The sequence below is a fragment of the Solitalea canadensis DSM 3403 genome, from assembly GCF_000242635.2.
Classification (GTDB): Bacteria; Bacteroidota; Bacteroidia; order Sphingobacteriales; family Sphingobacteriaceae; genus Solitalea; species Solitalea canadensis.
Map to the genome: position 1 here is coordinate 4959747 of NC_017770.1, position 57671 is coordinate 5017417.

Annotated in this window: 60 protein-coding genes (1 of these 60 only partly in view); 45 read left to right on the forward strand and 15 right to left on the reverse strand. The window is 34.8% G+C overall.

All coding sequences use genetic code 11. The features are described 5' to 3' along the window. Positions 1-14: 14 nt before the first annotated feature. Complete coding sequence (gene porV / locus SOLCA_RS20920; protein ID WP_014682481.1) at positions 15-1187, reverse strand: type IX secretion system outer membrane channel protein PorV; 1173 nt, start codon at positions 1185-1187, stop codon at positions 15-17. Between the two features lie 323 nt (positions 1188-1510). Between porV and SOLCA_RS20925 the strand changes: the two genes are divergently transcribed. Both SOLCA_RS20925 and SOLCA_RS20930 read left to right on the forward strand, forming a co-directional pair. Further along, positions 1511-2956 (forward strand): SUMF1/EgtB/PvdO family nonheme iron enzyme, encoded by a 1446-nt coding sequence (locus SOLCA_RS20925; RefSeq protein WP_014682482.1) that lies wholly within the window; start codon positions 1511-1513, stop codon positions 2954-2956. Positions 2957-3077: 121 nt separating this feature from the next. Further along, positions 3078-4379 (forward strand): UDP-N-acetylmuramoyl-tripeptide--D-alanyl-D-alanine ligase, encoded by a 1302-nt coding sequence (locus SOLCA_RS20930; RefSeq protein ID WP_014682483.1) that lies wholly within the window; start codon positions 3078-3080, stop codon positions 4377-4379. Between the two features lie 56 nt (positions 4380-4435). On the opposite strand, the gene SOLCA_RS20935 is transcribed toward SOLCA_RS20930, so the two are convergent. From SOLCA_RS20935 to SOLCA_RS21000, 14 genes are all read right to left on the reverse strand, one after another. Further along, positions 4436-5332: a DUF6263 family protein gene (locus tag SOLCA_RS20935; protein WP_014682484.1), complete on the reverse strand. Its 897-nt coding sequence runs from the start codon at positions 5330-5332 to the stop codon at positions 4436-4438. 55 nt (positions 5333-5387) lie between these two features. Further along, positions 5388-6590 (reverse strand): retropepsin-like aspartic protease, encoded by a 1203-nt coding sequence (locus SOLCA_RS20940; RefSeq protein ID WP_157604620.1) that lies wholly within the window; start codon positions 6588-6590, stop codon positions 5388-5390. 87 nt (positions 6591-6677) lie between these two features. Further along, positions 6678-6896 carry a hypothetical protein gene (locus SOLCA_RS20945; RefSeq protein ID WP_014682486.1) on the reverse strand — a complete coding sequence of 73 codons (219 nt, stop codon included), beginning with the start codon at positions 6894-6896 and terminating at the stop codon, positions 6678-6680. A 5-nt stretch (positions 6897-6901) separates the two neighbouring features. Continuing rightward, positions 6902-7417: a hypothetical protein gene (locus SOLCA_RS20950; protein ID WP_014682487.1), complete on the reverse strand. Its 516-nt coding sequence runs from the start codon at positions 7415-7417 to the stop codon at positions 6902-6904. A 21-nt stretch (positions 7418-7438) separates the two neighbouring features. Beyond that, positions 7439-8185 (reverse strand): hypothetical protein, encoded by a 747-nt coding sequence (locus tag SOLCA_RS20955; RefSeq protein WP_014682488.1) that lies wholly within the window; start codon positions 8183-8185, stop codon positions 7439-7441. A gap of 37 nt (positions 8186-8222) precedes the next feature. Continuing rightward, positions 8223-8792, reverse strand: a complete 570-nt coding sequence (locus SOLCA_RS20960) for a DUF4269 domain-containing protein (protein ID WP_014682489.1) — start codon at positions 8790-8792, stop codon at positions 8223-8225. A gap of 115 nt (positions 8793-8907) precedes the next feature. Then, a complete protein-coding gene (locus tag SOLCA_RS20965; protein WP_014682490.1) occupies positions 8908-9642 on the reverse strand; it encodes a PH domain-containing protein in 735 nt (244 codons plus the stop codon). 161 nt (positions 9643-9803) lie between these two features. Further along, positions 9804-10349: a L,D-transpeptidase family protein gene (locus SOLCA_RS20970; protein WP_014682491.1), complete on the reverse strand. Its 546-nt coding sequence runs from the start codon at positions 10347-10349 to the stop codon at positions 9804-9806. Between the two features lie 26 nt (positions 10350-10375). After that, positions 10376-10891: a L,D-transpeptidase family protein gene (locus SOLCA_RS20975; protein ID WP_014682492.1), complete on the reverse strand. Its 516-nt coding sequence runs from the start codon at positions 10889-10891 to the stop codon at positions 10376-10378. Positions 10892-10910: 19 nt separating this feature from the next. Next, complete coding sequence (locus SOLCA_RS20980; RefSeq protein ID WP_014682493.1) at positions 10911-11540, reverse strand: hypothetical protein; 630 nt, start codon at positions 11538-11540, stop codon at positions 10911-10913. Positions 11541-11573: 33 nt separating this feature from the next. Next, positions 11574-11936: a DUF1304 domain-containing protein gene (locus tag SOLCA_RS20985; protein ID WP_014682494.1), complete on the reverse strand. Its 363-nt coding sequence runs from the start codon at positions 11934-11936 to the stop codon at positions 11574-11576. 100 nt (positions 11937-12036) lie between these two features. After that, positions 12037-12918 (reverse strand): ACP S-malonyltransferase, encoded by an 882-nt coding sequence (gene fabD, locus SOLCA_RS20990; protein ID WP_014682495.1) that lies wholly within the window; start codon positions 12916-12918, stop codon positions 12037-12039. A 47-nt stretch (positions 12919-12965) separates the two neighbouring features. Then, positions 12966-13616, reverse strand: coding sequence for a GTP cyclohydrolase I FolE (gene folE / locus SOLCA_RS20995; protein WP_014682496.1), 651 nt, complete (start codon positions 13614-13616; stop codon positions 12966-12968). Between the two features lie 18 nt (positions 13617-13634). Further along, positions 13635-14045, reverse strand: a complete 411-nt coding sequence (locus SOLCA_RS21000) for a 6-pyruvoyl trahydropterin synthase family protein (RefSeq protein ID WP_014682497.1) — start codon at positions 14043-14045, stop codon at positions 13635-13637. Positions 14046-14165: 120 nt separating this feature from the next. Here SOLCA_RS21000 and SOLCA_RS21005 point away from each other — a divergent pair, with 120 nt between their 5' ends. The 43 genes from SOLCA_RS21005 to SOLCA_RS21215 form a co-directional block, all read left to right on the forward strand. Continuing rightward, positions 14166-14861 (forward strand): YjjG family noncanonical pyrimidine nucleotidase, encoded by a 696-nt coding sequence (locus tag SOLCA_RS21005; protein WP_014682498.1) that lies wholly within the window; start codon positions 14166-14168, stop codon positions 14859-14861. A gap of 8 nt (positions 14862-14869) precedes the next feature. Further along, complete coding sequence (locus SOLCA_RS21010; protein WP_014682499.1) at positions 14870-15391, forward strand: DinB family protein; 522 nt, start codon at positions 14870-14872, stop codon at positions 15389-15391. 378 nt (positions 15392-15769) lie between these two features. Next, entirely contained in the window at positions 15770-16615 is an 846-nt protein-coding gene (locus tag SOLCA_RS21015; RefSeq protein WP_014682501.1) for a UDP-2,3-diacylglucosamine diphosphatase, read from the forward strand. An 80-nt stretch (positions 16616-16695) separates the two neighbouring features. After that, positions 16696-17685: a glycosyltransferase family protein gene (locus tag SOLCA_RS21020; protein WP_014682502.1), complete on the forward strand. Its 990-nt coding sequence runs from the start codon at positions 16696-16698 to the stop codon at positions 17683-17685. Positions 17686-17761: 76 nt separating this feature from the next. Then, on the forward strand, positions 17762-18745 hold the full coding sequence (locus SOLCA_RS21025) for a DUF6427 family protein (protein WP_014682503.1): 984 nt from the start codon (positions 17762-17764) through the stop codon (positions 18743-18745). 206 nt (positions 18746-18951) lie between these two features. Continuing rightward, a complete protein-coding gene (purQ, locus tag SOLCA_RS21030) occupies positions 18952-19641 on the forward strand; it encodes a phosphoribosylformylglycinamidine synthase subunit PurQ (RefSeq protein ID WP_014682504.1) in 690 nt (229 codons plus the stop codon). 131 nt (positions 19642-19772) lie between these two features. Beyond that, entirely contained in the window at positions 19773-20513 is a 741-nt protein-coding gene (locus tag SOLCA_RS21035; RefSeq protein WP_014682505.1) for a type III pantothenate kinase, read from the forward strand. Then, a complete protein-coding gene (locus SOLCA_RS21040; protein WP_014682506.1) occupies positions 20506-21804 on the forward strand; it encodes an OmpP1/FadL family transporter in 1299 nt (432 codons plus the stop codon). Before SOLCA_RS21035 ends, SOLCA_RS21040 begins: the two co-directional genes overlap by 8 nt. A gap of 100 nt (positions 21805-21904) precedes the next feature. Continuing rightward, positions 21905-22477 carry an LPS export ABC transporter periplasmic protein LptC gene (gene lptC / locus SOLCA_RS21045; RefSeq protein WP_014682507.1) on the forward strand — a complete coding sequence of 191 codons (573 nt, stop codon included), beginning with the start codon at positions 21905-21907 and terminating at the stop codon, positions 22475-22477. Positions 22478-22631: 154 nt separating this feature from the next. After that, positions 22632-24722, forward strand: a complete 2091-nt coding sequence (locus tag SOLCA_RS21050) for a peptidylprolyl isomerase (protein ID WP_052308678.1) — start codon at positions 22632-22634, stop codon at positions 24720-24722. A gap of 186 nt (positions 24723-24908) precedes the next feature. Next, positions 24909-25424, forward strand: a complete 516-nt coding sequence (locus SOLCA_RS21055; protein WP_014682509.1) for a DUF2480 family protein — start codon at positions 24909-24911, stop codon at positions 25422-25424. Positions 25425-25526: 102 nt separating this feature from the next. Continuing rightward, complete coding sequence (locus tag SOLCA_RS21060; protein WP_014682510.1) at positions 25527-26342, forward strand: DUF3108 domain-containing protein; 816 nt, start codon at positions 25527-25529, stop codon at positions 26340-26342. Between the two features lie 115 nt (positions 26343-26457). After that, entirely contained in the window at positions 26458-27021 is a 564-nt protein-coding gene (locus SOLCA_RS21065; protein ID WP_014682511.1) for a DUF3109 family protein, read from the forward strand. A gap of 92 nt (positions 27022-27113) precedes the next feature. After that, positions 27114-27995: a glucose-1-phosphate thymidylyltransferase RfbA gene (gene rfbA / locus SOLCA_RS21070; protein WP_014682512.1), complete on the forward strand. Its 882-nt coding sequence runs from the start codon at positions 27114-27116 to the stop codon at positions 27993-27995. A 20-nt stretch (positions 27996-28015) separates the two neighbouring features. After that, positions 28016-28993 (forward strand): SIS domain-containing protein, encoded by a 978-nt coding sequence (locus SOLCA_RS21075; RefSeq protein WP_014682513.1) that lies wholly within the window; start codon positions 28016-28018, stop codon positions 28991-28993. A gap of 71 nt (positions 28994-29064) precedes the next feature. Beyond that, positions 29065-30201 (forward strand): GDP-mannose 4,6-dehydratase, encoded by a 1137-nt coding sequence (gmd, locus tag SOLCA_RS21080; protein WP_014682514.1) that lies wholly within the window; start codon positions 29065-29067, stop codon positions 30199-30201. Further along, the gene (locus tag SOLCA_RS21085; protein ID WP_245536733.1) at positions 30194-32701 is read left to right on the forward strand and encodes an SLBB domain-containing protein; all 2508 of its coding nucleotides are present in this window, start codon (positions 30194-30196) and stop codon (positions 32699-32701) included. The genes gmd and SOLCA_RS21085 overlap by 8 nt, the downstream gene beginning before the upstream one ends. Positions 32702-32837: 136 nt before the next feature. Beyond that, a complete protein-coding gene (locus SOLCA_RS21090; protein WP_014682516.1) occupies positions 32838-33836 on the forward strand; it encodes an NAD-dependent 4,6-dehydratase LegB in 999 nt (332 codons plus the stop codon). Beyond that, positions 33829-34971 (forward strand): LegC family aminotransferase, encoded by a 1143-nt coding sequence (locus tag SOLCA_RS21095; protein WP_014682517.1) that lies wholly within the window; start codon positions 33829-33831, stop codon positions 34969-34971. The genes SOLCA_RS21090 and SOLCA_RS21095 overlap by 8 nt, the downstream gene beginning before the upstream one ends. Positions 34972-34976: 5 nt before the next feature. Further along, the gene (locus tag SOLCA_RS21100) at positions 34977-35618 is read left to right on the forward strand and encodes an acetyltransferase (RefSeq protein ID WP_014682518.1); all 642 of its coding nucleotides are present in this window, start codon (positions 34977-34979) and stop codon (positions 35616-35618) included. 7 nt (positions 35619-35625) lie between these two features. Beyond that, the gene (gene neuB / locus SOLCA_RS21105; RefSeq protein WP_014682519.1) at positions 35626-36669 is read left to right on the forward strand and encodes an N-acetylneuraminate synthase; all 1044 of its coding nucleotides are present in this window, start codon (positions 35626-35628) and stop codon (positions 36667-36669) included. A gap of 11 nt (positions 36670-36680) precedes the next feature. Further along, positions 36681-37802 (forward strand): UDP-N-acetylglucosamine 2-epimerase, encoded by a 1122-nt coding sequence (gene neuC / locus SOLCA_RS21110; protein ID WP_157604622.1) that lies wholly within the window; start codon positions 36681-36683, stop codon positions 37800-37802. A gap of 23 nt (positions 37803-37825) precedes the next feature. Then, a complete protein-coding gene (locus SOLCA_RS21115) occupies positions 37826-38878 on the forward strand; it encodes a nucleotidyltransferase family protein (protein ID WP_014682521.1) in 1053 nt (350 codons plus the stop codon). Between the two features lie 6 nt (positions 38879-38884). Next, complete coding sequence (locus SOLCA_RS21120) at positions 38885-39574, forward strand: acylneuraminate cytidylyltransferase family protein (RefSeq protein ID WP_014682522.1); 690 nt, start codon at positions 38885-38887, stop codon at positions 39572-39574. 170 nt (positions 39575-39744) lie between these two features. Further along, positions 39745-40830: a Wzz/FepE/Etk N-terminal domain-containing protein gene (locus SOLCA_RS21125; protein WP_014682523.1), complete on the forward strand. Its 1086-nt coding sequence runs from the start codon at positions 39745-39747 to the stop codon at positions 40828-40830. Between the two features lie 42 nt (positions 40831-40872). Beyond that, complete coding sequence (locus SOLCA_RS21130; RefSeq protein WP_014682524.1) at positions 40873-42165, forward strand: nucleotide sugar dehydrogenase; 1293 nt, start codon at positions 40873-40875, stop codon at positions 42163-42165. A gap of 9 nt (positions 42166-42174) precedes the next feature. Next, positions 42175-43341, forward strand: coding sequence for a non-hydrolyzing UDP-N-acetylglucosamine 2-epimerase (gene wecB, locus SOLCA_RS21135; protein WP_014682525.1), 1167 nt, complete (start codon positions 42175-42177; stop codon positions 43339-43341). Between the two features lie 10 nt (positions 43342-43351). Beyond that, the gene (locus tag SOLCA_RS21140) at positions 43352-43753 is read left to right on the forward strand and encodes a sugar 3,4-ketoisomerase (RefSeq protein WP_014682526.1); all 402 of its coding nucleotides are present in this window, start codon (positions 43352-43354) and stop codon (positions 43751-43753) included. 4 nt (positions 43754-43757) lie between these two features. Then, on the forward strand, positions 43758-44171 hold the full coding sequence (locus SOLCA_RS21145; RefSeq protein ID WP_014682527.1) for a sugar 3,4-ketoisomerase: 414 nt from the start codon (positions 43758-43760) through the stop codon (positions 44169-44171). Next, on the forward strand, positions 44161-44643 hold the full coding sequence (locus SOLCA_RS21150; protein ID WP_014682528.1) for an acyltransferase: 483 nt from the start codon (positions 44161-44163) through the stop codon (positions 44641-44643). Before SOLCA_RS21145 ends, SOLCA_RS21150 begins: the two co-directional genes overlap by 11 nt. Before the next feature lie 10 nt (positions 44644-44653). Then, complete coding sequence (locus SOLCA_RS21155) at positions 44654-45751, forward strand: DegT/DnrJ/EryC1/StrS family aminotransferase (RefSeq protein WP_014682529.1); 1098 nt, start codon at positions 44654-44656, stop codon at positions 45749-45751. 52 nt (positions 45752-45803) lie between these two features. Next, a complete protein-coding gene (locus tag SOLCA_RS21160; RefSeq protein WP_042481845.1) occupies positions 45804-46349 on the forward strand; it encodes an acyltransferase in 546 nt (181 codons plus the stop codon). Positions 46350-46397: 48 nt separating this feature from the next. Further along, on the forward strand, positions 46398-47678 hold the full coding sequence (locus tag SOLCA_RS21165; RefSeq protein ID WP_014682531.1) for an O-antigen translocase: 1281 nt from the start codon (positions 46398-46400) through the stop codon (positions 47676-47678). Continuing rightward, positions 47665-48867 (forward strand): glycosyltransferase family protein, encoded by a 1203-nt coding sequence (locus SOLCA_RS21170; protein WP_042480335.1) that lies wholly within the window; start codon positions 47665-47667, stop codon positions 48865-48867. The genes SOLCA_RS21165 and SOLCA_RS21170 overlap by 14 nt, the downstream gene beginning before the upstream one ends. Positions 48868-48875: 8 nt before the next feature. Then, complete coding sequence (locus SOLCA_RS21175) at positions 48876-50303, forward strand: glycosyl hydrolase family 28-related protein (RefSeq protein ID WP_014682533.1); 1428 nt, start codon at positions 48876-48878, stop codon at positions 50301-50303. After that, positions 50304-51488: an O-antigen ligase family protein gene (locus SOLCA_RS21180; RefSeq protein ID WP_014682534.1), complete on the forward strand. Its 1185-nt coding sequence runs from the start codon at positions 50304-50306 to the stop codon at positions 51486-51488. A 53-nt stretch (positions 51489-51541) separates the two neighbouring features. Further along, positions 51542-52711, forward strand: coding sequence for a glycosyltransferase (locus tag SOLCA_RS21185; RefSeq protein WP_014682535.1), 1170 nt, complete (start codon positions 51542-51544; stop codon positions 52709-52711). A gap of 30 nt (positions 52712-52741) precedes the next feature. Then, positions 52742-53452: a glycosyltransferase gene (locus SOLCA_RS21190; RefSeq protein ID WP_014682536.1), complete on the forward strand. Its 711-nt coding sequence runs from the start codon at positions 52742-52744 to the stop codon at positions 53450-53452. Then, positions 53452-54054, forward strand: coding sequence for a DapH/DapD/GlmU-related protein (locus SOLCA_RS21195; RefSeq protein ID WP_014682537.1), 603 nt, complete (start codon positions 53452-53454; stop codon positions 54052-54054). Before SOLCA_RS21190 ends, SOLCA_RS21195 begins: the two co-directional genes overlap by 1 nt. After that, positions 54055-55194, forward strand: a complete 1140-nt coding sequence (locus tag SOLCA_RS21200; RefSeq protein ID WP_014682538.1) for an SDR family NAD(P)-dependent oxidoreductase — start codon at positions 54055-54057, stop codon at positions 55192-55194. It begins immediately after the preceding gene. Next, positions 55194-56192, forward strand: a complete 999-nt coding sequence (locus tag SOLCA_RS21205) for a hypothetical protein (protein ID WP_014682539.1) — start codon at positions 55194-55196, stop codon at positions 56190-56192. Before SOLCA_RS21200 ends, SOLCA_RS21205 begins: the two co-directional genes overlap by 1 nt. A gap of 260 nt (positions 56193-56452) precedes the next feature. Next, positions 56453-57571, forward strand: a complete 1119-nt coding sequence (locus SOLCA_RS21210; protein WP_052308680.1) for an MraY family glycosyltransferase — start codon at positions 56453-56455, stop codon at positions 57569-57571. A gap of 21 nt (positions 57572-57592) precedes the next feature. After that, positions 57593-57671, forward strand: partial view of a hypothetical protein gene (locus SOLCA_RS21215; RefSeq protein ID WP_014682541.1) — the start only. The gene runs 1541 nt beyond the window's last position; only the first 79 of its 1620 coding nucleotides appear in the window; its start codon is at positions 57593-57595; its stop codon lies off the right edge, out of view.

Below are 57671 nucleotides of genomic sequence, written 5' to 3' on the forward strand. Positions count from 1 at the left end.
ATCTTTTTAAAAGCCTAAAGTGAGTTGGATTTCTTGCCAAAATTAAAAAGCAATGAAAAACGTAATGTCTTTTCCATCGGATTGTTTTGTTTTCCAGGAATCAGGTAAGAGAAATCAAAACTGATATCGTCATACTTTAGACCTGCTCCAACTGTAAAATACTGGCGATTGCCTTTGTTTGGATTTTCATAAAAGTAGCCTGTGCGTAAAGCAATCAGGTTGCTGTACCAATATTCTAAGCCACTAGCAAAGTTGATTTCCTGCATTTCTTCCTTAAAGCCGCCCGGAGCATCGCTAAACGAACCGAAGATGCCTGCCGGAACTGTTTTATTAGGATCCTCTCCAGCAATAATATTTCCTTCATCATCATAGATCGGATTAGTAGGTACTAACAATTTGTTAATATCCAGGGTAACTGCTAATGAATTGTTCTCATCAAACTTAAAAGTTGAGGCCCCTGATAATCTTAAATTTGTTGGAAGAAAATTTTTACGTGAACCATACTGCATCTTAGTTCCGATGTTCGAAATGTTAACGCCCCATGCAACATTGCTATTGGTGTTTAAAAAAGTCACATCCTTATTATAGTAGATGGCGACATCGCATGCGAACGCATTTCCCGGATTAAAATCAATTGTGCTAATATTGCCAGAACCTAGATTGGAGTGAATATAACGTGCAGCTATGGCCATAGAAAAGTATTCACTAAGTTTACGTATGTAGGCAGCGTCGATAGCATATTCACTCGGATTGTATTGTCCGAAAACCTGCCCTGTATTGTCTGTAAAAGTTAGCTCACCTAATGAAAAGAAACGAACTGAAGAAGCGATGGTTTGTTGATCATCAATCTTGTAATACCCAGACATATAGGCTAGTATTATATCTTGTATACCTAAAGAACGCAACCAAGGACTATAGTCTAAGCCAATTCCAGCTTTAGATTCTGCAAAAGCATATTTAGCAGGATTCCAGTGCATAGAACTAACATCAGCAGTTGTTGAACCACCTGCATCTCCCATCCCTCCGGCACGCGAATCAGGGCCAATTAACAAGAATGGCACAGCTGTTGTAATAGAATTACCCGATCGGCCATCTGTTTGTACATCTTGAGCCGATGCCTTTGAACCTGCTAAAATGGATATTGAGAGTGAGAGCGCTACTGCAAAATGCTTGTTTATAGGCTTCATAATAGCTTTAAAGTTAATGATTTTCTTTTGGTTTTTGTTTTAGTTTTGTGTACTAAAGTCTGCATATTAATACCGTACTGCAAGACTTTTAACATATTTGTTAATAACTAAATGAATAGTTTTAATTTTTTGCAAAATCTACAATAAATTAAATGAAATGCAATAAATATTTTATGAAAAAAAATCCTTATATTAATTTGCAACAATTTAGCCTCTCGTGCGTATAATTGGTTTGGAACAGTTTTTAAACTATAAAATAAAATTTATAGCTTTGAATTAAAATTAAATCAAAACCTACATAACCACAACTATTCTCAAGCAGAATGAAAAGAACTACGAGATATCTGATATTGGCCTTTGCATTTGGTTTGCCGATGTCGTTCATTGCGTGTAACAAAAAAGAACGATCATCTACAACCGGATGGAATTACAACGACCCTAAGAATGGCGGTTTTCAAAAAATAAGTTTGAAAAAGGATCCGGTAGGCCCTGGTTTAGTCCCTATTGAGGGAGGAACTTTTGTAATGGGTTCATTGGAGCAAGATCTTGCTTATGAAAACGATAATACAGAAAGACGTGTAACTGTTACATCTTTTTATATGGATGAAACAGAGGTTCGTAATATTGACTGGTTAGAATATTTATACTGGTTAGGTCGTGTATATAAAGGTATGCCTGAAGTTTACGAACGTGCATTACCTGACTCACTGGTTTGGAGAAAACCATTGGCTTACAACGAGCCTTATGTAGATAACTATTTGCGTCACCCTGCTTTTGCTGATTATCCGGTTGTTGGTGTTAGCTGGAGCCAGGCAAGTGAATATTGTATTTGGAGAACTGACCGTGCTAATGAGTCTATCTTGGTTAATAAAGGCATTTTAAAGTCTGATCCTAATCAAACTGATGCTAACAACTTTAATACTGATTCTTATTATGCAGGACAGTATGAAGGGGTTGTTAAGAAGAACGTTAAGAACCTTGATCCAACTGCAACGAATAAAACTCGTTCGGTTCGTTACTCAGACGGTATTTTATTACCAGGTTCATACCGTTTACCGTCAGAAGCTGAATGGGAATATGCAGCGTTGGCATTAAAAGGAAATGTTAAATACGAAAACATTACACAGAAAAAAATCTATCCTTGGAACGGTTTAACATTACGTAGTTCTGAAGGTAAAACTCAAGGTTTATTCTTAGCTAACTTTAAGCGTGGCCGTGGTGATAATGCCGGTATTGCAGGTTACCTGAACGATAATGCAGATATTACCTCTCCTGCAAAAAGCTATTTGCCTAACGATTACGGATTGTATTGTATGGCTGGTAACGTAAATGAGTGGGTACAAGATGTATATCGTCCACTTTCATTTGAAGATATCAGCGATCAGAATCCATTCCGTGGTAATCAGTTTACTGTTAAGCAAAAAGACAGTAAGGGTGTGTATGCTAAAAAAGACAGTTTAGGCCGTATTCCTCGTGTTCCTGATACAGTAGGTCGTTTAGTAGACGGTACTAAGATCATCAAGAAATACGATGTTAGAGATCAGGATGACGAAGCAACGTTGTATGGTTATGGTAAAACATCGTTGGTTAACAACCGTTCACGTGTTTACAAAGGTGGTTCATGGAATGATCGTGCATACTGGTTAACTCCTGGAGCTCGTCGCTTTATGGATCAGGATTCATCATCTGCTGAAGTTGGTTTCCGTTGTGCAATGGGTCGTGTAGGTGCACCTGGTGTAGGAAAAACAAAACGTCCAAATTTCAAATAATAATTAACATTATATTGTCAAAAGGCTTTTCCTTAGTTGGAGAAGCCTTTTTTTATTAGCCGATTTTTTGAATTGGATTCGTATCAAAACGGTGTTTTAGTATCTTAGCGCAAAATAGATTATGAATATTCAATCACTATATAATATTTACAAAGAATATCCGGTAATAAGCACTGATACTCGAAAGATTGCTCCTAACAGTATTTTCTTTGCTTTAAAAGGGGATAATTTCAATGCGAATCAGTTTGCGAAGCAAGCGCTGGAGAGTGGCGCTGCTTATGCTGTTATTGATGAGGAGCAATACGTGCAAGGGGATCGTTATATTTTGGTAGATAATGTTCTGGAAGCATTACAACAATTAGCAAAGTTTCATCGCAGTGGGCTCAACATACCTGTATTGGGTATAACTGGGTCAAACGGTAAGACTACATCTAAAGAATTAATCAATGCGGTGCTTTCTCAGAAATTTAAGACCTATGCAACCATTGGTAATCTGAATAATCATATTGGGGTTCCTTTAACACTTTTGGCAATCGATGGTAGTGTTGATTTTGCTATCATTGAAATGGGGGCAAATCATCAAAAAGAGATTCAATCGTTGTCGTCCATTGCCGATCCGGATTTTGGCATTATTACCAATGTAGGAAGAGCACATTTAGAGGGCTTTGGTGGATTTGAAGGGGTTAAAAAAGGGAAGAAAGAACTGTACGATCATATTCTTCAAAGAAATGGAGTGATTTTCGTTAATCAGGACAATGAATTTTTGGTAGAAATGTCTGTCGCTCATCCGCAAATTGTTTTCTATGGAACAGGTACAAATAATGCTGTTATAGGAAGAAGATTGGAAAGAGGTGAAAATGTTTCACTAGAGTGGACCGTTCCGGGTGAAAAGCAATGGCATGAAGTAAATGCTAACCTGGTTGGTTCCTACAACTTTGAAAATGTACTGGCATCAATATGTATAGGACATTACTTTGGATTGACTGTAGATCAGATTCGTAAAGGTGTTGAAGGGTATGTGCCTACAAATAACCGATCTCAGGCAATGAAAACGGTTAAGAACGCCCTCATTTGCGATTATTATAACGCTAATCCTAGCAGTATGGCAGCTGCGATTGACAACTTTGCACGTACAATGTATGATAATAAGATTGCAATTTTGGCTGATATGTTTGAATTAGGAGATTATAGTAAAGACGAGCATGTTAAAGTAATTGATCAGTTAAAAAATAAAGGTGTTAAAAAGGCTATCCTTATTGGTAAGCATTTTTATAATGCAGACGATCAATCGACAGATTACACTTTTTTCGAAACAACTGAACAAGCAGCTAATTATTTAAAGGAGCATCCGATTGAAAATGGATTTGTTTTGGTAAAAGGTTCAAGGGGAATGAAGCTTGAAGGGCTGATAAGCTTGTTATAAAAATTACGCAAAGCCGCTAAATAAGTTTGTGTTAACGGCTTTGCGTGGTTAATATTTTATAATTCTTTGCCGGCAATTTTATTCTGGCCGTCAATTTTCATTTTAATATCCTGTCCCATGGCACTCATCGTTCCACCGATATTGATTTTCATATCGCTGTTTAGTGCTAAGCCAGATTTAATATCGATAATCATATCTCCATTATTAGTACCGCTCAAATTGGTTTGCATGGTAAAGCCCATTACTTCTACAGGACCAACTGCACTAATAGTACCAACTACCCCAACAAAAGCTTTATTTTCTTTTACTTCTTTTAGCGTATAAGTGGTTTTCATTTTTAATGGAAGAATGTTCTTTAGTTCAGTTTCTACCACCCATGATTCACCTTGTTTGATAGGTTTTTCAGGATAGATTTTTAAAGCTGCTTCCATGCTAGCTTTTACAGCTTCTGAACCAAATTGTTTATTAAGAGCATCTTTAATTGTTGCAGTAGTTGCTGAGTCTTTTGAGCTTTTTTGAGCCATTGCGTCCAGCATTTTATCAACTCCTGAAACTGATTTTACATCACCCTTTGGGGTGATAACCATATTAAAGCTGGCTCCCTTTAAAGCGCTTAATGGATTGTTTTCAGTGCCGTTATCTTTTTCAGAATCGTATTCACTAGTTGCTCCCATTGCATCCGATAATGAGTAGATTTTATTGTACGTAACCTTTACATTTTTATCAGGAGCACTGGCCGTAGTAATATCAAAAGAATAGTCAATTTTCATGAGCTGTTTCATCGTGATATCTTGTCCCATAATATTCTGACCAATGTTTTGGTCATAGCTCATGGCATATCCGTATTTTTTGCCAGGTTGAAAATTTTGTTGTAGGGTTATTGCTTTTTGAGCATAAGTTGCTTGAAATGTCAATATGCCCAAAGAAATAAGCGCGAATGTTCTTTTTAACATGTGTGATTTTTTTGACGAAAGTAATAAAATTGCCAGCTAGTTTGAGTTCTAATCATTAATTCTCAAAAGCTATGTAACTTTCTTTAAAGTTAATGACCATGGTTTTAAACTGCTTGATAACATCTTGTCCTATATTTCCGTAATAAACATCCTGATTAGTATCCAACATTTCTTTACTTACCATGCAATTTTTAAGTATAATGGCAGAAGCTCCGCAGAAAAGTTTAATTTCTGGAATTTTTACTGCGGATAAGGTTTTCTGACCCGAAGCACCTCCAATTGTATAGGGTGTAGGTACTCCTTTACTGTCTAAATCAGATTGATATTTTTTATAGAATACATCGCTTAAAAGAGAACTTTGCGCTCCTGAGTCAAAAGTAAAAGGTAAGAGTTCATTCCTATAGGTAAGGTAAATGACTGGTTTAAGTTGATCAAGGGTCATGTTTTTTATAGAAGTTTTAGGAGTACTGTCTTTGGTAATTAACAGCTGATTTTCCGTAAAATGTAAAGTGCCTAATTCTTTTATAACAGGAAATCCGATGATACCCTTGATTTTATAGACACCACTTGCGAAACTTAAAGCAGAGTCTGGAAAAATAAGGAAGATGCAATTGCTAACCTCAATATTGTTGAAATTCAATTTAGCTGCTACACCCAATTTGGCGTAAGTAGTATTTCCTGTTAGCCCGCTATTGATTCCAACTGTTGAATCAGATACGATCTTTAAGTTTAGTTTCCTTGCATAGGAGTCAGTAATTGTTGAAATACCAGCTCCGGAGTCAAAAACGAAATCGTATACACTGTCAGCTTGTTTAACCGGGATATTCCATAATTGAGCAAGATCTTTCTTTAATTGAATAGTTTCGGCTTTTGGTTGTGTTATCTTTTGAACCGGAATATCTTTCAGTAATTCCCAGATTTTTAATGCCTCCTTTTCATCCTTTAGATTATTTGCAGTGTAATAAGAAGCATAGTTTTTCAATAAAATGGAGCCACTGATCGCCGCTTCTCTGTAATTAAATAGTTTTACATAATTGTCATACAACGTTTGGTGGAAAAGAAAGCCCAAGCTGTCTGTTGTTGGTCTTTTGTTCTTGGAAATAGAAAGTAAAGTGTCATTGGATTTCTGTGCCATTCCAAATGCATTCAAAATAACTGCATTGTAAATCGCTTTTACCTCCGGAGTCATTTCTTTCTCTGAATTTGCCAATACTTGCTGAGCTGCAAAGAAGTTCTTTGTTCTTATGAGTTCATTCAAAGAGCTTTGTTGTCCGAATATATTTTGAACAAACAGGAAAAATATTAGACAGATTGTATATGTTTTTTTCAGCATTGCCAGGTCAATTTAAATATCGTTTTTGCGCTTATGTGCTTCAACTATAATTTCTTTTTTGGTTATTTTGGTTTCTCCAACCATTAATAAGCGAAGATCGTTCACAATATAATTGGCTAATTCCTCGTCGCTAATTTCGTCCCCTTCAATATCCAGTCTAAAATCTTCACCTTTTAAGTTGCCACCATTGGTGAAATAGATCTCAAAATCAAATTTTACTCTTTTATCCATTGGAGTTATTTATTGATAGCAATAATGTAATAGTTATTGTTCGATTCAGAAAACCAAATAACACCATTCCCAATCATTGCTCCATCTGTATTTCTGAAAATCCGGTCAAGTCGTTGCTCTTCAATTGTTTTCTTAAGAGTTGTATCAAATAAGTCAACGTATTTATGTTTAAATGCTGCTACTGAATTAACATTTTTAAGTGGAAATTTGATATGCGCTGCAATACTATCCTGATTGTCTGTCTTTACCCAATCTTTAAATTTAATGAGAAAGTGCTTGAAGTCAGTACTATTATTGAAGCCTGCATTTGCCCATGAAGTTGGAATACTTCCATCATCAAACAGGCTGTCTTGCGCAGAAATTTGTGTTGTATTTTCATCTACTGGCTGTGATAATGATTTTGTTGATGAATCAGTTTTAGTAGCGTTGTTTGCTGACTCTTGAGCTTGCTTATTGCCCAGATTTTGGCAAGAGCATGCAATCGCTAATATGCTTACCAGTAATAGTTTTTTATGAGTCATAAGTTAGGGAGTTGGTATTGATTAAGGTTCGTCACATTCGAATTTTACATTCTTGAAAAGCTTTTGAAATTCTTCTTCCATCTTCACATCGCGTGATAGGTAAGGAATCTGTTGGTTGTTGCAATTCCACCAGCCAAATGCCATTAATCTTATTTTAGCATACTCCATCTTTTGAGAAGAGTTATATAAGTTCATAAAACGATCGACACAGTTTTGGGGTGATGCATTTGTTTTACATTGAGTTTCTTCCATTTCTTTCCAAACAGCTAGCATTTTATCTCCCCCTGCAATTAAAGCATCGGCATATTTCTGGCATTCACCCGGCCCTTGCGAATATTCTTTCAATACCTCCGGATGGTTATAGGCTTTTATGGTAACGGCTTTTAGCTTATAACATTCTTCAATTTCTTTTATGGTTTCCTCTTTGAGTTTTTCCCAACAGGGAAGCTTTACAATATCCAGTTCCTTTAACTTATTAACATTAGTTGTGTATTCCTTATTCAGTCTATCTAAACTCAAGTTAGGAAGCTCCTCCGGTTTCCAGACTGTTGCATCTGTTTGTAGTGTATAAGCGTTGTTAAACCATAGGTCATACGTGTTTTTTAATTGTTGTTCAGTAACTTTTGATACATCATAGACACCCTCGTAATTACAAAGTTCTGTGGTCCACTTGAATGTTTTTGTTTGAGCGAATGTTAAGGAGCTGGTAATGAAGCAACATATAAAAACTACGCTACCACGCAAAAACGGATAAGAGATTTTTATCATAATGTATTTGTTTACTATAAAGATAACGGGCTAATAATTAAGATTGGTATTTTGTGATAAAGGAGCTCAACTTTTCTTTGAGTTCTGTTGGCGACCAACGTTCGTAAACTAATAACACTTCATACGGATTACTGCCAAATTCTAGCAATGCTCCAAAGGCAGGCTCTGTTTTTAATCCCTTACTTTTTAAGTTTCGGATTTCACTTCTGAATTTATTGCCCAATAGCTGTAGTATGCGGTCTTCTATAAGCATATGGCGATAAGCCGGCTGGGCTTCGGTTGGCTGATTGGTTGCGAAAATTTCAATGTCGAAAGCCCCGTATTTAAAATTAGCAAGGAATCTGTTTTCGTTTTGATTAGTGGTAAAATTGTCGAAGTTGCCGAAATGAAATTGAACTAACTTGCCAAAATCTGCATAATCATGGGCCTGACATATAATATCCAGGTCACTTTTTGGGATATCTATATCAATAGGAATTGTGCCTACTAAAATTGGATGATAATCCTTAAGCTTTTCCATTAATGCAATTTCATTCAAGGCGTAATAAGCATCTTTTTGACGTTTAGTGCCATTTAATAAGTATTCGAGTGATCTCCAATCCGGCATTTCAATAAAACAGAGATATAAAGTTAACGCATTAATGGGAGGTACTGATAATGCATCAGGAAGAAAGTCGCAAAGAAAAAGCGCTTAAGTATTGAACTTAAGCGCTTTTGTTTATCTACATTCTGGAAAGAATTTCAGCTTTTTTAGAGTCGTATTCGGCCTTTGTAATAAGATCATTGTCAAACATCGCCTTCAGTTTCTTTAATACAGCTACCGGATCTTCTTGTTGAGTTGACGGAGCAACAGGAGCAGATGGAGTTGATTCTGCAGGAGTTGGTTTTACCGGTTCTGGCGGAATAGGAGCTGATATTGGCTCAATTTTAGGAACGCCAGGCTGCACCGACTCAATTGGAGCTGCTGGTTGTTGTGGCAACTCAGGAGTAGATGCACTGTTTACAACCACACCACCTCCGGCGCTTGCCCTTTTGTTTTCCAGTTCAATTTGTCTTCTGTAGTCCTGCATTTCTTCAGATTTATGTTGAGCAAATTGATACAATTTTCGGGCCTGAACCTTCGGGAGGTAATCCATTGTAACAGTTGTTCCAATAATTGTTTTTATCATGAACTCGGCGCCTAAGAATCCTTCTTTGAAATGGCAATCTTCAATGTCTTTCCATAAATAATCCTGAAATTCCATAGAAAGTCCCAGGTTTTTAGGATGGAAGAAAATAATCCGTTTACTGGTAAGTGCGATACAATCAGGGGAAATGTTGACAGCAGGCTTTTTCTGAACCGCAATATATTCCAGCGATTCACCAGGGGTTAACATATCAACCACTTTGCCGTATATTTTTTCAACCACTTTAACGTCCTGTTCTTCGGCCAAAAATTTATGAATGTTATCAGTCATACTTAGAGCTAATTTATATAGACAAATTTGCAATTAAAACTTCAGTAAATGCAATAACTGCCTGTTATTTAACTTTAGTTTGATATAAATGTTGCATTGCCAGGAGAATTAAACGTGATTGTTGTTGCTTTGCCTGGAACGTGATGGGAAACAGTCAACGGTTAAGGTTTTATTTCTATAGGAATACCAGTTTCAACATGTTTATAGAGTTCGTCAATCTCTTTGTTTGTAACAGCAATACATCCCCATGTCCAATCATAAAGAGGATCGGGGGTATTGATATCGCCGCCTGTTCCGTGTATTTTAATATCTCCTCCTGTTTTCTTACCTAAACGCTTTGCTCTTTTCCGATCAGCATTATTAGGATAGGAAACTCCCAAATTTTTATAATAACGACTGTTAGGGTTTTTACCATCGATTAAGTAAATACCTTCTGGTGTCTTCATGTCTCCTTCAAATTCTTTTGCTCCAATCGGATTTCTACCTAAGCAAATCCGGTAGGTTTTAATCCGTTTGTTTCCGGAAAAGGCAATTAATTGCCTTTTGGATTTTAACACCAGTAAGCGATCTATTTTTACATGTTCAGGTATTTTTAAGGTATCTGACAGACCAATTATTACAACTTCTGATTTCTTCTGTTTTTTAGTGGGTGAATTTGCACAGGCAAGTAATCCTATGGCCAGGCAGATTACAAGTACGGTTTTCATGAACGGATGAGATAGATTTAGAAAGATTAGGGTTTTATTTCAATCACCGTTCCGATAGGCACATGTTGATATAGTTCTTCAACTTCCTTGTTTGTCAATGCCATGCAGCCGTAGGTCCAATCGAAGAATCGTTGAAACTTGTTAAGAAATCCCATTCCGTTTCGCAATCCATGGATTTTGATGTCACCACCAGTAGGTTTTCCTAAGGTTGCTGCATGTTTAATGTCATGATCATTGGGGTAAGACACACCTAAGTTTTTATAATAACCGCTGTTCGGATTTTTATCATTAATCGTATAAATTCCCTCGGGAGTTTTCATGTCCCCCTCAAACTCTTTTGCTCCTATAGGATTTATGCCTAATGAAATCGTATAAGTTTTAATAAGGACCCCATTTTCATAAGCAAGGAGTTTTCTTTTTGATTTTAAAACCACCAATTTGTCAATTTTGACGTTAGGAACAATTGATTTTTCGGGAAAATAGTTGAAAGCAATAAGACAAGCAGAAGCAAAAACTACAGCACGGATGATGTTTTTTTTCATTAATTAAAAAGTAGTTGTATTAAGGGGTGTTAATTTTTTCGACATTGATCCATACCATAAAAGGTACCTGGATTATTTCATTGCCTTTGAATCCATTATTTTTCAGGTCTTTTGGCGAAATGAACCCATGTTTTTCTGTTGAATAACCTACAATCCTATAGCCATAGCGATGCAATAAACTGTCGAATGGTTTATATACATTACCGGTTAGCATAACATGATTCATAAGTTTAGGGTTTAGTCTCTTCCCATATTTCCTTACGTAATCATTCCATTCTGTTGATTGGTTAAATGCATTGATATAATTCTTCAATACATCAGCATATTCATAAGGATATCCGATGGACAGTGATTTGAGATCAGTCCTTATTATTGGGAGTGCTTTATCCCATAATTGCTTTATGGTATGAATTTCAGCTGATAAATTTTTAGTGCTTTTTGCCGACAAGCCAAATGAGTAATTGAGGCCAGTATAGTCGATAGAATCCTTATCTTTTCTAAAAGTGAGGATTCGATGCTGGCTATTACTTGCAGTACTTAAAGTTAAATCCCCATAAATAGTATCAACCTCAATTGGAATGTTTTGTGCAGCACCTATTGTTACTAAACACATTAAGGCAGATACAGTAGACGAGATTAACTTAATCATGCAAATAATAAAATAAGTTTCTAATCGATTGATTTATTGTGATAACGAAAAAATAAGTGCGATAATTGCAGGGACAGCTTGAATGAAAAAGATGGAACGCTGAGCCGTTATCGCTCCGTAAGTTCCCGCAACTATTACGCATACTAAAAAGAAGCAAGAAACATTCACACTCCAAATCGGATCCGAAATTAATAGAGACCAAATTAAACCAGCTGCTAAAAATCCATTATATAAACCTTGGTTAGCTGCTAATGCTTTGGTGGGTTCAAATAGATTGGGATCAAGTGATTTAAAGGTCTTTTTTCCTCTGGTGGTCCAGGCAAACATTTCTAACCATAAAATATAGAGGTGTTCAATAGCAACGAGTCCGATGAACAGTTGCGAAAGTAGTTTCATAATTACTCAATTATAGTTGCAAGATAGAGATTGCTACTGTTAAACAAAAAAGGACATCAACTAAAAGTTAATGTCCTTTAAAAATAAGTATAAAATATAATTAGATAGTAGCGCTTTCAGTTGCTATTTCTTTACTTACTTTCTTTACTAAACCTTGTAAAACATTACCTGGTCCTACTTCGGTAAATGAACTAGCTCCATCCGCAAGCATAGCCTGTACTGTCTGAGTCCATCTTACGGCACCTGTTAATTGAGCAATAAGGTTTTTCTTAATAGTTTCAGGATCGCTTGTAGGTTGTGCATTTACGTTTTGGTAAACCGGACAAACTGGTGTGTTAAATTGAGTCGCATTAATTGCGGCTTCTAATTCAACACGGGCAGGTTCCATTAACGGAGAGTGGAATGCTCCTCCAACATTTAATACTAAGGCACGCTTTGCTCCAGCTTCTTTTAGTTTCTCACATGCAATGTTTACACCTTCAATACTTCCAGAAATAACGAGTTGTCCCGGACAGTTATAATTGGCTGGAACAACAACTTCGTCAATTGAAGCACATATGTCTTCAACTACTTTATCCTCTAAACCTAAAATTGCAGCCATAGTAGACGGCTGTAATTCACATGCTTTTTGCATAGCATTGGCGCGGGCAATAACTAGTCTGAATGCATCTTCAAAGTTTAACGTACCGTTAGCAACCAATGAAGAAAACTCACCTAAAGAGTGTCCGGCAACCATTTCAGGCTTAAAATTATCGCCTAAAACTTTAGCTAATATTACTGAATGTAAGAAGATAGCAGGTTGAGTAACTTTCGTTTGCTTTAAATCTTCGTCAGTTCCATTAAACATTACATCGGTAATACGGAACCCAATAATTTCATTCGCTTTCTCAAATAATTCTTTGGCTAAAGCAGAAGTTTCATACAACTCTTTGCCCATTCCTACAAACTGAGCACCCTGGCCCGGGAAAACATAAGCTTTCATATATAATTTGGATGGTTTTAATTTGTCTTGTTAATGATTTTAGCCGTTTAACTTAAATGCGAAGCAATAAGCTGCATAAACTCAAAACGGGTTTTTTCATTGCTGATAAATTCGCCTGTAAAGGCTGACGTGGTGGTTACTGAGTTTTGTTTTTGAATACCACGCATGCTCATGCACATGTGTTTACATTCAATAACCACAGCGACCCCTAATGGGCTCAATGTATCCTGGATACAATCGCGGATTTCATTGGTTAAGCGCTCTTGAACCTGTAATCTGCGCGCATATGCATCCACAACCCGAGGGATTTTGCTTAACCCAACAACTTTGCCATTGGGAATATAGGCAACATGGGCTTTGCCAAAAAATGGAAGCAGGTGGTGTTCACACATTGAATACACTTCAATGTCTTTTACTAAGACCATTTGACTGTATTCTTCGGTAAACATTGCCGATTTTAGAATTTCGTCTGGCTTAAGATCATATCCATGCGTTAAGTACTGAAGTGCTTTGGCTACGCGCTCAGGAGTTTTTAATAAACCTTCGCGATCAGGATCTTCTCCAATATCTTTTAGAATATCATAATACTTTGATGATATATCTTTGATCTTCTCGGGATTGTAACGGTCTATTTTCTGATAGCCGTCCATTTCATTTTCTTCCATCATTTCAGATGAAAATTTTTTCAATTCTTCCATAAGGTTTATTGAGCGTTTTTAACCGAAATATTCAACAAAGTTATTTTCAGTTTCGTAAAGTTTAACCGAGTGAAGTAGAGCTCCTTGTTCTGTAATTGGTTGTTTAAGCTGATTGAAAATTTCAACTGCTAGAACTTCTGTTGATGCCATTTTTCCTTTCATGAAATCAACATCCAGATTTACATTACGATGATCGAGTTTGCTGATAACCTGCGTGTTAATAATATCTCGCAAATCCTTTAAGTCGATCACAAATCCTGTAACCGGATTAACTTCGCCCTTAACCGTAACGAATAATTCATAGTTATGGCCATGCCAGTTAGGATTGGAGCATTTCCCAAAAACTTCTGCATTTTTTTCTGCACTCCATTCCTCACGAAACAATTTGTGGGCCGCATTAAAACGTTCCCTGCGTGTTATGTAGATCATAACGGCAAATATCGTAAAAAGGTTTTTAATGTAATTGTTTTAACCGCTAAGTCGTGGAAAGGGCTAAGTAAACATATCTTTTACTTCGATGCGGACTTTTGAAAAGCGTATTTTTGTATAATGAAATCTTATCAACACCTTTTCTTTGACCTCGATCATACCATTTGGGATTTTGATAGAAATGCAGAAGAAACGCTTCGGGAGTTGTTTGATGTGTATAATCTAAAATCATTAGGACTTAAGTCGGCAGATTTGTTTATCGAAGTGTACACAGAAAACAATCATCAACTGTGGGCTGAGTACCATAAGGGGATCATTACAAAAGAGCATTTGCGTCATGAGCGTTTTAGTAAAACGTTCAGGGATTTACATCTCTCAGAAGATTTAGTCCCTTTAAATTTCGAAAATGATTATGTACGGATTTGTCCGACCAAAACGAATCTGTTTCCGCACGCACATGAAACGCTTTCCTATTTGCAAGATAAATATCGCTTACACCTGATTTCAAATGGCTTTTATGAAAGTACACTAATAAAAGTTGAAACAACCGGAATCGGTAAGTATTTTGATAATATTAACATTTCGGAGAAGATAGGAGTAAACAAACCCGATCCTAAAATATTTCATCACGCCGTAGGTTTAGCAAATGCGACTATTGATGAAAGTATGATGATAGGCGATAGTTTAGAGGCTGATATATTAGGTGCGATTTCTGTAGGAATGGATTGTGTGTTTTTTAATCCGCGTGCTGTAAAGCATGATGTAATTGTAAATCATGAAATACAGAGTCTTGATGAATTGCTTCAAATTTTGTAACTCGTAATATGAATACAGCGGAAATAATTGCCAGTTTAAGGGAAACACTTGAAGAATATCAGCATCGGCTGGATCATTATTCGGATCAGGTATTTACGACTAAACCAACACCAGACTCGTGGTCAATGGCTGAAGTATACAGCCATGTTTTGGGTGCCAATTTAAGAGGTTTAAAAGCAGTTGAGTACTGTTTAACGGGTAAAGCACAACCGACTTCTGTTGGGTTAAATGAAATAGGTCAAAAGCTTTTTGAGTATGGAAGCTTCCCACCCGGAAAATACGATGCTCCTGAAGCCTTAAAAGCAGTTGTTCAAAATATCCATAAAGATGAAGCAAAAGCTCTTGTTGCGAAAAATATAGAACGAATACTTGAAATAAAGGGTGTAGATGAAGCAAATCCGGATTTTAGGATTGAACACCCACGATTAGGCTTTCTAACAGCCCCTCAATGGGTAAAATTTGTACTTATCCATTCTCTACATCATCTTGAACAGCTTAACAGAATCGAAAGAGGATTCTCAATGTGTTAGATTTTTACCGCATAGACACGAGAATTATGTGTCATTGGTTTGATGTTTAAATAGACTCTTTGCGCATTGCGACTTTGCGTGCATTTTTTTCTTAATTCTTAATATTTTCTTAACCATTTGGTAATCTGGCGGAACGATATTTGTATAACAAATTGAACCATCGATGTATCAAATGGAAATCAATTACGTATTTGTGGTGTTTTTAGGCCTGCTGATTGTGGGAGCCTATTATTTCAGTCCTTTTGATTTCAAAGTGGAAGATGAAGAAGACTGAATTATTTAAATCTCCACAACTTATTTTCTCGTCCCGCTCTCGCTGTTGTTCCTTAGCGTTAAATGCTATTGCATTAAAGTTACTTTCCTATTACACAATAAAAAATGCCCAAACGCGAACTTGAAATAGTGGTAATATCCGATGTGCATCTCGGAACCTTTGGCTGTCATGCTAAAGAGCTATTGAAATATCTTAAAAGCATAAAACCTCAAACACTCATCCTTAACGGCGACATTATTGACATCTGGCAGTTTAGTAAATCATATTGGCCCGAAAGTCACATGAAAGTATTGCGAAAGATCATGAAGATGGTGAGTCAGGGCGTAAACGTTTATTACCTTACAGGCAATCATGACGAAATGTTGAGGAAATTCGCCGACTTTGAGTTGGATAGTTTCAGGTTGATGAATAAAGTGGTGTTGCCGGTTGGTCATGAGCGTGCATGGATATTCCATGGTGATGTTTTTGATATTACTATGCAACATTCAAAGTGGTTGGCTAAATTAGGGGCAGTCGGATATGATTCATTGATCATTCTTAACACGTTTGTGAACTATTTTCTTAAGCTCTGTGGTCGAGAAAAGATGAGCTTCTCCAAGAAAATTAAAAGTAGTGTAAAAAATGCGGTTAAGTTTATGAACGATTTTGAAATGACTGCCGCTGAAATCGCTATTGAAAAAGGCTATGAATATGTTATTTGCGGACATATCCATCAACCTGATATAAAAGAAATAAAAACAGAAAAAGGTAAGGTTACTTATCTTAATTCAGGAGATTGGGTAGAGAGTCTCACCGCTTTAGAATACAGTAACAAGGAGTGGAAGCTGTTTCAATATAATGCAGAAGAATTTAGTAATGTGGATATTGACACAATAAACGAAGAAAACGAAGACTTAAATGCTAAAATAGATATAACTTTACTTTACAATTCACTAATTGTGAAAAGTTAGTTCACAAGAATGTTGATGTTTTTAATCATCAGGGATTGCATTAAGATTTTAACTTTGCAGGATTCATACTTATTCTAAATTTGAACATACTCTACGCTATACAAGGAACAGGAAACGGACATATCAGTCGCGCACGAGATATTATTCCTCATTTGCAGAATTATGGTAATCTTGATCTCCTCATCAGTGGAACTCAAGCTGATGTTTCGTTAACCCAACCTGTTAGCTATAAATTGCATGGCTTTAGTTTCGTTTTTGGAAAGAATGGAGGAGTAGATAACTGGAAGACGTTCAAGATTATGAATCTTCCTCAAATGTTTAAAGACATACGCTCCCTGCCGCTTGAAAAATATGATCTTATCATTAATGATTTTGAACCTGTAACCGCATGGGCCTGCAAGCTGCGTCGTATTCCCATGGTGGGATTAAGCCATCAGTCTGCATTTCTTTCTGAGAAAACCCCTAGGCCAAAAACATTAATACCCAATTGGGAGGAATTGATTTTAAAGCATTATGCACCTGTAAAAGAAGCAGTCGGGTTTCATTTTGAGAAATATGACGACTTTATTAATACTCCTGTAATCAGGAAAGAAATCAGAGAGCTTGAGCCGATCAATAACGGACATTATTCTGTTTATCTGCCATCGTACGACGATACTAAATTAGCACAGTTGCTAAAACAGGTAAAAGGAACCCGTTGGGAGATTTTCTCTAAGCATACAAAGAAGAGCTATTCTTTAGAAAATGTAGATGTTTTTCCTGTCAATAATGAGGCCTTCAATAAAAGTTTAGCCAGTTGTGAAGGATTGTTAACAGGAGGGGGCTTTGAAGGCCCTGCAGAGGCTTTATTCTTAGGTAAAAAAGTGCTTTCAATACCAATGACCGGACAATGGGAGCAGCAGTGTAATTCGGAAGCATTGCGCTTGATGGGAATTCCTGTTCTGTACAAATTAGATGCAGACTTTGTTCCGAGTGTTCGCAATTGGGTAGAGAATGGAGTAAAAGTAGAGGTGAATTATCCTGATGAAACCGCATCCATAATTGATAATCTGATTCAAAAATATCGTTGAAAAAGTAGTCTTGAGCTACTATTATCTCTGAAGTATTATCCATATTATTGCGCCTGCTACTTACAATACACCAAAAATGATCATTAATACGTTTCGCAAGGCTCAGGCTTATAATTATGTACTACTTGGCGCTGTTATTTTATTGTTGCGTTTAGCTGTGTTATTAAATCCTGATCTTTATAAAGGAAACGTTGTATATCAGCCGTTTGTAAAGTTGTTGGTGTTCTTTCAGTTTGATTTTCTTTCAAATCCTGTTTATAATATTTTAATCACTTCTTTGGTAGTGTTTGTACAGGCTGTAATATTTGGCCGGATTATTACAAGGCACAACTTTTTTAACAAGACCAGTTTCTTGCCGGAACTAATGTTCGCAGTATTATGCAGTATGTTCACCCCCTTTCTTACATTCTCCCCTATTGTATTCTGTAACTTTTTCTTGTTATGGATATTAGATAGAATATTCTCGTTATACCGTACTCAATATACTTTGAAGAGTGTTTTTGATATGGGGTTCATCGTTGCTCTTGGTTCATTACTGTATTTCCCGTTTCTGTTCATATTTCCTATTGTATGGTATAGCCTTATCGTTTTCAAAGCTTTTTCATGGAGAGAATGGTTAACCGGATTAATTGGATTGATCGTGCCATATATAATATTAGGTACATGGTATTTCTGGAACGACGACTTTAATGATTTTTACCATCTGTGGTTGCCTTTTAAATTTGTATTACCACAAACATTAATGATCGAACATGACGACTATTGGGCATTAATTCCACTCGGAATTGTTCTCCTTCTTTCGTTAAACCAAGTGAGGGTGTTGTTCTTTAAAAACGTAGTGCACGTGCGCAAATCGTTGCAATGCCTGGGTTTCTTAGTGCTATTGATTGTTACTACTTACTTATTGATGCCCGATCAACGCATAACACAGCTTATATTAGCGGCAGCCCCTCTAGCTACTTTTATGACCTTTTATTTCATCTCGGCTAAGGTGCGTTGGTTTTACGAATTCGTATTTACCTTATTGATCGTTTCTATCTTTTATTTTCAGCTGTTTTAGGTTGAAATCAGCAATAGCAATTATTATTAAGTGCTGATGCATTAGTAAAGCGTTAATCTCATTACGCCGTACTAAAAAAAAATCCTACCTTTGTGCTTTGAAAACCCGTAGGTTGGACCCCCGTCAAAATGAAATGAAAGTTAGTTAAACGGGTTATTGATGGGCCATTAAAAAACAAATTAACTTTCAGAAAAAATAAGGACAAAATGAAATTTGGAGTTGTAGTTTTCCCAGGTTCTAATTGTGATCAGGATGCGATCAATCTTTTTGGAAATGTATTAGGTCAAAAAGTAGTTAGCTTATGGCATAAAGATCATGACTTGCAAGGTTGTGATTTTATTGTGTTACCTGGAGGTTTTTCTTACGGTGATTATTTGCGTTCAGGAGCAATTGCCCGTTTTTCGCCAATTATGAAAGAAATAATCGAATTTGCCAATAAAGGCGGTTACTTAATGGGTATTTGTAACGGATTTCAGGTGTTAGGTGAAGCCGACTTGGTTCCGGGAGCATTATTGCATAATGATACACGTAAATTCATCTGCAAAAACATCTATTTGAAAGCTCAAACCCAAAACTCATTGATTACTTCACAGGTTGAGATGGATAAGGCGTTGAAAATCCCTATTGCTCATGGTGAAGGTAAATATTATGCAGATGCTGATACCTTGAAAATGTTAAACGACAACGATCAGGTATTATTCCGTTATTGTGATGAGAATGGAAACATTACAGCGGAGTCAAATCCGAATGGATCATTGGAAAACATTGCCGGTGTTTGTAATAAAAACAGAAATGTATTCGGAATGATGCCACACCCTGAGCGTGCTTCAGATTCACTTCTGAATAATCAGGATGGATTAACATTGTTTGAATCAATTCTGCAAACAGTACTATAATTGCTTTATTATATAATAAGAAAAGCAGAAAGTAAATTAACTTCGGTTATTATTGCTTTCTGCTTTTTATTTTAGCCGCATTATAAAAGAAATGTGGTAAGAAATCTCTTGTTAAGAGATATTGAAGCCTTATGAACTTAATAATTGATGTAGGTAATTTTAAAACCAAGGTAGCAGTGTTCGATCAGGATAAAATGCTTGATTTGTTGGCTATTGAGGATGCTGCTATTGAAAGTATTCAACAGTTTATTACCAATTATCAGCCAACAAAATCCATCTTATCTTCGGTAGCCGTAATTGATCAGGGACTTATTAAATTATTAAGCCAGTCGACTGATTTTACGTTACTTAAAGCGGATACACCAATTCCCCTGATCAATAAATATGGTACACCTGCCACTTTAGGAACCGACAGGTTATCTGCGGTAAATGGGGCGTATACATTGTTAAAAGATCGAAATGTACTTATCGTAAATGGGGGTACATGTGTTACTTATGATTTGTTAACCGCAGAAAAAGAATACTTGGGTGGAGCAATTTCCCCAGGCTTAGTTATGCGATTTTCAGCACTCAATACTTTTACAGATAAACTTCCGTTAATTAGTTTCGATAATGATTTTAACAATCTGATTGGAACATCAACCAAAGAGTCCATTTTGTCGGGTGTACAAAACGGGCTGATGGCCGAAATTGAAGGAATTATTGAAAGATATCAAAAGCAGTTTGAAAACTTAGCAGTGGTGTTATGCGGAGGCGACTCAAATTTTTTTGACAGTCGTTTGAAAAATAGCATCTTTGCGCCCACGGTTCATTGGCAGCCGAACCTGGTACTTATTGGGTTAAATGCCATATTAAATTATCAGTATGCGTAAATTTACAAGGTTACTAACTATTATTTCATTCACATTTATCAGTTCTAATGTTTTTGCACAGGCAACAACCAGTTCTCCTTATTCAGCTTATGGTGTTGGTGGTTTAGTGCCTCAAACATTTGCCCCTTCAAAAGGGATGGGAAACATTGCGTCAGGTCTACGCATGCCTGAAAATATTAACATTTCAAATCCGGCTTCTTATTCATCCTTTGTACTTACCAATATTGATTTGGGAGTTCATGGAGGATTAGATCAATTGAGCACTTCCTCAACTAAGGAAAATAATTATAATTACTCCTTAGATCATTTTGCATTAGGTTTTCCTATCTCAAGCAAAATGGGCGCATCATTGGGAATTATACCTTTCTCAAATTCGGGATATCAGGTGGGTAAATCAGATGTGTTTCAGCAAATTGACACAGTAGCTTACAAAAATGAGTTATTGGGTGAAGGAGGCTATTCCCAAGTATACTTTGGCGTTGGTTACGAAATCGCTAAAAATCTTTCAATTGGGGTAAACGTTGGATATTTGTTTGGCGATATCAAACGTACAACATCAACTGTTCTTAATGATATTAGTGCTGTTAATAGCAGAACTACAGTTAGTACAAGCGCAAGTGGTTTCCTGGTGAAATATGGTGCACAGTACACGATTGTTCAATCACCGGAAAAACGTTGGACAATAGGTTACTTTGGTTCAATGAAGACCAAAGTTAAAACGACTCAAAATACCGTATTCGACCGTTATATTTTAAATTCTGCAGGTGATCCAATTCCAATGGATACAGTTTATAATAACAGTGGTGTAAAAGGACATTTTGTGTTGCCAACTATGCATACTGTTGGTTTTACATTTAATCGCGTTAATAAACTTATTGCAGGTGCCGATTTTGACTATCAGCAATGGTCTCAGTTTAGCCAGGATGGCCAGGTAACTGATTTTAAAAATATGTACGGAGTTCGCTTAGGAGCTCAATATACACCAGATATTTATTCAGTTTCAAGCTACTTGAAACGTGTAGATTATCGTCTTGGATTTAACTATTATAAATCATACTTAAATCTGAATAATCAGAATATTAATGAGATGGATTTGACATTGGGTTTAGGTTTGCCTCTTTCAAATCAATTCTTTGGAGGGTTGTTGCATACAGGATCGAAACTGAATGTGGCAATTCAATTAGGAACACGCGGAACTACATCTTCAGGTCTTGTTAAGGAACGTTATGCTAATCTTTATTTAGGATTTACCTTAAATGATCGCTGGTTTGTAAAGCGTAAATTCGACTAAAGTTTATTCTAAACTTAAATAAAAAGCAAACTCTTGTTCCTGATTAAAGAACAAGAGTTTGTTGTTTATATCTTTGTCATAAACTAAATAGAAAGTAGAGTTGAAAAATATAGGATTATTAGTAGTCGCTGGAATAGGCTTGCTTACTACGGCCTGCGAGAATAATTTGGCTAAGGTGGATGCTATTTCAGCTAAGATTGCAGAAAAGCCGGTAGAAACCAGTAAGCAAGTTGAAATGATTTACTCAGATTCTGCCAAAGTAAAAGCACGATTGACTACCCCTTTACTTTTACAATATAAGACTGAGAAGCCTTATGATGAGCTGCCAAAGGGATTCAAAGTTGAATTTTTTAATGTACAGACACAAGAAATACAAGCAACGCTTACTGCAAAATACGGCATACGTAAGTTTGGTGAACGTCAAATCGAGGCTAGGGATAGTGTTGTGGTTATCAATCAAAAAGGCGAAAAACTAACTACAGAACGTCTGGTTTGGGATGAAAATAAGCGTATCATCTTTTCCGACAAGTTTGTCAAAATTGTATCAGCAGATAAAATCGTTCAAGGATATGGGTTTGAAGCACCCGAGGATTTAAGCGTTTATAAGTTTAAAAAATTAAGTGGCGAGGTTGCATTAGACCAACCAGCTGACACTTTACAGAATAATCAGTAATGGTTATCGGCGTCTTGAAACAGCTAACTGCTTGTTTAAGATACTTTTTATCATGGGTAACTACTTTCAAAAAAAAATCCCCAAATAGAAAAAATTTGTATCTTGCGCCGCTAAAAACTAAAAGCATAACAATAAAAGTAAAAGAATTATGTTGATGAATTTCTTACGCGAGCGTGCAGGGTTTATAATTATCGGGTTTATCGGACTCGCGATCATTGCCTTCATTTTGAGCGATGTGTTTAATGCGTCTCGCCCTTTTTTGCAGGATGAAAATAGCAAAGTAGGCGAAATCGCAGGCCAAAGCATCTCTTACAAGGATTTTAATGGTAGAGTAGAGCAGAACATGGAAGCCATGAAACAGCAAATGGGTGGTAATGTTCCTCCTCAAATGGCTGGTTATGCTCAGGAACAAGCTTGGAATCAAATGATTCAGGAGATTGTTTTCAAAAAACAAACTGAAAGAGCTGGCATTGAGGTAAGTGACCCTGAGTTAAATGACATGGTGATGGGTAATAACCCAGACCCTCAGGTAAAACGCTTATTTACAAACCAACAGACAGGTGAATTCGACCGTCAGGCTATTCGTAATTTTATTAATAACCTTGATCAGAATCCGGCTAAAAATCAGTGGATCGATTTCGAAAACAATCTGAGAACTAACCGTTCTATTCAAAAATACATCAACATGGTGAGTGGAGCTATGTATGCTACCACTTTAGAAATTAACCAATTAAATACTTCAAATACAAAACTTGCTAATGCTCGTGTTGTATTATTGCCTTATTCTACTGTTGCAGATGCATCTGTTAAAGTAGAGCAAAGTGATATTGAGAAGTATTACAATGATAATAAGTACAAATACAAACAAAAGCAGAATCAACGTACAATTGAGTATGTTGTTATGGATGTAGTTCCTTCAAAAGAAGATACAGCTGCAGCCCTTAAAGACATTGATAAACTTGCTGCAGATTTCAGAGCAGCAACACAAGACTCATTGTTCTATATGGCTAATGCAGATACCAAAATGCCTTTATCCTATATGAAAAAGACACAGTTGGATCCAAAATTGGACACCGCATTATTTAATGCTCCAATTGGAACTGTGTATGGTCCTTACTTCGAAAATAATGCATATAAAGTTGCTAAACTTTTAAGTGTTAAAAATGTGCCGGATTCAGTTAAGGCTCGTCACATACTTATCGGTTCGCAAAAAGGTGGTTTAACTCCTACTGGTCTTGCCGAAGCTGATAGCTTAAAGAAATTGATTCAAAGTGGAAAAGCAAGCTTTGCTGATTTAGCAAAAACTAAATCTGATGATACTGGTTCAGGTAGCAAAGGTGGTGATTTAGGATACTTTGGTCGTAATATGATGGTGCCTCAGTTTGAACAAGCTGCATTTAATGGCAAGCCAGGTGAATTGGTAGTTGTTCAAACTCAGTTTGGTACACACTTAATCGAAATTCAAGATCAGAAGAACGTTTCAAAAGCTGTTCAAGTGGCAGTTGTTGACCGCACCTTCTCTCCAAGTCAGAATTCTCGTCAAGCTGCATTTGCAAAGGCAAATAACTTTGTTGCAGGCATTAAAGATTCAAAAAGCTTTACTGAAGCTACCGAGAAAGCAAAATTGGCAAAACGTATCTCTGATAATTTAAGTGCTACCGGATCTGAGATTCCAGGTTTGGAAACTTCTCGTAAGATTGTTCAATGGGCATTTGAAGCAGAAAAAAATGATGTGTCAGAAGTTTTTGAATCGGGCGATAAATATGTTGTAGCTCATTTGATCCAAATACGCGACAAGGGATATGTTCCATTGGAATATGTTAAACCAGAAATTGAAGTTGCAGTTCGTCAACAGAAGAAAGCAGAACAATTAGCTGAAAAAGTAAAATCAGCATCTAATGGTGCATCTTCAATTGATGCTGTAGCTGGTAAATTGTCGGCACCTGTTCAGCCTTTCCAAGGATTAAGCTTTGGTAATCCAGTGATTGATGGTGTTGGCATGGAGCAGAAATTATTCGGTACTATCTTCGGTTCACAAGCTGGCAAGGTTAGCAAACCAGTTGCTGGAGAAAAAGGAGTATTTGTTTTTGTTGTAGATAACTTTACTGGTCCGGCTCCAATTGCAGATGTAAAATCATTCCGTCGTTCAGTAGAAATGATGCAAAAACAATCATCAGCCGCAGGTACATTTGAAGCATTGCAAGACAAAGCTAATATTGTGGATAACCGCGGAAAATTCTATTAAGATTTATTAATCATCAACATATTGAAAGCGTTCCGGTTTAGCCGGAACGCTTTTTTGTTTAAATGGTTATGTGCGAACAATTGCTTGAAAATGATAAAGTTTACAAATCGTTTAAAACAAGATCGTTTTTAATTAGTTATTTTTGTAGTATTATAATTAGGTAACATCTAAGGTTTTAGATTGAATATGGAAATTCAGGAAACAATAATTAATAAGGTTGCAAATAGTGGTTTAATAACTTTTGACCTATCAACATATTACCATAAAGGAGAACGCATCGTTTATGATATTAAAGACAATCTTTTTCATGGCTTAATCTTGCGTGAGAAAGATTTCAGAGAATTTGTTAAAGAACATGATTGGACTCAGTATGAAGGAAAGAATGTGGCAATTTTGTGTTCAACAGATGCCATTGTGCCTACATGGGCCTACATGCTGTTATCCTCTAAGATAGAACCTTATGCAAATCGTATAGTGTTTGGCAACCTTGAGGCCTTAGAAAGCGTCTTGTATTTAGACGCACTATCTGAAATCGATCTTGACCAGTATAAAGATCAACGAATAGTTGTAAAAGGTTGTGGTGATATTCCTGTGCCAGTATCAGCGTACGTGGAGGTAACAAACAAATTACGCCCGATTGCGAAAAGCATTATGTTTGGCGAACCATGTTCTACAGTTCCGATTTACAAGCGAAAAGATTAGTTAGAAGAGTGCGCTGAGTGAGTAAATTATTTTTGTGGCAGTTTTTTTGAGTAAATTTTCGAATTTTGTTGGTACAATCTTCTGCCCTTTAAAAGCAATAGTATGAAAACGAAGCATCTGGTAATTATATTAATATGGTTGGGGTTATTTCTTCCGTCAAAAACGGTAAGTGCACAGAGTAATCCAAGCTTAATTGCTCCACCATTTCAGGTTGGAGAAGAGTTAAAGTACAAATTTAAATATGGTATTTTTAACTGTGCAGAAGGGGTAATGAAAGTTGAAGAATCTCAAAAAGAATTCAATCACGTTAAACCTTATCGTTTAGTAGCGAAGGGAGAAACGGTTAGTGCTGTAGCGATGATTATGAAGGTGCGTAACCGCTATGATTCATACGTCAACCCTAATAATCTTAAACCATTTCTTTTTACTGAAAGTGTTAGGGAGGGAGATTATAAACGCGACAGCTATGCAAGTTTTGATCATAAGAATAAGGTCGTTAACTCCAACAAAGGATCTTTTCCTATTGGGGATAATACATTGGACGTACTCTCTGTTTTGTACTATGCCAGATCACTTGATCTCTCGGGAATAAAGAAAGGCGGAACTATTAAGTTTGATTTTTTTCTGAATGATGAAACGCTACCTGTTTCAATAACCTTTCTTGGTAATGAAACTATTAAAACTGCATTCGGTAAAGTTGATTGCTTGAAATTTACACCATCGGTGGTTGAAGGCAGGGTGTTTAAAAAAAATAGCAGAATGTATTTGTGGGTGACAAACGATGCAAATCGAGTACCTGTTAAAGCTGAAGTTGAAATCCTAATCGGTTCATTACGCCTTGATTTGACAGGCTATAAGAACCTAAAATACCCTATCGGCTACAATGGAGAAGATTCAGTTAATCGCGCTAGCCGATAGCTATTCATTATGATTCTATATTCTTCTGATTTTTAGTCCTCAATAAAATATTACGTATTTTTGCACTTTATTGACATAAGTCGGTAAAGTGTTTTTTATTTTAAGACTGATTAGGATGATTTTGGTTGAGAATTCACTGGTACATGAAGATCTGATTAAAGAGGAATTTGTTTGTAATCTGAACAGATGTAAAGGTGCCTGTTGTGTAATGGGAAATGTGGGGGCACCGTTGGAAGCAGAGGAGCTAAAAATCCTTGAAGAAATCTACCCTAAAGTGAAGCCGTATTTAACTGAAAAAGGTATCGCAGCCATCGAAAAGGATGGTGTTTACGTAAAGGACTTTGAGGATGATTACACGACTACCTGTGTTGATGGAGATAAAGAATGTGCATATACCATATTTGAGAACGGAATTGCGTTCTGTGGAATAGAAAAAGCTCACAGGGAGGGAGTGATCGATTTTAAAAAACCGATTTCCTGTCATTTATATCCTATCAGAATTACAAAGTATCCAGAGTTCGAAGTATTGAATTATGATCGATGGCATATTTGTGCTGCAGCTTGCGAGTTTGGTAAGGCGTTAAAAGTACCGGTTTATCAATTCTTGAAAGATCCTCTAATCCGAAAATATGGCGAGCAATGGTTTGCTGAACTTGAAGAGCAGATTTCCGCTTTATAATCACTTTGTTGATAAAATTTTATAAATTCGCCGCAAAAACTGTTTAGAGTTGCAAAACTCAATAAACAGAATCGCTTAAATAAAAACATTACGTGAAAGGTATTATTCTCGCAGGCGGATCAGGAACACGTCTACATCCATTAACATTGGCAATGAGCAAGCAACTAATGCCTGTTTATGATAAGCCAATGATTTATTATCCGATTTCAACCTTAATGTTGGCTGGAATTCGGGAAATCCTGATTATTTCAACTCCACATGATCTCCCTAACTTTGAAAAATTACTGGGTGATGGAACATCAATTGGATGTAAATTTTCATACAAAGTACAAGAGCAGCCAAATGGTCTTGCACAAGCCTTTATAATCGGTGAAGAATTCATTGGAGGTGATAGTGTAGCATTAGTCTTAGGAGATAATATTTTCTTCTCAAACGGATTCTCGGAGTTATTGCAAGGTTGTGTTGATCCTGAAGGTGGAATTGTTTTTGCATACCATGTCGCCGACCCAGAGCGTTATGGAGTTGTTGAATTTGATGCTGATCACAATGTGATTTCGATAGAAGAGAAACCTTCTATGCCGAAGTCAAAATTCGCTGTTCCAGGACTATATTTCTACGATAATGATGTGGTTAAAATAGCTAAAAACATCAAGCCTTCAGCCCGAGGTGAATACGAAATAACCGATGTAAATAACGAATACCTTAAGCAAGGAAAATTAAAGGTTCGTACATTGAATAGAGGAACGGCATGGTTAGATACTGGCACGTTTGCATCTTTAATGCAAGCCTCTCAGTTTGTTCAGGTTATTGAAGAGCGTCAGGGACAAAAAATTGGTTGCATTGAGGAGATCGCGTATCGTATGGGATTTATCAGTGCTGATCAGTTGCAAAAAATTGCTGAACCATTACGAAAAAGCGGATATGGTGAATATCTGCTGAGTGTTTTAAATCAAGAGGAAGAAGCGTACTTATAAAAATATTATTAGATCCAAGAATGAAATACATAAGTCAGGAATTAAAACAGTTCTCTAAGCAAATCAAATTTGCAGTTGATAATTACAAACCACATGGTATTGACAAGAGTAAGCTTTCAAATATTGTAATTTGTGGTATGGGAGGATCTGGCATCGCAGGTCGGATTGCCAAAGGTTATTTTAATGATAAGTTAGATCTTCCTGTGGAGATTGTTAATGATTATGTATTACCTCGTTATACAGGACCTAAAACATTGGCAATTTTTTGCTCATATTCTGGTAATACTGAGGAAACAATTGCGGCATACAAAATTGCTCAAGAGAAGGGATGTCAGATCATCGTTATAACTTGTGGAGGAGAAATTGAGAAGCTTGCTCAGCATAATGAGCATCTGATTTACAAAGTTGAAAGTGGATTACAACCACGTATGGCTTTAGGGTCTCCCTTAACTTATTTATTCTTAATCTTCTTCGACTTATTGGGTCAGTATAAGAATGCTGATTTACAAAAAATCGTTGATTTTGTTGTAAACAGTGATGATTACGTTCTTCAAACAGGAGAAATGGTTAATAAATACATCTCAACTATCAAGAACAAGTATGTAATTATAACTGATTCATTTTTTGAAGGTGTTGCAACACGCTTTGCACAGCAAATTCAAGAAAATGCTAAATTGGAAGCTTTTGTTCATGTATTGCCTGAAGCAAACCATAATGCTATTGAAAGTTATTATTCAAAACCGGGTACAAACTTTATATTTCTAAATAGCCGTAATAACCATCGTACAAATCTTCGATTTGCTTTTGTTAAGGAATTATTGACAAAGTTTGATGTCCCAATGATGGAATTGTTGGTGAAGGATAATTCATTAAACACGTTATTCCATATTATTTACCAATTGGATTGGTTGTCATTACAGGTTGCAGATAAAGCTGATGCTGTTTCAAACCAGATTCCAAATATTAACTCATTAAAAGAGTTTTTAAGTAAACAATAATCGTAATTATTGGGCAGGATTTTTTTTAATTGGAAAACTTCTGCCCATTTATATTATAAAGATCTACAAAATTGAAGACTGCTTTAATTACCGGTGTAACCGGACAAGATGGCGCTTACTTAGCCGAATTTCTATTAAAAAAAGGGTATTTTGTTCACGGTTTAAAACGTAGAAGTTCATTATTTAATACCGATCGTATAGATCATCTTTATCAAGATCCGCATGAAGAGAATCTGAATTTTAAACTTCATTATAGTGATCTAACAGATTCAACTAATCTTATTCGTATTATACAGGAGACTCAGCCTGATGAGATTTATAATCTTGCAGCAATGAGTCATGTGAAAGTGAGTTTTGATACACCAGAATATACTGCAAATGCAGATGGTATTGGAGTATTAAGGATCTTGGAAGCTGTACGTTTACTTGGACTTACAGAAAAAACCAGGATTTATCAAGCATCTACATCTGAGTTATATGGATTGGTTCAGGCTGTTCCTCAAAGTGAAACCACTCCATTTTATCCTCGTTCTCCATATGCTGTTGCTAAAATGTATGCTTATTGGATTACGATAAACTATCGTGAGGCCTATAAAATGTATGCTTGCAATGGTATTTTGTTTAATCATGAAAGTCCGATAAGAGGAGAAACTTTCGTAACACGTAAAATTACGAGAGCTGCAGCAAAAATTGCTTTGGGACTACAAGACAAGCTTTATTTAGGTAATCTGGATGCTCAACGAGATTGGGGGCACGCAAAGGATTACGTTGAAGCGATGTGGTTAATCCTGCAGCAAGATAAGCCTGAAGATTATGTTATTGCAACAGGAGTGACAACGCGTGTTCGTGACTTTGTTAAAATGTCTTTTGCCGAGTTGGGTATCGAGTTGGAGTTTAGTGGCAAAGAAGATAATGAGAAAGGGGTTATTATAGATATCAACCATGAACGCTTGAAAGAATTGGGTATCTCTAATAATAACTTACATTTAGGGACGACAGTTGTGAAAGTAGACCCGAAATATTATCGTCCTACAGAAGTTGACCTGCTTTTAGGAGATCCTACAAAAGCAAAAAAACAGCTTGGATGGACTCCAAAGTATGATTTACAGGGCCTAGTAACTGATATGGTTCAGTCGGATCTTCACTTGGTAAAAAAAGATAAGTATTTGGCTGAAGGAGGTTTTAAAACCCTTAACTATTTTGAATAATACTAGAGAGAAGATAAATTATAACATGCTGATTCACCGCACCCTGAAAGTATTTTTTATCCTTGCATTTTTATGTTTTGGTACTTATGTAGTTTCAATAGCTCAGAATACTTCTGGTTTAAGTATGCAGAACTTATCAACTGTAAATGTTGATAATCTTTCGGATGATCAAATTCGTCAATTTCTTTTACAGGCACAAAGTAGTGGGTTCTCTGAATCTCAACTTGAGCAGATGGCTTTACAAAAAGGAATGCCTGCTTCGGAAGTAGCCAAACTTAAAGATAGGATCAATAAGCTTGGTGGGTATAATGCAGTTGGACCATCAAGTAAAGGACAAAACAATAATGTTGTTTCTGGTGATTTACGAACTTTCAATGAGAAGGAGCTTGAGGATAATCCAACTGATTCAACATTGAATAAAAGTGGGGTATTTGGTGCAGACCTATTCAATAATAAAAGGCTTAGTTTTGAACCAAATTTAAAACTCGCTACCCCTCAAGGGTATCAATTGGGGCCTGGTGATGAACTCGTTTTAGATATTTTCGGATATTCGGAAGCTAACTATAGATTAACTGTTAGTCCGGAAGGAACAATTCGAATTCCGTATGTTGGACCAGTTACTGTTGGAGGACTAACAATTGAACAAGCTAAACAGCGTATTACCAATCAATTAGCATCAGTTTATCAAGGTATTAGATCTGGGCAAACCTCTGTTAATATTACTTTAGGAAATATTAGGACAATCAAAGTAATCATATTAGGTGAAGTTAAATTACCAGGTTCCTTTACCCTTCCTTCACTGGCCACAGCTTTTAATGCGCTTTATGCATCTGGGGGGCCAAATGACAATGGTTCCTTTAGAAATATTAAAGTAATACGAAGTAATAAGGTCATAGCTCAGATTGATATTTATGACTTTCTATTAAGTGGTACACAAAATGCGAACATTCGCCTTCAGGATCAGGATGTCATTAAGGTTAATCCATATGAGACACGAATATCAATTGAAGGGGAAGTTAAACGCCCAGGAATTTACGAAGCAAAATCAAGTGAAACTTTAGAGGATGTATTAAAGTTTGCGGGAGGTTTTACAAGCGACGCTTATCGTCAAATGATAAAAGTTGTTCGCAATACTGCGAAAGAGAAAAGCGTTGCTGATGTATCTTCAGAATTGTTTGGCATATTCACTCCTCAATCAGGCGATCTTTACACAGTTGAAAAAGTACTAAATCGATTCGAAAATCGTGTACAGATCAATGGCGCAGTATTTAGACCTGGCGTTTTTTCTTTGCAAGAAGGGATGACGTTGAGTCAACTTATTATAAAAGCAGAGGGGCCACGTGAAGATGCATTTATGACTCGTGGAATTATCTATCGATTGAAACCAGACCTAACGCCAGAGCTGATTTCTTTTAACCTTGCTGACGTTATTTCAGGAAAGGTCGCAGATATTCCTTTGAAGAGAGAGGATGTTGTAACAATTTCTTCGAAATTTGATTTAAGAGATCAATACACCGTATCAATTCAGGGAGAAGTTAGAAATTCGGGTAAATATCCATTTTCAGAGAATACCAAATTAGCAGATCTGATAATTTTAGCAGGTGGACTGAAGGACAGGGCCTCTCTGAGCAGGATCGAAGTAGCACGTCGACTTAAAAATGCTGATTCTCTTTCCCGTTCAGCAGAAACTGCTCAAGTTTTTCAATTTTCCTTGAATAAAGACCTATCTGATAATAGCGAGGCTGAAAACTTTATATTAGAGCCTTTTGACGAAGTGAGTATTCGTCCTGCTCCCGGATATCAAACACAAAAGAATATTAGGCTTGAAGGAGAAGTGCTTTATCCTGGCCTTTATACAATTATTAAGAAAAATGACAAAATTTCTGATGTAATTAAGAGAGCGGGTGGACTTTCTGCATTAGCATATCCTCAAGGAGCTGTTTTGATCAGAAAAAAACTAATGACGGCTACTGATAAGTTATTGCAAAAACAAAAGTTGGAGGCTTTAGAAAAACAAAGTACGGATTCTGCTACTACAATGAAAATTGTTGAATCTGAGTTGGAAGATCAAACTAGTTTATTAGGAATAAATTTGCCTAAAATTTTAGAAAATCCTGGGTCTAAATATGACCTTTTATTAGAGGATGGGGACGTTATTAAAGTTCCAACAGAGCAACAAACTGTGGAGGTTAAAGGAGAGGTCTTATATCCTGTTTTAATCAGATACGATCGTAACAAAGGATTCAAAGATTATATCTTAGGTGCTGGAGGATATTCTGCAAGGGCATTGAAAGGTAAATCTTATATAGTTTACTCAAATGGATCAGTGGGTAGCACCAGAACGTTTTTGTTTTTCAGAAGCTATCCGTCAGTAAAGCCGGGTGCAGAGATATATGTTCCTGTAAGAGAAGAGCGGGAGAAGTTAAGTCCCGCGACTGCAATTGCATTAACGACAGGTTTAGCTTCTCTTGCAGCTATTATGGTTTCTTTATTTAAATAGAGTTACTTGTATATAATGGAATAACGAAAAGGAGGCAAAGGTAATTTGCCTCTTTTTCGTTTATAATATTGTTTGTTCTGATTTAACTTATCATACTAAAGCATTAATTAATTATTTTTGATCTCCATTTAATAACATGCAGTTAAAAGATAAAAAAGTACTTGTGACCGGCGCTGATGGTTTTATTGGCAGTCATTTAGTAGAACGATTAATCGACGAAGGTGCCAATGTTAAAGCATTTGCTTATTATAATTCATTCAACAGCTGGGGATGGATGGATACCTTTTCAAAAGAAACACTTTCCAAAATAGAAATATTTACCGGAGATGTCAGAGACCCTAATGGAGTCCGTACGGCGATGCAAGGTTGTGATGTGGTATTTCATTTAGCAGCTTTAATAGCGATTCCGTATAGTTATCATTCTCCTGACAGCTATATAGATACTAATATAAAGGGTACATTAAATATTGTACAAGCTGCAAAAGATCTTGGTGTAGAAAAGGTTTTGGTGACATCTACTTCTGAGGTATACGGAACAGCTTTGTATGTACCTATTGATGAGAAGCATCCAAGACAGGGTCAATCGCCTTATTCAGCAACAAAAATTGGTGCAGACCACATTGCTGAGTCATTTTATCGGAGTTTCGGTGTTCCTGTAACAATAGTTCGTCCATTCAATACATTCGGACCACGTCAGTCAGCCAGAGCAGTAATTCCTACTATTATTACACAATTGTTGGCAGGTAAAACTGAGATTAAACTAGGTGCGTTGCATCCTACGCGTGATTTGTTATTTGTGAAAGATACAGCAAACGGCTTTGTTGAAATTGCTAAAAGTGATTCACTAATTGGTGAGGAGGTTAATATTGCAACTCATTCAGAAATAACTATAGGTGATTTGGCTCAAAAACTGATAAATATTATAAATCCGGCAGCAAAAATTGTTTCTGATGATATCCGTTTACGACCAGAGAAAAGTGAGGTTGAACGTCTTTTTGGATCAAATCAGAAGATAATGCAGCACACTAACTGGAAACAGCTATACTCATTGGATGAGGGCCTAAAACAAACTATTGAATGGTTTAGCAAACCTGAAAATTTGAAACAATATAAAGCGGATATCTATAATGTATAGTGAGGTAGTCGGATTTATCCGTAAGCAATTTGATTCAGATGAGTTTATTCCATTACATGCTCCTGTCTTTACCGGCAATGAGAAAAAATATGTCTTGGATACAATTGATTCGACTTTTGTGTCATCTGTCGGAAAATTTGTAGACAAATTTGAAGAGTTGATCCGAGAATATACCGGGGCTAAATATGCAATTGCTACAACAAATGGGACCAGCGCACTACATATGGCTCTAATGTTGGCTGGAGTTAAACAGGGTGATTTGGTATTAACTCAGCCACTATCGTTCATTGCTACATGTAATGCTATAAGCTATATAGGAGCCGAGCCTTCATTTATCGATGTCGATAAAGATACGTTAGGTCTTTCACCGGAAGCCCTTAGAGAATTCCTAAAAGAGTCTGTAGAGATTAAAGGTGGTCAGGCTATTCATAAGAATACTGGCCGAAGAATAGCTGCATGTGTTCCAATGCATACTTTTGGCCATCCGGCTAAAATTAATGAATTGCTTGATCTTTGTAAGGAATATAATATTAATCTTGTTGAAGATGCAGCAGAATCATTAGGATCAACATATATGAATCAGCAAACAGGAACATTTGGTTTGCTAGGAACATATAGTTTTAATGGTAATAAAACCATAACATGTGGTGGTGGTGGAATGATAGTGACAAATGATGATCATCTGGGTAAATTAGCTAAACATCTGACTACTCAGGCTAAAGTGCCACATAGATGGGATTTTGTTCATGATTATGTTGGTTATAATTATCGTTTGCCAAATTTGAATGCAGCTTTAGCTTGTGCTCAAATGGAACAATTAGATAGTTTTATTTCAAACAAAAGAGAATTGGCCAAGAATTATAGTCAATTTTTTGTTGAACAAGGCATTCACTTTATATCTGAACCAAGCAATTCTAAATCAAATTATTGGTTAAATGCTATTCTATTAAAAAATAGAGCGGAAAGAGATTTATTCTTAACTTACTCTAATGATAAAGGAGTGATGACAAGACCTGTATGGGAGTTAATGAACAGACTACCAATGTTTAGACATGCTATTACTTCTGATATTAGTAATGCTGAATGGATAGCGGACAGATTAGTTAATATTCCTAGTAGTGTAAGGCTAAAATAAATTTTATGAAAGAATCTGTTTCTGAGGTAATATTAGTTGGTTATTCGGGTCATGCTTATGTGGTGGCTGATATTTTACTTCAATCTGGAGTGAAGATCAAAGGATATGTTGATAGGATTGAGAAAGATTTTAATCCGTTTAAATTGAATTACCTAGGAACAGACAACCTTGACAACAGAGAAGATGATTTTGTAACTAGTAGATTCATTGTTGCAATTGGAGATAATAGCATTCGGGGGAGAATATCCAATTCTTTTAAACAAAAAGGAGTACAGTTGACCAATGCTGTTCATCCTTCAGCAATTATCTCAAATAAAGCGAGTTTAGGTAGTGGACTCATGATTATGCCAAGTGTAGTTGTTAATGCATTTGCTCAAATAGGTGATGGTGTAATACTTAATTCAAATTGTACCGTTGAACATGAATGTGTGGTTGGAAGCTATGTTCATGTAGCTCCAGGTGCAATTTTGGCTGGAAATGTAACTATTGGAGATTATACTTTCATAGGTGCTGGCGCCGTTGTAAAACAAGGAATAAGAATTGGTAAAAACGTTGTGATAGGTGCCGGTTGCGTTGTATTGAAAGATGTTGGCGATAATCAAACCGTTGTTGGAAATCCTGGACGGCTTTTGAAGGATAATAATTAATAGTTGTATGAGCATCAATAAATCAAAGAATAGAGTATTAATTATTGCAGAGGCGGGTGTTAACCACAACGGAGATATTAATCTGGCTAAAAAATTAATTGATGTGGCTGCTGATGCAGGAGTTGATTATGTAAAGTTTCAGACTTTTAAAGCTGAAAAGTTGGTTAGCAAATCAGCTAAAAAAGCTGAATATCAAGAGCGAAATATTGGAGATGGTGATGATTTTCAGTTTACAATGTTGAAGAAGCTGGAGCTTGATGAAAATACACATCGTTTATTAATCGATTATTGTAACTCAAAAGGTGTTAAGTTTTTATCTACAGCATTCGATCTTGATAGCATTGATTTACTTAGCGACCTTGGTGTCGATTTGTTTAAGGTTCCATCAGGAGAAATAACAAATTATCAATATTTGAAGAAAATAGGATCAACAGGGAAACCGATAATTGTATCTACTGGAATGTCTGATCTTAATGAAATTAAAGATGCGGTAGCTCTCCTTAAAGAATCTGGAACTAATGAGAGCAATATTACAGTGTTACATTGTAATACTGAATACCCTACTCCCATGCGAGATGTAAATCTATTAGCAATGAATACAATTGCTAATGAGTTGAGTGTTCCTGTTGGATACTCTGATCATACATTAGGAATCGAAGTGCCAATCGCAGCCGTTGCTTTGGGAGCTATTTGTATTGAGAAACATTTTACCTTAGATCGATCAATGCCAGGACCGGACCATAAGGCTTCTCTAGAACCGGTTGAGCTTAAAGCAATGGTTAGTGCTATTAGAAATATTGAAATGGCCCTTGGAGACGGAACAAAGCAAGCTTCAGCTTCGGAGTCAAAGAATAAAGATGTAGCTAGAAAGAGTATTCATTTGTTGAGGGATTTGCCTTCAGGACATATATTAGTGGAGTCTGACCTTATTATGAAACGCCCGGGAAATGGTATTAGTCCGATGGAATTGCCAAGCATTATTGGTCTTAAGTTAAAGAGAAGTTTGCATGAGGACTCCATGTTAAATTGGGACGATTTAGAAAAATTGTAGATTTCAGAAAATTGAACAAAAAGCATCCACATAGAATAGCTATATTAACAAGTTCACGTGCTGATTACGGAATTTATCTTCCATTGTTACACAAACTAGGGCAATCTGATGATTTCGATTTGCGAATCATTACATTTGGAACTCATCTAAGCCGATTCCATGGATATACTATTGATCAGATTGTAAAGGATGGTTTTTTTATTGATCATCAGGTAGAAACTGTTCTTGCTTCAGATACCGAACAAGCGATTGCAGATTCAATGGCATTAACAATGCAAAAGTTTTCAGGAATTTGGTCAGTTGAAAAAAATAATTACGATCTGGTTTTCTGCTTAGGTGATCGTTATGAAATGTTTGCTGCTGTTGCTGCTGCTGTTCCATTCAATATAAAATTTGCTCATATTCACGGAGGAGAGACAACGCTAGGTGCAATTGACAATAAATTTCGTCATTGCTTAAGCTTATTTTCGATGTATCATTTTACATCAACCAAAGAATATTCGGAAAGGGTTTCAAACATTCTAGGTTCTAACAAGAATATTTATAATGTCGGAGCACTTAGTCTGGATAATATTAATGATATGGATCTTTACTCCAAAGAAGATTTCCTGAAGGTCTTCGGAATTGATATAACTAAAGAGAGTGTTCTGGTTACTTTCCATCCAGAAACGGTTTCTGTTGATGAAAACAAGAAATATGTTGAAGAGGTGATTGCTGCTCTTGATAAATTAGACTATCAAATCATCATCACAATGCCTAACACAGATACTATGGGGAATATGATGCGTAAGGAATATGAACATTTCATCAGTAAAAGGCCAAATGTAATTGGCATCGAAAGCTTTGGGACTAAAGGGTATTTTACCTGTATGAAGTATTCAAAATTTCTGCTTGGGAATACCTCAAGTGGGATCATAGAAGCCGCCTCTTTTAATAAATATGTTGTCAATGTGGGAGATCGTCAGAAAGGGCGTGCCTTCTCTCCTAACCTTATCCAGGTACATCCGGACAGAACTCAAATTCTCGAAGCATGTGAAAAAGTGAAATTGATGGGGGATTATAACGGTGAAAATATATATCATAAGGAAGACGTTGCTGACGGAATTATTAATATCCTGAAAAGGGAATTGTAAGTATCAAAAAACAATATTGAATCTTGAAAGACTTTAGTCTACATATCATAAAACATACATCCTCTGCTCGGGAAGCACTGAGGAAACTTGATGCTTTGCCATCATTGGAAGACCGCACTCTTTTTGTTGTTAATGATTCAGAAAAATTGTTAGGGACGATAACAGATGGGGATATTCGAAGAGGTTTATTGAACGATAAAGAGATTTCTGATAATTGTGCTGCATTCATGAATTCTAATTTTAAATTCTTAGAGGAATTAAATATCAGTTTAACTAAGATTGCAGAGTTTCGTCAAAAAGATATTTACCTTATTCCTGTGATTGGAAATGAGGGAAGAATGGTTAAAATACTTAATTTAAAAAAACAACAGTCTGCAATACCAGCCTCTGCATTAATTATGGCAGGTGGTAAAGGGGAACGTTTAAAACCACTTACCGATACACTTCCTAAACCAATGCTCAAGGTTGGCGACAAGCCAATTATTGAATATAATATTGATCGATTGGCAAACTTTGGTATTTCTCAACAATTCATTAGCGTAAAGTATATGGCTGAGAAAATTGAAGAGTACTTTGGATCTGGAAAGGATAAGGATATAACAATTGAATATGTGCATGAGAATGAGCCACTGGGAACAATTGGTGCTCTTTCATTAATTGACAATCTCACACATGATCATCTACTGGTTATGAATTCCGACATCCTTACCAATATTGATTATGAAGATTTTTTTAAGTTCTACATAGACTCAGGAGCGGATTTATGTATTGCGAGTATTCCGTATAAAGTTAAAATTCCTTACGCCGTTTTAGAAACGAATAATGACAATATCCTTTCGTTTCAGGAGAAACCCACCTATACATATTACTCAAGTGGAGGGATCTATTTTATGCGTTCATCATTAAAGCAAATAATACCTGTAAACTCATTTTATAACGCTACTGATTTAATGGAGGAATTGATAAAGCAAGGTCGAAAAGTATCGCATTATCCGTTGCTTAGTTATTGGTTAGACATTGGACGGCATGAGGACTTTGCAAAGGCGCAGGCTGACATTAAGCATATTAAGTGGTAGACAATTATGAATAATACATTATTTATTATTCCAGCCCGAGGTGGTTCAAAAGGAATTCCAGACAAAAATATAAAACTTTTAGGTGGAAAACCCTTAATTCAATGGTCGATCGATATTGCCAGGCAATTAGTTTCTGACGAGAATATATGTGTTTCAACGGATAGTGAGAAAATCAAAGAAACTGTTGAAAGGATAGGTTTAAAAATACCTTTTTTACGCCCTGCTGAGTTAGCAACTGATCAATCAGGGGCTTATGAAGTTTTGCTTCATGCTATCAGTTATTACGAGGGGCTTGGAAAGAATTTTGAAAGGATGGTCTTACTTCAACCTACATCCCCATTCAGAAAAATTGAGCATATTCGTGAAGCTGTTGAAATATATTCTTCCGATTTGGATATGGTAGTTTCTGTGAGAGAATCACATGATAACCCATATTTTAATTTGTTTGAAGAGAACTCCAATGGTTATTTAATAAAGTCAAAAGATGGAAGCTTTGCACGAAGACAAGATTGTCCACCTGCATTTGCTTATAATGGAGCAATTTATGTGATAAATATTAACTCGTTGAAACAACAACCCTTATATAAATTTCATAAAATAAGAAAGTATGTGATGGATGAAGTTTCATCTATTGATTTAGATACACCATTAGATTGGGCTTGGGCAGAGTTTTTATTGGAGAAAGAGATAAGATAATCAGTTTCTGAGGTATCGTTATAATTGTTCAGAAGGATAAAATATGACAAAAAAGCATCAACTCAAAAAAAACTTTTGTAATCGTATTAATTCTTAGCAACTTTGCGGCCGCTACACAATTTAATCTAGAAACTATATTTCTTTTCAATTAAGAAATTTGGTGTTTACTTATGCAAGAAAATATTCAACCTCAAATAAATTCAAATCAAGACGACGAAATATCGCTTAAGGAGTTAGTCCTTAGGCTAAAGAAATGGTGGAACTATCTGTTTTCTAAATGGTTAATTATTGTTTTGACAGGAATCCTTGGAGGATTAGCAGGGTTCGTATATGCATTAATTAAGAAACCAATATATATTGCAGAGCTAACATTTGCATTAGAAGAAGATAACGGAGGAAGCTTAGGTGCTTATGCAGGATTGGCATCGCAGTTTGGTATTGACTTAGGAGGGGGTACAGGAGGAATATTCTCAGGAGACAATATTATTGAATTAATGAAATCAAGATCAATGATTCAAAAAACACTTTTGTCTCCAGTTGTTGTTAATGGTAAATCTCAATCTCTGGCTGATTATTATATTGATTTTAATTCTCTACGGGAAAAGTGGAGAAATGATCCTCATTTAGTTAATATTAGTTTTCCATTAAATAGCGAGCCTGAGAAATTTAATCGAACGCAGGACAGTTTACTGGGTAAGTTTCATAAATTTTTTATTAAAAATAATTTGAGTGTTGGAAAAATTGATAAAAAATTAAGTGTTGTTGAAGTCAAATGTAGTTTTTCAAATGAATTGTTTGCAAAAACGTTTACAGAATCGCTTGTTAATAATGTGACAACCTTTTATATAAAAACTAAGACAGGTAGGTCACAGAAGAGTGTTGCTGTTTTGCAAAAAAAAGCTGATTCATTAAGGACGGCATTAGATAATGCTCTTTATGCTCGGGCTAGAAGTGTGGATCAGACACCGGACTTAAATCCAGTAAGACAAGTAGCCACTGTCGGAGGACAAAAGAAACAGGTAGATATACAGGTTTTAAGTACTGCCTATGGAGAAGTTTTGAAAAATCTCGAATTATCAAAGATTACTCTTTCTCGCGAGGCTCCCTTTATTCAGATTATTGATAAACCAATTTTACCTTTAGATGAAGTCAGAATTGGAAGTGTAAAAGGATGTCTGATAGGTTGTGTTATAGTCGTTTTTCTAACTGTCATTATATTAGTAGGAAGAAGAGCAATTCACTCTTTAATGAAGTAAAAGAAGTAAAAATAACATAGGGAAGGAAATAGTAAGAAACTTATGGATAATGATAAATTAAAAATTGCAATAGTAGGATTAGGATATGTTGGACTGCCATTAGCTATTGAGTTTGCAAAAAAATATTCGGTGTTAGGTTATGACATCAATCAAACTAGGGTAGAAGAGTTAAGTAATGGAATAGATCGCACTCTGGAAGCTAATATTGAAGATTTGAATGAAACTATATTGAAAGGTAAAACTTCTCATGTTGGTATCAAATTTTCCAGTAATATAGATGATCTTAAGTCTAACAATATTTATATTCTTACTGTACCTACACCAATTGATCAGTTTAATGCACCTGATTTAGAACCTTTGTTAAAGGCATCTTCAATGGTGGGTAAAATTCTAAAGAGGGGAGATATTGTAATATATGAATCAACCGTTTACCCAGGATGCACTGAAGAAGATTGTGTTCCTGTACTAGAAAAAGAGAGTGGGTTAATCTATAATGTAGACTTTTATTGTGGCTACTCGCCTGAGAGAATTAATCCTGGAGATAAAATAAATACATTAACAAAAATTAAGAAAGTAACATCAGGTTCAACTGCTGAAATTGCTAATAAAGTTGATGATTTATATGGTTCAATTATAACCGTCGGAACTCATAAAGCAGCATCTATTAAAGTTGCAGAAGCTTCAAAAGCAATTGAAAATGCACAAAGAGATGTTAATATTTCATTTGTTAATGAACTTTCTTTAATATTTGATCGTATTGGCATTGATACCAATGATGTTATAGAGGCAGCAGGGACTAAGTGGAATTTCCTTAAATATAAGCCGGGGTTGGTGGGAGGACATTGTATTGGGGTTGATCCTTATTATTTAGCACATAAAGCACAACAATTAGGTTATCATCCACAGGTAATTTTATCAGGTCGTCGAGTTAATAATATGATGGGACAGTTTGTTGCCAACAAGGTAATTAAATTGATGATTGAAAAAGACCACAAAATAAAAGGCTCAAAAGCTTTGATTATGGGTATTACCTTTAAGGAAAACTGTCCGGATGTACGAAATACAAAAGTCGTTGATATTTATAATGAACTAGTTCAATATGGTTTGAGTGTAGATATTTACGATCCATGGGCTGATAAAGAAGAGGTGAAGCATGAGTATGGACTGCAGATAAACAATGAGCTTGATAATGATATTAACTATCAAGCTATTGTTGTAGCAGTTGCTCATGATGAATTTAAAACTGTGTGTTTTAAAAGGTTTAAAGATCAAAATGCAGTTATCTTTGATACAAAAGCTTTTTTAGATCGAGAATTGGTTGATGCACGCTTATAAGAAACTATTATGACTGACAACAATACTTACAACACTAAATTCAAATTAATATTAGTTGCAGGAGCGAGGCCAAATTTTATGAAGATTGCGCCTTTAATGCATGCTCTAAGAGATAATAGATATATACATCCCATTCTTGTCCACACTGGACAACATTATGATGAGAAAATGTCTGATCTATTCTTTAAACAATTGAGTATCCCAAATCCAGATGTCAACTTAGAGGTTGGATCCGGCTCGCATGCTACACAAACTGCAAGAATAATGGAAGGTTTCGAAAAAGTTTGTTTGGATATTAAACCTGACATGGTATTAGTTGTAGGTGACGTGAATAGTACTGTTGCTTGTACCTTAGTTGCCTCAAAACTTGGTATAAGAACAGCCCATTATGAGGCAGGCTTGAGAAGTCATGACCGCTCTATGCCCGAAGAAATTAACAGATTAGTCACAGATTCTATTTCTGATTATTTTTTTACAACAAGTCAAGATGCAGATGCGAACCTCTTGAAGGAAGGAGTCGATAAAGAAAAAATTCATATGGTTGGCAATCTTATGATTGACACTTTGATTAAAGCATTACCTCATGTTGATAATTCTTGTCAAACTTTCAATCTATTAAATAAAGACCAACTTATTCAAATGGGGAGGGATATAGTAAAGGGAAATTATGGTATAATGACTTTTCATCGTCCTTCTAATGTTGATAATAAAGAGGTGTTAGCTAAGTTAGTTAGTATTTGGGGGGGCATTTCATCTGAAATACCATTAGTTTTTCCGATTCATCCTCGAACTTTTAAAAATATAGTTGAATTCGGGCTTTTAGAAAGGATCAATAACTATAAGAACCTCTTTTTAATAGAATCTTTAGGTTATTTTGAGTTTATTGGTTTGGTAAAAGATTCTTTATTTGTTTTAACGGATTCAGGAGGAATTCAAGAAGAGACAACTCATTTAAATATTCCCTGCCTTACAGTAAGGCCTAATACAGAACGTCCTGTGACAATAACAGAAGGTAGTAATGAATTAATTAAAATTGATGAAATAGAGGCAAATATTCGCCAAATTTTAAATGGTTTTGGTAAAAGCGGTCGCAATCCTAAGTATTGGGATGGAAATACAGCTAACAGAATTATAAATATAATTGAAAATACGTTTGAATTAGAGTTAATTCATTAAGAATTTGATTATGCAAGGAGTTAGATTGGTCAATCTACCAAAGATTCTAGATGAACGTGGCAATCTTTCTTTTATGGAAGAGAAAAATCACTTTCCTTTTGAAATAAAACGCACCTACTGGATTTACGATGTTCCTGGCGGTGAAGTTAGAGGTGGGCACAGTTATATAAGTAACCAAGAGTTTATTATTGCTTTGAGTGGAAGCTTTGATGTTGTATTGAGCGATGGAAAGGAATCCAAAACTTTTTCATTAAATCGTTCATATTATGGTTTATTGGTCCCGAATAATGTCTGGAGACATATGGAAAATTTCTCAACTAATTCTTTAGCTTTTGTAGTAGCTTCTACAGATTTTAATGAGGATGACTATGTTAGAGATTATAATGTATTTCTAAAGACTAAGAATAATTGATAAAATGAATACAGTCTATGATTGTTCGATTTATGTACTCCCTAAAATTAAAAATCGGGCAGGAAATATAACGCCCGTGCATAATAATGTGGAAATCCCATTCTCTGTAAAAAGAGTTTTTTATCTATATGATATACCAGGAGGAGAGTCTCGAGGAGCCCATGCTCATAAAGAGTGTCATCAATTTTTAGTTGCTTCAAGCGGAAGTTTTGAAGTATTACTGGATGATGGCAAAACCCAAAGATTAGTTCAGTTGAACAGGCCATATATTGGGTTACATATTCCTCCCGGGATTTGGGCATCTGAAGTTAATTTTTCATCAGGTTCTATATGTTTAGTATTAGCCTCTCATACTTATGATGAGAAGGACTATATACGTAATTATCAAGAATATTTAAACTACAAAAATGAGTACTAAAATTCATCCTTTATCAGATGTACAAACTGATCAGATTGGGGAGAATACAAAAATTTGGCAGTATTGTGTAATACTTGAAGGTGCGCAAATTGGTAGTAATTGTAATGTTAATTTCAATGTGTTTATAGAAAATGATGTAATTATAGGAAATAATGTTACTATTAAACCCGGTGTACAAATATGGGATGGGATTACAATTGAAGATGACGTTTTTATAGGACCAAACGTGACCTTCACCAATGACATATATCCAAGGTCAAAAAAATATCCTGAAGCTTTTATCAAAACAAAAATCTGCAAAGGAGCCTCAATTGGGGCCAATGCCACAATTTTGGCAGGAGTTGAAATTGGTGAATATTCCTTAATTGGTGCAGGAAGTGTTGTTACTAAAAATGTTCAGCCTTTTACTATATGGTATGGAAATCCTGCCATACAGAAAGGTATAATATCTAAAGAAGGGAAAAAACAGTAAATATAAAACGATGATCAAATTTCTTGACTTATTGAAAGTCAACCAACAATACGAGACGGAAATAAAAAGTGCCTTTAATCAGGTTTTCGAATCTGGCTGGTATATACTTGGTGAAAATTTAAAACGTTTCGAAGATGAATATGCTCGTTTTTGTGGAGTAAAACATTGTATTGGTGTTGCGAACGGTCTAGATGCATTAGTTCTAGTCATAAGAGCATATAAGGAGTTGGGTGTTTTTCAAGAGGGCGATGAAATTATTGTCCCTTCAAATACGTATATAGCAAGTATCCTCGCTATTTCAGAAACCAAGCTGATTCCTGTTTTAGTAGAGCCTGATGTGAGAACATTTAACCTGGATCCAACTAAGATTGAGCAAGCGATTACCCCAAGAACGAAAGGAATATTACCTGTTCACTTGTATGGTCAGTTAGCCGATATGGAACTAATCCACCAAGTAGCCAAAAAGTACAATTTAATCGTAATTGAAGACGCTGCGCAATCACATGGAGCCATTGCTAATGGGAAAAGATCGGGCAACTTCGGACATGCAGCAGGACATTCATTCTATCCAGGAAAGAATCTTGGAGCATTAGGAGATGCTGGTGCCGTGACCACTAATGATGATCAATTAGCAACTACTATTAGAGCCATTGCCAACTATGGTTCAGAAAAAAAGTATCATAATCTATACAAAGGTATAAATAGCAGGTTAGATGAATTACAGGCAGCAATCTTGTCTGCCAAATTACGTCTGTTAGATGAAGAAAGTGCGGTAAGAAGGAAAGTAGCTTCAATGTATTTAGCAGGGATTAACAACTCGAAAATTCAATTGCCGTATTGGGATCGCACAGAAAATCACGTGTTCCATTTATTTGTTGTGCGTGTCAAAGACAGAGGGAATTTCCAAGAATATCTCACATCGAAGGGCATTCAAACAGTAATTCACTACCCTATTCCGCCTCATAAACAAATTGCCTATGAAGAGTGGAGTGGCTTAAGTTTCCCTATATCTGAAAGCATCCATAATGAAGTGATAAGCTTGCCCATGACTTCTGTTCTAAGCAAAGATGAGATTACTACTGTAATTAATGTATTAAATGAATACTAAGGTTTTCTTTGTAAAGATTAAAAGAAGAATAATTCAACATATTATTCTCCCCATGATCCAAGGCAGTAGAAATACAAAATATAAATTGTTATCAAGTTGTTTATATGTAGTAGGTAAACCAAAGCGTCATCAACCTGCTATTCTAAAAGGAGATGGGCGGATTATTTTTGGAATGCAGGTGAACATTGGTATACCATCGTCACCTGCTTTCTTTACAACCTATGCTTACATAGACGCCCGAAAAAAACATTCTGTTATATTAATCAAGGATCATGTATGGATTAATAATAATGCATGTTTAATTAGTGAGGGAGAGGGCATTACTATTGGTTCTAATGTATTAATTGGTACAAATTTCAATGCATATGACAGTGATTTTCATGAATTGCGAGCTGATAGGCGAATCGGCGGTAACCCAAAGACGGCACCAATTATAATTGAAGATAATGTTTTTATAGGGTCAAATGTTACAGTATTGAAAGGAGTTACAATTGGTAGGAATGCTGTTATAGCCAATGGATCTCTTGTAACGAAATCAATTCCTAATGATGTGATAGCGGGTGGTGTTCCATGTAAGGTGCTGAAGTCGTTGATTTAATATGAATTGTGGCAGGTCGAAAATATGTAGGTTGAAGTGTTAAACAAAGTGAAGAAAATAATTAAAAGTGATTTAGCAAGGGTATTCTCTCTGAATGCACTATCTACCTTAATAAAAATGCTCACCGGCTTTATAAGTATTAAGGTAGTTGCTATGTTAGTTGGCCCGGTAGGAATAGCGTTGTTAGGACAGTTAAACAACTTTAGTTCAATAGTATTAACTGTTTCAACAGGTGGTATCAACAGTGGTGTAACAAAATATATAGCTGAAAATGCCGGTAATGAATCTGCCAATAGAAGATATCTACGCAGTGCATTTTGGATAACCTTCATTTTATCTATTTGTTGCGGCTTAGTATTAATATTAGGAAGTGGTTTTTTTGCCGAATCACTATTAAAAGAACCTCAATACACCATCATTTTTATCGTTTTTGGATTCACAATTATTTTATATGCGCTTAATAATTTATTGGTTTCAATATTAAATGGCTACAAAGAATTCAAAAAATATGTGATTGTAAATATTTCCAGCAGTATTGTGGGGCTCATCTTTTCTATTGTACTCGTTTATTTTTGGGGTGTGTTTGGAGCGCTATTATCGGCTGTTACCTATCAATCAATTATATTCCTTATTACACTTATGATTGTCGTTAAATCGAAATGGTTTAAGATGCATAACTTTTTCGGAAGATTTAATTTGCCGGCCGCTAAAAACTTATCAAAATATTCGTTGATGGCACTTGTTAGTACAGCTGTAATTCCAGTAGGACAAATTATTATTAGAAATTTTATTACAAAGCATTTATCAATTGATAGTGCAGGGCTCTGGGAAGGCATGAACAGAATTTCTTCAATGTATTTAATGGTAATTACCACTTCGCTGAGTGTTTATTATTTGCCTCGTTTATCAGAGATAAAGACAGATATAGAATTGAATAATGAAATTATACATACCTATAAAGTTGTTATGCCACCATTAATTATTATTTCTGGGGCTATTTATGTTTCTAGGCATTTCATTATTCAAGTATTATTCAATGACAAATTTTCAGAAATGGAAAATCTGTTTCCGTTTCAGTTGATAGGTGATGTATTTAAAGTGGCTAGTTGGATATTGGGATACCAATTTGTTGCGAAAGCAAGAGCGACAGCATATGTGTTAATGGAAGTGTTGTTTAGCATTGGATTTATCTTATTGGCCATGTTTTTTATTGCCAAATGGGGAAATATTGGGGCCACAATTGCATATAGTCTTAATTACATTATGTATTTTGTAGTGATGTTAATCATATTTAGAAAGCTATTATTTACTACCAGTGAAAGGAAATAAATTGAAGAATATATGCTTTTTTTACCCTAGTAAGAATGTGGGGGGAGCACAATTGCTTTTCGTAAGACTGGCAATTGAGCTTTCTCTAATAGAAGGATTAAATATTAAAGTGATTGATTACAGTGAAGGTTTTTTAACTAAACAGCTCGCAAATACTCCTAATGTGTCATTAATTCCATTTGTCAATGGGAAAGCAAAAATTGATTTTGAAACAATATTAATTACACCCCTATCTTATATTGCGGATATTGAATACCTTGTTGACTTTAATATTCAGGAAGTTAAATTATTATTTTGGGCAATTCATCCTGATAATCTTAAAGATTCTTTATATGCGAAAGGTCGGAAAATTTTTATCAATAAAGCTCAACTGAGGCATTATATAGTGACTTTATCAGAAAAGGGCAATATAATTTATATGGATGGTGCAAATTTTTATTCAGTTGTAAAGGAGTTAGATATAAATTTTAAACCATTTTACTTGCCAATTCCTGTAGATATAAAGGAACAATCTAAAGTAAGAATTAAAAAGGATAAAGTATTAAATCTTGGTTGGTTAGGAAGAATTTCATATGATAAAATCAATTCTCTATATAAGATTATTGATGAAGTCAGGTTTTTTTCAGAATTGAAGAAATTCAATATTCATTTACACATCATCGGGGATGGAGAAGAAAAAGAAGATTTAATTACTTACCTAAAGAAGTCCAATGTTTCATATACTTTAGCAGGAACTTTAATGAATCAATATTTGGATAATTACATTATTGAAAATATTGACTTGGGTGTTGCTATGGGAACTTCTTGCATAGAATTTGCATCAAGAAAAATACCCGTTTTTTTAATTGATTTTTCGCACGATAGATTTCCAAATGATTATAAATATAACTGGCTTTTTGAGACAGAGGATTACACATTAGGAAGTAATGTAAATAGCATAAGTGAAAGAAAAAATTCTTTTGAACAATTAATTAAACAGTTTAGTGATGATAATAAACTTGGAGAAAAATGTTACTTATACACATTGAATAACCATTACATTAAAAATGTTTTAAATAGTTTATTACTCCATTGTGAAGATTTGGTAGCATGTGATAGAAACGAATGGAAGATGTTTCAAAAGAAAATTAATCCAATCCTATATAAAATTTCTTATAAACTCTATCGGAAATTGAAGTTTAAAATGTAGATGTTTCTATGAAAATGTACTTTTTATGGATGTTCATAGGTTTATTCTTAGTAAATAAATCTTATGCTATTAATGGTTTAAATGAGATTATTAATGTGAAAGATTATGGAGCAAAGGGCGATGGTAAAACGGACGATACTAAAAGTTTAAATCGTGCATTTGCTGCCGCTGCCACTAAAAATGCGACATTAGTTTTTGATTCTAAAACGTATCTATTTACTAGTATTACAGTAAAGGGTACGAAAGAATCAAATATTAAAAAACTCATTGTTAGCGGAAATAATGCAGAACTCAAATCGATTTCTAATGGAAATGATAATGTTATGTCTTTTTACTTTGTAGATAGTTTAAAACTAACTTCTCTTAGAGTAACTGGTAATATGAACAATCAAACCAATGGAAATGGCATTGGAGTTTATTACTGTAAAGAGTTCAGAATAGAGAATTGTGAGATTGTTAATTGTAAGTATAGTGGTCTAACGGTTGGATGGGTTAAGAATGCTATTATTTCTAATAATAAGATTCATAATAATGGAGATGGAAGTTTTGCTTCCGATGGTATAACTATTCATTCGTTAGAAGGAGGGGATATTTCAAATAATGTCTTATATGAAAACAATCCTAAATCAAATCAGGATGGAGATGGGATCCATATTTCTCAAAGCCAATATGGTTCAGAGGGTTATTATAATCCTCAATCTTTAAAAAGGATTAATATAGTTGGGAACTTGAGTTATAACCATGGAAGACGAGGTATAAAAATTCAGCGTTCAAATGTTTTTGTATCAGAAAATATTCTATGCAATAATTTAATAGGTATTCAAGTTGCCAGAAATGAAAAAATTGAAAATATTCAGTTAATCAATAATTTCATTATATCTTGTCAAAAAGGAATTGGAACAGATGGAGCTAAGTTAATTAATATTGAAAACCTGGATATTAGAGATAACGAAATTGTAAATTTTTATAAGGCGATTGGGATACAAATTAATGATTCTAAAAATGTGAATATAGAATTCAATAATTTCCATAATTCAGCAAATAACGATCTTGATATCGATGTAAATGACAATGTTCAGGATATTAATGTAAAAAGTAGAAAAGCCATAAGTTTGAAGGGTAATCAAAAGGTAAATTATGCACTCACTCGAAATGAAAAATCTAATTTAGATCCTCTAAAGGAAATTACAAATACGAATATGTTGTTTGCGGAATTGAATGAAACTATAAAATTGAGCTACGATTTTTGTACGAAAAAAAAACCATTTATAGCAATTCCAAAAGATAAATCTTCAAAGAGAAAATTTAATCTCAAACTCGAACTTATCTGTGCTTCCTCTCATCTAATAAAAAAGGTATCTTACAACTCCAATCAAATAGTTGTTGCTATGATAGGAAATAATAATTTGAATTTATATAAAATTGTTTTGAAGTAGATGGGTGAAAGTGTTATTCAGAAAGAGAAAAAAAAACAACGAGACAATCCATTGTTTTCTGTTTATTTTTTTGTTGGAGCCTTATTTAATTTCCAATATTTGTTTGAAGCTTTCTCTATTCACATCCCGGTTGTCTCCATATTTTATTTATTAGGATTTTTCTTAATAGCTTTAAAATTTAAAAAGGATTTTTACATAAATAAATCACTTCTTTTTTTTAGTACAATTTTTATCGGGTGGTATTTGATTAGCTATTTGTTGAATTTCAAAAGTGAATATTCCAACTATAAGGTAACAATGCTTCTTACAAAAATTATTCCTTTACTTTTAATTGGAAGTTTTTTAAAAACCAGGAAAAGTGTATTAGCCTTTTTTAAAGGGTACTGTTACACTCAAATTGTTTTTATTATTATAGTTTTTTTCATCTGTATAACTCAAATAAATACTTTTAATGTTAATACAAGATTAATTGTAGGTGGATTAAATCCAATTTGGATTATACGCGTTAGCTATGAGTGTGTTCTTATCTATTTTATAGTTTTAGGAGAAAGGGGAAGAAATTTACTTTTGTTAATATTAGCAACCCTTCCGATACTTTATGCTACAGGCTCCAAAGGCCCTTTTCTGTCATTTCTTTTGGTTTCATCTTTATATTTTATTTCTACTATAAAGAAGAAATATATCTATTTGATACTTATAGTCTTGGGTACTAGTATTGTATTTATATCTGCCTACGTTTCCTCAAATGAAGAATCTTATATAACACAAAGATTTTTTAGAGCGGTTCCTGATGGTTCCTCTGAGGAAATCTTTGAAGAAAGTAGAGTTGTGGTTTGGCCGTTGACATTAATAAAAATGAGTGAGTTGGATTTTTCGCGGTTATTATTTGGACAAGGAGTAGGTAACTTTTCTAAATTTTATTTTGGAAGAGAATCTGATATGCGATATTATCCACACAACTTTTTTCTTGAACTAGCAGTTGAGCAAGGTATTGGATTAATAATAATTTTTTTTATATGGATAATATGGTTTTGGATTAAATCGAAAAATGAATTTAAGTATATATTTCTGTTTGTTTTAATTAATTCAATGTTTTCAGGAGATATTATTTTAAATGAAATGATCTTTTTTTATCTAGGTTTACTTGTAAATTATGAAGAAAAACCTAAGGAAATTATTGTTTAACTATTTTAACCAACGACTATTATCAAGTCTTTTAATTCTATAAATATTTAAGAGTGAAAATTTTATATTTAACCCTAGAAAGTTATAAAAGTCAACCAATACTAAAGTCTCAAGTAATTACTTTGCTTAGTCATCTTTCAAACAAATATTCTGTTAAGGATCAAAAAATCAAATTTTTCCTTACAACACGAGATCAAGATATAATTCCTGAGATTAATAATGATAAATTAGTTCATATACCACTGAAAAATGACAGTTATTTTATCAATCAGTTCGAATTGCTTAAAAAAGTAAGTAAAATAGCAGCTCAGGTTGATGTCATTCATGTAAGAAGCTATTTACCAATGCTTGTAGCTCTCTTATTAAAGCTCATTTATAAGAAAAAAGTGATTTTTGACATGAGAGGTGTGTTTCCTGAAGAAATGGCTTTAAGAAAAAAGAGTAGGTACATTTTTTTCTTATTTAAAAAACTGGAAAGTCTTTACTGTAGATATGCAGATAAACTTGTTGTTGTATCCCAAAATTTTAGAAAGCATATTGAAATTAGTTATTCAAAGCAAAGCGATAAAGTTATTGTTATTCCAACTTTCGCAATTGGAGCATTAAATTCACAATGCTCGAACTCAGCAAAAGTAATGAATATAAAGGAGGAGGTTTTTAACGAAATTAATGGAAAGATTTTTGTTTATTCTGGTGCTTTTGAAAAATGGCAGTGTGTAGAAGAAACATTTGATCTTTTCGAAAAACTCGAAAGAAATATTGAAGAGGCAAGATTTGTTGTTTTTAGTCAACATTGGGAACAGTTTGAAGATTATGCGAAAGGAAGAAATATTGATATTTCGAAATATTATTTCACCTATGTTGAGAACAAATACCTAAATGCTTATATAAAGCAATGTGATGTAGGAATTTTGCTACGAAAAGATAACATTATAAATCAAGTAGCTGCACCAATTAAGTTTACAGACTATTTGTCTGGGGGATTACTCGTAATGGTATCTGATAATATTGGAGATACCTCTGTAGCTGTTAAAAAATATGATCTCGGATATGTTTTAGAAAAGTTGGATAATGTTTATTTTGATACAATTGTAGCTGAAGTTTCATTGACGCTTCAACAAAAGCTAATTAACAGAGAACAGAAGGCTAATATGGCCTTGGATGAATTGAGTCTTAAGAATGCAGCTGACCGATACTATAGTCTTTATCTTCAGCTAGCTTAGATTTTAGTTATTAAGTTAAACTTAAATTTTATGAAAACAATTTCTGTTTGTATAGCTACTTACAATGGAGAACGATATATTCAAGAACAGTTATTTTCAATATTAAAACAGTTGTCTTTAGTCGATGAGATCATTATATCGGATGATCATTCAATTGATAACACTATAAACCTCATTAAATCAATTAATGACAGTAGAATTAGAATTTTTCAAAATGACAGTGAAAGAGGGTATACTGGCAATTTTGAAAACGCTATTCGTAAATCATCTGGTGATATAATTTTTTTATCGGATCAGGATGATGTTTGGATGGATGGAAAGGTTGAGAAAATGCTTGTGTCTCTTGAAAAATCAGATATGGTCATTAGTGATGCAGTGATTGTTGATAGCGAATTAAAAAGCGTTTTTAATTCGCATTTTGAATTAAACCAAACTCGGAAAGGATTTTTGATTAATTTTCTGAAAACCAGATATATTGGGGCTTGTATGGCTTTCCATCGGAAGATTTTAGATAAAGCATTGCCATTTCCTAAGAATCATCGTCTATGTGCCCATGATTACTGGTTAACTGTTATTGGGGAGGGTTATTACAAGGTTGTTTTGGAATCTACGCCCTTAATAAAATATAGAAGGCACAGTGAAAATGCGTCTACAGGTGGAGGTAAGAGTCCGAACTCAATTGCAAAGAGGGTAAAAGTTAGGTTTTACGTATTGTATGAACTAATAAAAAGGGCCTTTTAATGAGAGATATTTTTAATACGTATGGTTTGTCTCAGCTTTTGTATCTATCTATTTCTTTGCTAAGAACTAGAATTTTTTACCCCAAGGCTAAACTTATTCGATTTCCAATAGATATTAGAGGACGTAAGTATATAGTTATTGAAAAAGGATTAACAACAGGAGTTGGATGTAGATTAGAAGCCTATTCTAAAAATGAAAAGGTACTATATTTGGGGGAAAATGTGCAAATAAACGATTACGTTCATATAACAGCAATGAAAAGTGTTGTAGTTGGCAACAATGTACTTATCGCAAGCAAAGTATACATATCCGATTGTTCTCACGGTAGTTACTCCGGTGATGAAATGGATAGTTGTCCAGAGTCAATACCGCGAACTAGACCATACAAAACTAGCAAAGTAGTAATAGAAGATAATGTTTGGATAGGTGAAATGGTTTCCATTTTACCTGGTGTTACTATTGGAAGAGGAACTATTATAGGAGCAAATTCTGTTGTTACAAAAGATTTGCCCCCAAATGTAATTGCCGTAGGAAGTCCAGCAATACCAATAAAGAAATATAATTTTATTAATGATAAATGGGAGAAAATAACTAGTATCTAAATGGATAAGAATATTTTAATAACTGGCGGAGCTGGTTTCATAGGCAGTAATTTGGCATTAAGATTAATTCAAAAAGGCTATAAAGTAACAGTATTGGATAATTTATCACCTCAGATACATGGAACTGACCCAGAGGCTACATCTCCTCTTTATAGAAGTATTAAAGATAAAGTTCACTTCATAAAAGGATGTGTGACTAAGAAAAATGATTGGGAAAGTGCTCTAAAGGGACAAGATATTATTGTTCATTATGCTGCTGAAACAGGTACCGGACAATCGATGTATGAGATCCAAAAATATGTCGATGTTAATATTAATGGTACTGCTATTATGTTAGATATTTTAGCCAATACCGAGCACACTGTAAAAAAAATTGTAGTAGCATCTTCACGTTCTATTTACGGTGAGGGTAAATACAAATGTGCAAAAAACGGCATCGTGTACCCTAAACACCGTACCTCAGAGTTTATGGATAATGGCGATTTTGAAGTAAAGTATGCTGGTTCAACAGCCTTACTAGAATTAATGGCAACTGACGAAGAATCCAAAATTCATCCCTCATCAGTTTACGGGATAACAAAGCAGAATCAGGAGCAAATGATCATGACTGTTTGTCCAACAATTGGAATTTCTCCTGTAGCCTTTAGATATCAAAATGTTTATGGCCCAGGTCAATCACTTAAGAATCCTTATACAGGCATATTATCAATATTTTCTACTCAAATCAAAAATGGTAATGGAATTAACGTTTTTGAAGATGGAAAAGAAACTAGAGATTTTGTATTTATTGATGATGTTGTAAATGCTACACTATTAGGCATTGAAAAAGAAGAGGCCAATGGAGAGATTTTTAATGTTGGAACTGGTTTGCCAACAGATGTGATTACGGTAGCAAATACGTTAGTTGCAAACTATGGAATTAGTGTTCCAATAAAAATTAGCGGGAATTATCGTTTGGGCGATATTCGCCATAATTATGCAGATTTAACAAAAATCAATAATAGATTGGGATTTGCCCCTTCGTTCACATTTCAACAAGGAATTAATAAATTTACAGAATGGGTTAATAGGCAGGAAATTGAAGCCGATAATTATTCTCTCTCAATCCAAGAAATGAAATCACGAGGGTTATATCGCTGATGGAAGAGTTAAAAGGTAAAAAAATACTTTTTTTTGCCCCAATGTTTTTTGATTATGAGAAGGAAATAATCAAAAAGTTAACAGAATTTGGGGCTATAGTTGATTATTATGATGAACGGCCAGAAAATGATTTTTTGACAAAAGCAAGTCTTCGGATAAATAAAGAAATTATAAAAAATCGTATTGAGAAGTATTACCAGCAAATTTTAGGTAAAACGAATTCAATTCAATACGATTTTGTTTTTGTTGTAAATATTGAAGCAATGACTCCTATTATATTGGAGAGGTTTAAACATCAACAATATAATGCAACATTTATTCTGTACATGTGGGATTCTTTACAGAATAAGAAAAAAACAGAGGAGGTTTTGCCTTATTTTGATAAAATCTTTTCATTTGATAAAACAGATTCTGAGAAAATTCAAAGAGTGTCTTTTAGACCTTTGTTTTATATTGATGATTATGCAAGGATGGAGCTTGACTCTAACTGTTCAAACTCAATAGAATTGTGCTTTATTGGAACAGTACATAGTGATAGATATGATCTTCTAAAAGAAATTAGAAGTCAAATAGAATCATTTGGTTATAAGCATTATTTCTTTATGTTTTTTCCCAGTCCTATTTTGTTTTTATATAGAAAATTCAAAGATGTAAAATTTTATAAAGCAAAATATAAAGAGTTTAACTTTAAATCATTATCTCAAAAAGAAATTATTAAAATTATAAGAAAGTCTAAAATAGTGTTGGATATTCATCATCCTGCTCAAACAGGCTTGACAATGAGAAGTATTGAAATGCTGGGAGCAAATAGAAAATTAATTACAACCAATCCGGATATAAGACAATATGATTTTTATAATGAGAACAATATTTTAATTATAGACAGAAATAAACCGGAAATAAATAAATCCTTTTTTGAAACTTCATATGAAAAAAATGAACCATCAATAAGGTATAAATATTCTATTGAAGGATGGCTTAAAGAATTATTCTCTTAACTTCAACTTAAATTATGCAGATAATTCAGTTTTAGATATAAATAAATTAATTTGATAGTTTTAGGTTTTTCATTTAGTTTCACTTTAATTCAGCTTAAATAATTAAAAGTGATGCGAATATTAGCTGAAGTTAATTCAAACATCAATATCAGTGAAATTTTTGTATCTTTGCCAACCAAAACTGTATTGATAATCGGGGTCAATGCTTATTCTAACTAACTATGGTGTTACATTTACTCATCTTCCTCTCATCGCTATTGGTGGTAAGCTTTTCGATACCATCAATAATCTATGTAGCATTTAGGAAAAGGTTATTTGATGCCCCGAACGAAGATCGTAAGATTCACAAAAAAATAATACCTAATCTCGGCGGTGTTGCCATATTTACCGGTTTTTTATTCTCTACTTCTTTATTTATAAAAAGTTCATTATTACCTGAAGCTGGAATTGTATTGGCTGCAGGAATAATACTCTTTGTAGTTGGTCTAAAAGATGACCTTGTAGGCATGAGCCCTGTTAAAAAATTAATGGCTCAAGTGCTTGCCGCATTAATTATAGCGGTATTAGCAGATATCAGGCTTAAAAGCATGTTTGGTCTGTTTGGAGTGCAAGATATAGCTTATCCGGTTAGTATTGCAATAACAGTTTTTACTATTGTGGCAATAGTAAATGCTTTTAATCTTGTAGATGGCATAGACGGATTAGCAGGTGGAATTGGACTTGTTGTTTCTATCACTTATGCGTTGTTATTTTACTTAATGGGTGATATTGGCTGGTCATTTATGGCAACAGCTTTAGGTGGCTCATTAGTAGGTTTTTTAATATACAATGTTTCTCCTGCGAAAATATTTATGGGAGATACAGGTTCATTATTGGTGGGGCTGATAGCATCTGTTTTAAGTATTCAGTTAATTGAATTAAGCTCTGTACATTCAGCTAAGGCAGTAGATTTGGGAATTCAAGCTTCTCCAGCTTTAGTATTGGCTGTCCTGATAATTCCGGTTTTTGATACTACAAGGGTATTCACATTAAGAATTCTTAAAAAACAGTCTCCTTTTACTGCTGATAGAAACCACCTACACCATCGTTTAATTGATTTAAAACTATCACATACAAGTTCTGCATTAATATTATTAGGAGTAAACATAACGCTGATTTTCTTTGCAATATCATTGCAAAGAATAGGTACGCTTCCATTAATTCTGGCAATAGCTTCTACAGTTATTATTGCAAATATTTTTTTAACCCTGTTGTTAAAATATAAAACTTCCAAACTACCAAACTCAAAACGATCTACTCAGGTTAAGGATAAACCTGTTCTCAAAACAGAAAAAGAACAGTTTGTTGATTCTATTCTGGAAAAAATCGCCAAAAACTAAACATTCATTTCTATACTTTTAATGAGACGTTCTTACAAATTCTTTGCGCTAATGATATTGTCTATTGTTAGCTTGTCAGCTTATGCACAATCTGTAACAC

What these genes read in the sequence shown, in the direction of transcription:
- purQ (WP_014682504.1), top strand. Translation starts at nt 18,952, where the DNA reads ATGAAATTTGGAGTTGTAGTTTTCCCAGGTTCTAATTGTGATCAGGAT.
- SOLCA_RS21010 (WP_014682499.1), top strand. Translation starts at nt 14,870, where the DNA reads ATGAATACAGCGGAAATAATTGCCAGTTTAAGGGAAACACTTGAAGAA.
- SOLCA_RS21100 (WP_014682518.1), top strand. Translation starts at nt 34,977, where the DNA reads ATGAAAGAATCTGTTTCTGAGGTAATATTAGTTGGTTATTCGGGTCAT.
- SOLCA_RS21095 (WP_014682517.1), top strand. Translation starts at nt 33,829, where the DNA reads ATGTATAGTGAGGTAGTCGGATTTATCCGTAAGCAATTTGATTCAGAT.
- SOLCA_RS21035 (WP_014682505.1), top strand. Translation starts at nt 19,773, where the DNA reads ATGAACTTAATAATTGATGTAGGTAATTTTAAAACCAAGGTAGCAGTG.
- SOLCA_RS21075 (WP_014682513.1), top strand. Translation starts at nt 28,016, where the DNA reads ATGAAATACATAAGTCAGGAATTAAAACAGTTCTCTAAGCAAATCAAA.
- SOLCA_RS21180 (WP_014682534.1), top strand. Translation starts at nt 50,304, where the DNA reads ATGGGTGAAAGTGTTATTCAGAAAGAGAAAAAAAAACAACGAGACAAT.
- SOLCA_RS21195 (WP_014682537.1), top strand. Translation starts at nt 53,452, where the DNA reads ATGAGAGATATTTTTAATACGTATGGTTTGTCTCAGCTTTTGTATCTA.
- SOLCA_RS21145 (WP_014682527.1), top strand. Translation starts at nt 43,758, where the DNA reads ATGAATACAGTCTATGATTGTTCGATTTATGTACTCCCTAAAATTAAA.
- SOLCA_RS21090 (WP_014682516.1), top strand. Translation starts at nt 32,838, where the DNA reads ATGCAGTTAAAAGATAAAAAAGTACTTGTGACCGGCGCTGATGGTTTT.
- SOLCA_RS21160 (WP_042481845.1), top strand. Translation starts at nt 45,804, where the DNA reads ATGATCCAAGGCAGTAGAAATACAAAATATAAATTGTTATCAAGTTGT.
- neuB (WP_014682519.1), top strand. Translation starts at nt 35,626, where the DNA reads ATGAGCATCAATAAATCAAAGAATAGAGTATTAATTATTGCAGAGGCG.
- SOLCA_RS21040 (WP_014682506.1), top strand. Translation starts at nt 20,506, where the DNA reads ATGCGTAAATTTACAAGGTTACTAACTATTATTTCATTCACATTTATC.
- SOLCA_RS20970 (WP_014682491.1), bottom strand. Translation starts at nt 10,349, where the DNA reads ATGAAAACCGTACTTGTAATCTGCCTGGCCATAGGATTACTTGCCTGT.
- SOLCA_RS21205 (WP_014682539.1), top strand. Translation starts at nt 55,194, where the DNA reads ATGGAAGAGTTAAAAGGTAAAAAAATACTTTTTTTTGCCCCAATGTTT.
- SOLCA_RS20925 (WP_014682482.1), top strand. Translation starts at nt 1,511, where the DNA reads ATGAAAAGAACTACGAGATATCTGATATTGGCCTTTGCATTTGGTTTG.
- SOLCA_RS21025 (WP_014682503.1), top strand. Translation starts at nt 17,762, where the DNA reads ATGATCATTAATACGTTTCGCAAGGCTCAGGCTTATAATTATGTACTA.
- SOLCA_RS20935 (WP_014682484.1), bottom strand. Translation starts at nt 5,332, where the DNA reads ATGTTAAAAAGAACATTCGCGCTTATTTCTTTGGGCATATTGACATTT.
- SOLCA_RS20955 (WP_014682488.1), bottom strand. Translation starts at nt 8,185, where the DNA reads ATGATAAAAATCTCTTATCCGTTTTTGCGTGGTAGCGTAGTTTTTATA.
- folE (WP_014682496.1), bottom strand. Translation starts at nt 13,616, where the DNA reads ATGGAAGAATTGAAAAAATTTTCATCTGAAATGATGGAAGAAAATGAA.
- SOLCA_RS21060 (WP_014682510.1), top strand. Translation starts at nt 25,527, where the DNA reads ATGAAAACGAAGCATCTGGTAATTATATTAATATGGTTGGGGTTATTT.
- SOLCA_RS20975 (WP_014682492.1), bottom strand. Translation starts at nt 10,891, where the DNA reads ATGAAAAAAAACATCATCCGTGCTGTAGTTTTTGCTTCTGCTTGTCTT.
- SOLCA_RS20985 (WP_014682494.1), bottom strand. Translation starts at nt 11,936, where the DNA reads ATGAAACTACTTTCGCAACTGTTCATCGGACTCGTTGCTATTGAACAC.
- SOLCA_RS20950 (WP_014682487.1), bottom strand. Translation starts at nt 7,417, where the DNA reads ATGACTCATAAAAAACTATTACTGGTAAGCATATTAGCGATTGCATGC.
- SOLCA_RS21055 (WP_014682509.1), top strand. Translation starts at nt 24,909, where the DNA reads ATGGAAATTCAGGAAACAATAATTAATAAGGTTGCAAATAGTGGTTTA.
- wecB (WP_014682525.1), top strand. Translation starts at nt 42,175, where the DNA reads ATGACTGACAACAATACTTACAACACTAAATTCAAATTAATATTAGTT.
- SOLCA_RS20945 (WP_014682486.1), bottom strand. Translation starts at nt 6,896, where the DNA reads ATGGATAAAAGAGTAAAATTTGATTTTGAGATCTATTTCACCAATGGT.
- SOLCA_RS21130 (WP_014682524.1), top strand. Translation starts at nt 40,873, where the DNA reads ATGGATAATGATAAATTAAAAATTGCAATAGTAGGATTAGGATATGTT.
- SOLCA_RS21150 (WP_014682528.1), top strand. Translation starts at nt 44,161, where the DNA reads ATGAGTACTAAAATTCATCCTTTATCAGATGTACAAACTGATCAGATT.
- SOLCA_RS21155 (WP_014682529.1), top strand. Translation starts at nt 44,654, where the DNA reads ATGATCAAATTTCTTGACTTATTGAAAGTCAACCAACAATACGAGACG.
- SOLCA_RS21050 (WP_052308678.1), top strand. Translation starts at nt 22,632, where the DNA reads ATGAATTTCTTACGCGAGCGTGCAGGGTTTATAATTATCGGGTTTATC.
- SOLCA_RS21140 (WP_014682526.1), top strand. Translation starts at nt 43,352, where the DNA reads ATGCAAGGAGTTAGATTGGTCAATCTACCAAAGATTCTAGATGAACGT.
- fabD (WP_014682495.1), bottom strand. Translation starts at nt 12,918, where the DNA reads ATGAAAGCTTATGTTTTCCCGGGCCAGGGTGCTCAGTTTGTAGGAATG.
- SOLCA_RS20980 (WP_014682493.1), bottom strand. Translation starts at nt 11,540, where the DNA reads ATGATTAAGTTAATCTCGTCTACTGTATCTGCCTTAATGTGTTTAGTA.
- SOLCA_RS21200 (WP_014682538.1), top strand. Translation starts at nt 54,055, where the DNA reads ATGGATAAGAATATTTTAATAACTGGCGGAGCTGGTTTCATAGGCAGT.
- SOLCA_RS20930 (WP_014682483.1), top strand. Translation starts at nt 3,078, where the DNA reads ATGAATATTCAATCACTATATAATATTTACAAAGAATATCCGGTAATA.
- SOLCA_RS21000 (WP_014682497.1), bottom strand. Translation starts at nt 14,045, where the DNA reads ATGATCTACATAACACGCAGGGAACGTTTTAATGCGGCCCACAAATTG.
- SOLCA_RS21175 (WP_014682533.1), top strand. Translation starts at nt 48,876, where the DNA reads ATGAAAATGTACTTTTTATGGATGTTCATAGGTTTATTCTTAGTAAAT.
- SOLCA_RS21125 (WP_014682523.1), top strand. Translation starts at nt 39,745, where the DNA reads ATGCAAGAAAATATTCAACCTCAAATAAATTCAAATCAAGACGACGAA.
- SOLCA_RS20965 (WP_014682490.1), bottom strand. Translation starts at nt 9,642, where the DNA reads ATGACTGATAACATTCATAAATTTTTGGCCGAAGAACAGGACGTTAAA.
- SOLCA_RS21120 (WP_014682522.1), top strand. Translation starts at nt 38,885, where the DNA reads ATGAATAATACATTATTTATTATTCCAGCCCGAGGTGGTTCAAAAGGA.
- SOLCA_RS21015 (WP_014682501.1), top strand. Translation starts at nt 15,770, where the DNA reads ATGCCCAAACGCGAACTTGAAATAGTGGTAATATCCGATGTGCATCTC.
- SOLCA_RS21190 (WP_014682536.1), top strand. Translation starts at nt 52,742, where the DNA reads ATGAAAACAATTTCTGTTTGTATAGCTACTTACAATGGAGAACGATAT.
- SOLCA_RS21065 (WP_014682511.1), top strand. Translation starts at nt 26,458, where the DNA reads ATGATTTTGGTTGAGAATTCACTGGTACATGAAGATCTGATTAAAGAG.
- porV (WP_014682481.1), bottom strand. Translation starts at nt 1,187, where the DNA reads ATGAAGCCTATAAACAAGCATTTTGCAGTAGCGCTCTCACTCTCAATA.
- SOLCA_RS21005 (WP_014682498.1), top strand. Translation starts at nt 14,166, where the DNA reads ATGAAATCTTATCAACACCTTTTCTTTGACCTCGATCATACCATTTGG.
- SOLCA_RS20960 (WP_014682489.1), bottom strand. Translation starts at nt 8,792, where the DNA reads ATGCCGGATTGGAGATCACTCGAATACTTATTAAATGGCACTAAACGT.